Genomic DNA, 57,299 nt, shown 5'->3' on the forward strand with positions numbered 1-57,299 from the left:
GGCCTTCGGCCAGCGAACCCGTGGTTCGCCCTCTCTTTAAACAAGCTCGGTTTCAATAACGGGTAAAGGACGGGGTTTGATCTTTGCGACCTCGCCGGCAATATGCCGGATATGATCGGGCGTGGTTCCACAGCAGCCGCCGACGATGTTGACCCAGCCGTTCTCTGCCCATTCTTCGATAAAATGCGCGGTTTGTTCGGGCTGCTCATCATATTCGCCCATAGCGTTGGGCAGACCGGCATTGGGATAGGCGGAAGTGTAGCAGGCCGAGATCTGGCTCAGCTCTTCGATATGGGCCCGCATTTCCTGGGCCCCCAGCGCGCAGTTCAATCCGATGCTGAGTGGCCGCGCGTGCATCACCGATACATAAAAAGCTTCCAGGGTCTGGCCGCTGAGGGTGCGGCCGCTGGCGTCGGTGATCGTCCCGCTGATCGATATAGGCAGTTCCGGCTGATGGGTGTCACGGAAGTATTTCTTTATCGCGAAGATGGCGGCCTTGGCATTGAGTGTGTCGAAGATCGTCTCGATCAACAGGAGGTCGACTCCGCCTTCCACCAGCCCCTTCACCTGTTCGTAGTAGGCGGCTGTCACCTCGTCGAAGCTCACCGCCCTGAATCCGGGGTTGTTGACATCGGGAGAAAGTGAAAGGGTCTTGCTCATCGGCCCGATGGCGCCCGCGACGAACCGGGGTTTGGCCGGGTTTTTAGCCGTAAAGTCATCGGCCGCCTTCCGGGCGAGCCTGGCGGCGGCGACATTGATCTCATAAGCCAGCGCCTCCATATGATAGTCGGCCAGGCTGATCGCCTGGGAGTTGAAGGTATTCGTTTCGATGATGTCCGCCCCCGCATCGAGGTATTGGCGGTGGATGCCTTCGATGATATCCGGCTGTGTCAGGCAGAGAAGGTCATTATTGCCCTTTACGTCCGAGGGCCAATCTTTGAATCGTTCTCCCCGGTAATCTTTTTCTTCCAGCTTATGCCGTTGGATCATCGTGCCCATGGCGCCATCGATGACGAGGATGCGCTCTTTGAGGGCTTCTTCCAGCTTTTTGCGTGTTGATTGCATGTGTTATTCCTCCAACGAACCCTATAAACGAGAAATAACCGAAAATGGTGGGATATTTCAACCGTTTATTAGTTCTTGTTTTTAAACAGGCCGAACAATAAACAAATCCGCCTGTGGATGCAAATTTACATAAAATCCGGATATCCGCAACGTCAGCTATCCGACGGCCTCCGGAGGCCGGCTTCTAACCCCCGGCCCGGTAGCTTTCCACCGGCAGCCGGTTGGTGATGCTTCGTGCCAGCGTCATCTCGTCCGCATATTCCAGCTCCCCACCAAAGGCGATACCCCGGGCAATCGTCGTGATCCGGACATTGGCGTCCTGTAACTTCTTTTGGATATAATAGATCGTCGTATCACCCTGGATGTTGGGGTTCAGCGCAAAGATCAGCTCCTGGGTATGCTCCTTACGCACCCGGGATACCAGGGTCTCGATATTGAGCTGGTCCGGGCCAACCCCATCCAACGGGGAAATGATCCCGCCAAGAACGTGGTAAACCCCGTTGTATTGTTGCGTGCTTTCGATGGCAATCACTTCCCGCAGGCTCTCCACCACACAGATCAGCTCTTGCTTGCGCATTGAATTGGCGCAGATGGAACAGATATCGGCATCGGCTACATTATGACAGCGCTGGCAGAATTTGATCTCGTTGCGCATCCGGATAAGCGTCTCGCCAAAACCCTGGACATTGCCGCTGTCCGACTTGAGCAGATGCAATACCAACCGCAGGGCCGTCTTTTTCCCGATACCCGGTAATTTGGCAAACTCATTGACAGCCTGCTCCAGTAAGGACGAAGAAAATTGCATTCAGCAAAGATACGAGTTTTGGCCGGGGCGCCCCTTCACAAGGTTATATCCTTGTCATTATCCCAATTGGGCTTGACGGTGAACTTTTTCATAATAGTGACCACTTTTTCCGGCTGCTTTTTGTTCTTGCCGAAAAAGGACCCGTGATCCCAGATCATATTGCGGTTGACATCGTAAAGGACGCGAAGCTCATAGTCCCCCGGAGCAAAGAGCAGGCGCCGCACCTGGCGCCGGGCATCAAAGGTATAGGTGTATTTGATCTTATCCCCCGACACGAATTGCAGCACCGGATGCCGGGACATATCGAGGTTGCCGACCCGGATGCGGATCTCCCCATAGTCGATATCCTTCTTGGTCGTGAAGCTGAGGGTATCGTCCTTTAACAGTTTCCGGCCAAGGGAGTCCTGGCCAAAGGTCCGGGGAAGGACCAGGTGGAACTTGGTGCCTGTCGGCCACACATAGAAGAGGGTGACGATCTTGCCGGTCGTGTCCCGCTCGTAGTGATACTTTTTGGCATCGATATCATGATAGCCCTCGTCCGTAAACCGAAGCTGGGTCGAGTCGAAGACCTTCAAACCCGAGGAAAAGGTGATGCGAAAGGTATCGAGGACATCGAAACTGTTGCCGGGAGCATTGATACCCACCTGCAGCCGCCGGTCGCTCTCCTTATTGGTCTTCCGGGGCGCCGCGGGAGGCCTGGTCGTTCCGCCGCCCGTCGTCCCGGCCTTTTTGACCGTATCATACCCCTCCACGTAGGCATACAGGGTTTCAGGCTTCGACCGGGAGCCGACGACGACCGGCGAATCGGCAAACGCGAACAGCTGCGCCTTCGAAAGATATTTGTGACTTCCGCCTTCGTCTTTCATCCCGTAAAGCGCATAGGTGCCCGGTTTTACGAAACGGAACGTGAAATGCCCAAGACTGTCGCACTTTGCAATATACCTGGGCCGGTTCTTGACGACAGCCGAGTCGTCGAATTTATCATGGAGCATCGCGACGAGCGTGCTGTCCGGCCGGCCTGTATTGGCAACCAGGATGGTACCGGAGAGTTCGGCCCGATCGATCGTATCCCCGGTAGAAAAAACGTAAATGAAATCGCGCAGAATGTTCCCCTCGTTCACGTCCTTGATGCCCCTGTTAAAATACAAGGCGTAAGTCGTACTGCCCTGCAGGGTATCCTTGATGCGGATCGTGACGGTCCTGAGCTTGGCGTCGATAAGCGGGTCGATCTTCGGCACCGGGGACACCAGCAGCTCGTTCCGCAGGTCCTTGCCATCGATGTATTCGTTGAAGGTGAGGATGATCTTGTTGCCCGTGAATTTCTTTGCGGAGTCCTTCGGGATCGCGGAGACCAGCACGGGCGGGATGGTATCCTTCGGTCCCCCCAACGGGGCCACAATATTGGCGCAACCCGTGGGGCCAAAAATACAAACGACAGAGAGGGAGCACGACAGGAGAAACAGAAGCCCGGTCTTGATCTTCATTCCGCAAACATAATGGGTTTTGCCTCAATAAAATGTTATTTTAGGCGCCGGCCGGGCGTGGCTCCACCTCTTCGTCCTCCGCCTCGCCCACCTCGTGGAGCGCAATGGCCAGGTTGTTGGTCTTCACAAAATTACACCAATGACAGTCCGGTTTGCCACACCCGGTATAGAATTCCCGGTTTTGAATCTTCTGCCAGGTCTGGACGATCTGCTGAGTCACCGTCGTGATATCCTCCGGAGTGATGACGATCTTTACCTTCCGGTATTCCTTTTTCTTATCGGGCTCGACAAAATCGAACTCGGTGCTCACCACCTTCCAGTCCTTCTGCTCATAGCTATCCACCAGGATCTTGTAAAAGACAGCCTGCCGCCAGTAGTCGCCGCCGTCCGGATTTTTTTCGTTTGGGGCCTTCACCTTATCCGCGGCTTTGTCGACATCGCCGGTCTTATAGTCGACCACATTCACCTCCTTGCCCTGGAATTCCAGCTTGTCCAGCTTTCCCTTTAAGGGGACACCCTTGACGACCACGTTCCGGATATTCCTTTCCACCGCCACGATCTTGTTCCAAAGGAAGAGATACTTGTCATAGTAGTTGGCCAGTACTTCCAACCCATATTCCATCCGCCGGGCAAAGGCCTCGCGGGTAAAGATCTCGCGGTGACGGCGCATATACCACTCAAAATCCATCAACATCTCCTTCTTCTCGGGGAATTGCCCGCCGGCATGCTGCTGCATCTTTTCGAAGAGACGCTGCAGGGCAAAATGCACGGCGCTGCCAAACTCCGTCGCTTCATTCTTGGGGGAAGGAATGCGGATCAGGTTGCGATAATAGAATTCCAGCGGACACTTCAGGTAATTGTTCAACGCCGTGACATTCATGACAAATTTCTCCAGCATCCGGCCGATTAGATCTTCCTCGGCCGCTTCGATCTCCGGCGCAATGGTTTCTGTAAAAGGCAGTGTGTCAAAGGCGGCCTGCTCTTCCGCCGATATCGTCACCTTTTCAAAGGCCAGGCCTTGATTTTCGAGGATTTCGGCGAGAAAGACCGAAGGCTCCAGCTCCTTGCCGTCGTCCCGGTATCGCGGATAGGAGATGGTCAGATGGTGTTCGACCCTCGTCAGGGCGACATAGAACAGCCGCCGCAACTCCTCGTCCCCGTTGGATGCGGATGCCGTGATGGATGAGAACAACGTGTCCGGGTATTTATAGCCGCCGCCCGGCCGCCGCTTCTTCTCCCAGGTGGAGGCATTGACGCCGGCAAAGAACACATATTCGAACTCGAGGCCCTTGGACCCATGCGCGGTCAGGAGGTTGACCGCCTTGTCGCTTCCCGAGACCCGGATCAGCGGCAGGGGCAGCGCGTTGTCCTTCATCAGGTCGATGGTTTGGATCAGCCGTTCCAGGTTAAGATCAGCGTCTCTTCGGGTCTCTTCCTTTATAAAGTCGAACAGCGCCGTCAGCACCTGCACCTGGTTGACCTTATCCGGCCCGGCCAGCGCGGTGCTGAGGATACCCGTATCGCGGATGCAATGTTCGAACAGCTCCTGCAGCGTGACATTGGACACCTCGCCGATAAGCTTTTCAAGCGCCTGGCTGGCCTTTTTCATGGGCTCGGGCAGCCCGGAGTCAAACAGATCGCGTGCCGGCCGGCTGGCTTTTTCATACAGTAGCCGGCGAATAGAGGTACGCTGATCGCCGAATTGCCGGTCCGCCACTTCGACCGATAGCTTGGCGATCTCGATCGGGGCGATCCCCCAGAAATGGAAATGCAGGATCTCGAACAGCATTTCATCGCCGCCGTAGGGCGCATCGTGCTCGGCCGCGAGATAGCGCAGCAGCAACAGGACCTGCCGGGCCAGCGGAATGGTAAAGAGGTCGACGCTGCGCTTACTGTATACCGGGATATTCTTCAGCTGAAGGAACCGCGCCAGCTCTTCTCCATATTTGTTCTCCTTATAGATGATCGCAATGCGGCCCGGCGCCACGCCTTCGGCAAGCAGCCGTTCCACTTCCAGCGTAATGCCCGTCATTTCCTGCCGGGGGCTCAGGTATTCCAGCAGCCGGGCGGGTAATTGGAGCTTACCCGTATGCGGATGGCTGGCCACCAGCTGCTTGGAAAGTCCCGGCAGCTGCCGGACAAGACGCTCTTCGTTGCGCTCGATCAGCGCCCGGGAGATATCGAGGATCGGCTGGGTCGACCGGTAATTGTTGGTCAACACGACGGTAAGCAGATCTTTTTGGTACTGCTGGGCGAAGTCCAGCATATTCTCCACGTTAGCCCCCTGAAACCGGTAAATGCTCTGATCGTCGTCGCCGACGACAAAGATATTCGGCTGCTCCCAATAAGTTATCAGCAGGCTGACCAGCCGGTTTTGGGTACCGCTGGTATCCTGGTATTCGTCGACGAGGATATATTGGTAGCGTTCCTGGTAGGAAGATAGCAGGGCCTTGTTGCCCGAGAAAGCCTTGATCACCCAATTGATCATATCGTCGAAATCGTAGCGGTTACGCTTACGCATCAGCTCCTGGAACCGGTCGAATTCGCCTACTGCCGCCCGCAGTTTGTCCATCCGTTCCCGTTCCTCCTCGATCTTATCGATACGCAGATCGCCCTTTTTGAATTCTTTGGTGGCCCGTTTGGCGATATATTCTTCCCGGCCGGGCAGGCTGCCGAGGTACTCGTCGATCTTTTGGTTGATAAACTCCGGCGTCCAACCCTCCCTTTTCATCGTCGAGAAAAGACTTTGCAGGTTTCCCATCTCGAAATAGACGTCCCCGCGGTAGCGTTTCAGGGGATGGTTCTTGGGGAACCCATCGATCAGGTCCTTGAACAGCTGGATGCGTTCCAGGTCGGAAATGGCGTCGAGGGCGGTCTTTTCGAACAGCGGCAGATTTTCCTGGATGATCTCGTTGCAAAAGGAGTGGAAGGTGTGGATGTTGACCTTATAGGCGTCCGGGCCGATAAAGGACAGCAGGCGCCGCCGCATGGCGATCGTGCCGGCATCCGTATAGGTGAGACAGAGGACGTTGCCGGGATTGGCGTCCGTTTCGAGCAGGATCTTGCCGATCCGGGCCGCAAGGATCTGGGTCTTTCCAGTCCCGGGACCGGCGATGACCATGACGGGGCCCTCCGTGGAATCCACCGCCAGGCGTTGTTGTGCGTTCAGTTTCTGGTACTCTTCGTCGAAACGCTGGCGAAGCTTCTCCCGGTTTAGCGACATGAATCAAAGATAAGAGGAATGTCTTATTTAGTCGAAAAGAGCAAGAATGGATTGGAAAATGTCTTAATATGGGAATAAATTCGCCATTTCAACGTTAGATTCATATCCTAAGTAAACGCAGCATGAAAAACCATCACTTTAAAGTCTTTATCGTGGAAGATGATGTCTGGTACGGCTCGATGCTCCAGCACTATCTTTCCCTCAATCCCGAGTATGAGGTAAAGCGATTTGAATCCCCCCGCGACTTTTTTGCCCAACTCCATGAGAACCCGGATGTTGTAACACTTGACTACTCCCTTCCGGACTGTGATGGCGCTGAGGTGCTTAAGAAGATCAAAGAACATAATCCCGACAGCCGGGTCATTGTCATTTCAGGTCAGGAGGACGTGGCGACCGCCATCAACCTGCTGAAGAACGGGGCATTTGACTATATCGTGAAGGATGATGACACGAAGGACCGGTTGTGGAACAGCATCCTGCACCTGCGGGAGATCAGCAACCTGAAGCAGGAGGTGGAGACCCTGAAGAACCAGGTGGGCCGGAAATACGACTTCTCCCAGATGATCCTCGGGAAGAGCGAGCAGATCCTCAAGGTTTTCTCCATGATCGAGAAAGCCGCCAAAACGAATATCACCGTATCCATCACCGGTGAGACCGGCTCTGGTAAGGAAATGATCGCCAAGGCGATACACTATAATTCCGATCGTCATAAGCTACCTTTCGTGGCGGTTAACGTGGCCGCCATCCCAAAGGACCTGATCGAAAGCGAGCTGTTCGGGCATGAGAAAGGCGCCTTTACCGGCGCGGTCACCCGCAGGATCGGAAAATTCGAAGAGGCGGATAAGGGGACTCTCTTCCTCGATGAGATCGGCGAGCTCGATATCAATCTCCAGGCGAAGCTGCTTCGCGTCCTGCAGGAAAAGGAGATCACCCGGATCGGCAGCAATACCGTAACGAAGATCGACGCCCGCATCGTTGTCGCTACCCATAAGAACCTGCTCGAGGAAGTGAAGAGCAAGAATTTCCGGGAAGACCTTTACTACCGGTTGATCGGTCTGCCCATCTCCCTGCCGCCCTTAAGGGAACGGGGCAACGATATCCTGATCCTGGCGAAGTATTTTATCGACGGGTTCTGCAAGGAGAATAAAATGGATAAAAGGACCCTGTCGCCGGAGGCGCAAACCAAGCTGCTGAGCTACCCCTTCCCCGGTAACGTCCGCGAGTTGAAGTCGGTGGTGGAGTTGGCCGTCGTTATGGCGGATGAAGAGATGATCCAGGCCGAGCATATTACGCTGAATACAACGGCAAGTATTGCCGACCTGTTGAATAAAGAGATGACCTTAAAGGAGTTCGAGATTCAGATCCTGCAACATTACCTGGATAAATACGACAAGGATGTTTTGCTCGTGGCCAAGAAACTGGATGTCGGCAAGTCCACGCTTTATCGCATGATCCAGAATGGGGAGCTCAAGATGAAGTGACGGGTCATCGTCGCATCCCAAAACCTCCTATGCATGCCCCTGCAAAACCAATTTTTTGAGGACGTCCTCAGTCTCGTTCCTGCTGAGATCATTGTCGCGGATCCCGAATACCGGTTTCTTTATGTCAATCCCAGCGCCATCCCGGAACAGCATCTCCGGGAATGGATGATCGGAAAGACCAATGAGGAGTTCTGCCAGTACGCCGGCCGTCCTGCGGCGATGGCGCGGGCAAGGCGGATGGTGTTCGAAAAAGCGCGGCGGACCCGCAGGGTAGTGGAGTGGGCCGAATCATCCATGGATCCTGAAGGGAGAGTGCAGCATTTCCAGCACCGGGTGTTCCCGGTGTTCGATGAAGGAGGGAGTCTGCAGCAGGTGATCATCTATGCCGTACGGATCACCGAAACAAAGGAGTTTGAGGAAAAGGTGCGGGTAAGCGAAAAGCGATATCGCGATCTCTTCAATCATAGCCAGGCGCTGATCTGTACCCACGACCTCGACGGGAGGCTGCTCTCCGTCAATCCCGCCATTCGCAGGGTCCTCGGGTTTGAAGAGTCCGAAATGCTGGGTCGGTGCATCCAGGAGTTCGTGCCGGAAAAGCACCGGGAAAAATTCGAAGGCGAATATATTCGTGCGATCCGTGCATCGGTCAACGCCGTGAGCGGGGAGTTCTGCGTGCTCAACAAGACCGGCGAGGAGATCTACCTGTTATATAAGAATGTGCGGATGGAGGAACCCGGGTCCGAACCGTATGTCATCGGCTTCTCGCAGGACATCACCGACCGTATCCATATGGAACGGGAATTGCGCATCACCAAGAAGATGACCGATGATATTGCCCGGGCGAAGGAGTCCTTCCTGGCCCACATGAGTCACGAGATCCGCACCCCGATGAACGGCATTCTCGGGATCGCCAGTTTGCTCAATAAGACCCGGCTGGATCCACAGCAGCGCAACTACCTTCAGCTGATACAAGAGTCCGCAAACAACCTTTTAGTGATCGTAAACGACATTCTCGATCTGGAGAAGATCGTGGCAGGGAAATTGCAGCTGGAGCGGATTCCGTTCAAGATCGTGGACAAGATCGCCACAACGATCCAGTCCTTTATATACCGGGCAGAAGAGAAAGAGCTCGGGTTGATCTTCCAGAATTCGGTTCCAGCGGACCTGGTGGTCGAAGGCGATCCCTACCGGCTTAGCCAGGTGCTGAACAATCTTTTAAGCAACGCGCTGAAGTTCACCAACGAAGGCCATATCAATATCACGACCGGCATCCGGGACCACGACGAGGAAGATGTGACGGTGGAGATCACGATCCAGGATACCGGGATCGGCATCGGGAAAGATCAGCTGCGGACGATATTCGAACCCTTTGAACAGGCGGATGCAACGATCTCCCGGCGATATGGGGGCACCGGTCTCGGCTTGACCATCAGTAAGAACATGGTCGAGATGCAGGGCGGCGAATTGCTGGTACATAGTGAAGAGGGCAAGGGCTCGGCCTTTACGATACGCGTCCCCTATAAGTTAAGTATTGAAGATATGCAGGAAAATGAAGTCAGTCAGGAAATAGATTATAATAGTCTCGGACATCGGAAAGTATTGGTAGCGGAGGACGTGGAGCTGAATCAATATCTCGCCCGGCATATCCTCGAGTCCTGGGACTTTGAGGTGATGATCGTGAACAATGGCCGGGAAGCCCTCGAGGCGATGGACAACAGCTCCTTCGATTGCATCCTGATGGACGTGCAAATGCCGGAGATGGATGGAATAGAAGCCACGCAGCGAATCCGTAAGCTTCCCGATCCGGTAAAGGCGAATATCCCCATCATCGCCCTGACGGCAAATGCCCTGAAAGGCGATAGTGAAAAATACCTGGCGGCGGGGATGACCGATTATTTGGCAAAGCCCTTCGACGAAGCGAGGTTGTTCCGCGTAATTTCGCGAAATTTGAACCGTCTCAAGGACCCCGTCGGGTCTCCTGCTTCGATTGCCCCTGCCCACACCATTAACATTAACAACAGCAATATGATACCTGGGAACCCCAGATTATATGACCTTTCCATGGTGCAATCCGTATCGGGGGGTGATGAGAACTTCATAAAGAAGATGGTGGCGCTTTTTATCGAGACCGTACCGCAAAACATGCAGGACCTGAAGAATGCCCTACTGGAAGAGAACTGGGACCAGGTTAGTAAGACAGCTCATAAGCTCAAATCCACCATAGATTCAATGGGCATCAAGTCCATCCGGCAGGAGATCCGGACCGTCGAGGCCAATGCCCGGGCGAAAGAGTCCCTGGACCAGGTGGCCCCATTGGTGGCGACCATCGACAACGTCATCAAAGAATGCATCGGCCAGCTGCAGGCGGAGGTAATTAAATAATTCCCAACCACAGGCCGCTTTTCCCAAACTGAGAAGGCCCGTTTTGGCGAAATATACCGAAGGATTTGAGGATCAATTGATTATCCTTTGGCTTTTTCTGGCACCATTTTCCTTTGGTTATAAACGCACTACAGCACTACTAATCATGGAATTTAGCCAGCAACCTGTGATCTTTGTTGTTGAGGATAACGTCATCTATCAAAGCCTTATCGCTAAGGAATTAGAGTCTATCAGCAGCAATATTCACTTCTACACAAACGGGGAATCCTGTATTCTCGAACTGGATAAGCACCCCTCCGTCATCGTCCTTGACTATAACCTGGACGGGAAAATGAATGGTCTGGATACCCTGCAGCGGGTCCGGGACTTCGATCCCAATGTTTATGTGATCCTGTTCTCGAGTCAGAAGGGGTTGAATACCAAGGAAGTGTTCCTGCAATATGGAAGCTTTGATTTCCTGGAGAAGAATAGCCTTTCCCTGCGGACGCTCCGGCAGATGGTGGATTGCGTGACATCCCCGGGCTCCGGGGCGGTGAAACACTAGGCGGCCGATTGCCCCTGCAGGACGCAAAATGCGCCTATGCCCGTCAATTCAATAAATCAAATTCAGAATATTCCCTCTGCGCCAGACTTAGTCTGGTCTTTTTTTGCCAATCCGGCAAATCTTCCCCTAAGCCCTAACCTGGGATTCTCGAAATATACCTCTCTATCTCTTTGATCTGGCTCACGATCTGCGGCGTCGTGGGCTTCAGTGCTTTTGCCTTGCGGAAGAAATCCTTGGCGGCGCGGAATTCGCGCTTGGTCATCATGATGGAGCAGAGCTGAAGGAAGGCCGCGGCCTGGTTTTCCTTGTCGGGGAGACCCTTGCGGATGGCCTGGCGGATATAGCTTTCGCCTTGTTTGAGATCGTTCTTTTGCATGGCGAGCATGCCCATTTGCAGCAGGCTGGCGCCTTCCGCCTCTTTCATGGGCATACCCAGGTCGAGCCCTTTCTTCATATTCTTCTCCGCCGCAGTGAAGTCCTGCTTCATCATGGCGATGTTGCCCTTGAGGGTATAGTAAACGGAGCGGATGGGTTTGTAGAGCAGGTTGGGGAACTTGACGGAATTGAGCACCTTTTCGGCTGCGTCCATGTCCCCCGCTTCCATATGTTCCTGGATCAGCCTTAATGGGCCGAAGAAGAAATACCCGAAGAGCAGGATCACCGCGATCAGGTAAGGGAGGAACGCCGGCCAGAAGCCTGCATAGATATTGGCCGCGATCGCAAGGACCAGGAAAACGATGGCCAGGGGCAGGCGATATTTGATGACGATATTATAAAATTTCATAGTCCGTGCATTTACCCCTCGATTCGTTCGGGGTGTGCAAAGATAGGGCTATGGCCGCCGCACATCAAAATTTATCATCATTGACCTCGAGCCAGTACCCGTCGGGGTCTTGGAGGTAGATTTGCAGCACCTTATCCGGCCGCACCTGGGGGGTCTTGTTCTTCTGGGACCAGTCTCCGTACTTTACTCCCGCCGCATCCAGGTGTTTCGTAAAGGCCGCCATCGAAGGGACGCTGAAAGCAAGGTGGATATTGATGTCATGCGGAACATCCTCCTTCGCTCCGCTGACGACGTGCAGTTGCCCATGACCTCCCAGTGCGAACCAGACGTGCTTGCCGTCATGGAAAGGCTCCGCGATGCGTTTCAGCTCCATCACCTTCTCATAGAAATTCGCCGACCGGTCAAGGTCCGTTACAAAGATGGTTTGATGGCTGAAATGGGGGCCCTGTGCCCTGGCCGAGAATGTCAGCAGCGCCGCCGCCGCAACCGCCGCCAAATGCCGGCCTAATCCCGGCAGTATCAATCGATTCATGGAAATTCGTTTTGTTGTGCGGTCAAAGTAAGGAATATCCCCAAGCTAAAAAAAAATGCCTTATTTTTGCGACCCTTGCTCGCGATTTCGGCGTGCCGCGTTGGCCGCCGGTCCCGATGATGCAGGCCGGTCCCGTAGTTCAATGGATAGAATAGAAGTTTCCTAAACTTTTGATACAGGTTCGATTCCTGTCGGGACTACACTCGTTTCAACCCGCTGCAACTCAAGGGGTTTTGTTTCGCTAAGTATTAATCGCCATCACCAGGCACATCTTCATCTTTACGATAGTCGATATCCCTTTCCTCATCTTCCCATTGTTTATATTTCCTTTTCAATGCTTCTGACATCTGTTCAATCAAGTCACTGTTACCGCTGATCAGTTTAAGCGTATTGAAATCGAGTCCATTGGGCAGGCTCGGGTTGAAGGCCTGCTTCAAAAATTCAAACAGCTTTTGTTCGGTCATCGGTTCACCGGTATCAGGATCGACCGGCCTGACCTTCACTCCGAATATTTCGACCAACTGCACAAAATCCGCAGGGCTACCGGTGAATTTCAATTCATCCGGTGGCACATCAGTAATTTGCAGAGCTTCCAACTCAATCTCCAAATGATCACGCAGCATTTCATACGCTCTGAATTTGGCGAACATAAAATCTAATCCCGTGGAAAAATCTTTTGGCCCGTAATAATAAACCGGATCAACTTCGATAGGTAAATCACGGAAGTTAAAACGATCTTTCACATTTCTCACGAAAAAGATGATATCACTTCCGTCCAGCTTTTCCTTGTAATAATCATATAAAACATTATTGCGCGTAAAGAATCCATCTATTTTAACCAGCTCATTCACCAGGTATCGCGTTGCCTTGTCAATGCTGCTGTTCGGTCTGTATATCTCTTTGTTATGCACTTCGCACATAAAGATGAGCTGCGCCATAACCGCGGGCTTGATGTGTTTGAAAAAGTGAATTTCTTCAGTGCGCTTTGCAAAGGGATATCTTATCATAGCCTGATATAACCGCTCAAGGCATTGCTGCAAATAGGGCACTGACGCTTGCGACCAATGTTCCGGGTCCGGCTTGTCTAATCTGATCTTCAATAGCTGCTCCGTTATTTCCTGGAGCAATTCGTCACCGATTTTTTTGAGTTCTTCCATAATGATAATGTAACCGTCAGGGTATACGAAAGCCTTTTTTGTGCTGGCTATAAATATACCCAGGTTGAATGCAGGGAGACTGCAGTGAAATGGTTGACGGTAGCAATCACAATGTTGGAATTGTTAAGCGTGTAAATCCCTTCACTTGACTAATGACCGATAAGATAAGAAATAGCGAAGTGCAAAGTAAAACAACGTTATTAAGCCTTCCTGTCTTCCTCGTCCGATAGACCTGATGTGAAAAGAAATGTAGTCCCTATGACAAGAAACAAATTACTGCTTCCGCCTCAATCTCACCGCGGAGCTCTTTTTCAAATCTCCCTCGAATCCTACCTCGTAACGGTCGGAGCCGTCTTCAATAATTAGCAAACCTGAATTCGGCGGAATGGTGCCGAGGTTTTCTGCATAGATCACCAGTTGCAGAGAATCACCCGAACCGGGCGGGATTTTTATGACTTTTCGATAGGCCTGTTCCTCAAGGCGCTGTTTTGGAATGATCACTTCCCCATTCAACACCACACTTACCGTGTCTCCATCAACAATGCCATTATCATACAATACCAAGGTAAGGCTGTCGGATTTGAAATCGATCGTACGAATGACTTCTGTTTTTCGTGACGAAATCTCCGCTGCGGGCGCAATGATTTTTGGAACAGTGGGAATGGCAGCTGGAGTGGCAATAGTATTATTGGTCGCTCGTTGCCGCACTTTAACGGCTGTCAAATCTTTCACGGGATTTGCCGCCTCCACAGATGCCCCTGTTCCGGCCGCCGGCGGGGTTTCTTTCTCGGGCACAGCTGAGGCTTCTTTCGCGGGCTCAACAGGGGCCTCTTTCCTCGCCACCGCCGGGTCCCCGCTTTCGACCACCGAAGAGGGCCCTTTTTCGGCTACTGCCACTATCGGGTTTTCTTTTATAGCCACAGTAGGACTCGAAAACACAAGGGTATTTGACAATTTCAACGTGTCGAGTTTTCCAATCAACCTTGTCTGGGCCTGGCGATTTTGCTTTTGAAGCGTGATGGTTCCTGTGGCAAGATCCTCGTCACCCTTCCGCAGGTCCCGCGTTCGGGTGTGAAAGGCGCCGCTCAAAACCATTGTGGTATCCACCATCTTAACGGAGAATTCACAAAATGTTTTGATGCTGCGGGACCGGGTCTCAAAATTATTGTAGATCACTTTATCATCCGAAATAGTAAAAGTGCTGTCCTTGCGAATGAGGTTAATTTTCTTGACGGCTACTTTTTCAGCCCCTTTATACTGAAAGGTGATCATCGAATAACCGGTCATATCCTGGTTGATTGCCAGCTCAAATGGCATTTGTGTTTCGGAGGTGGCGATGGTTCCCACCCAAATTCCCGAAAGATCCTGGGAAAAGAGCTGCAAGGGCAGTAAAAACAACACAAGAATTGCTTTCATCGTCGCGGGGATATTGGTTTCTTTCATAGTCAACGATAAATCAATGTATTAATTGTTTGGGGTGACAGGCTTGGCCGATTTTTGCAATTTTACCCGGTCCCAAAGCAACAAACGAGGTTTCCCAGCCGACTTTGCCCCGAAAAGCCCCATAAACCTTCCATTGTAAAAAAAACTACTGCGATGCTCAAAAACTATCTGCGGATCGCCTGGCGCAACCTGGCAAAGAACCGACTCCATTCCTTTATCGATATGACCACATCGCCCAGGTGATGACGAACACAGTACAAAGTTTGAAAACAGACTGACTATTTGACCTTTTGGCATTCAATATATTTCCCATTCTCATGGATGATGATCTTTGCAATGCCGCCTTTATCGTCCTTTACGAACGTAATGTCCGTGTCTGAGGTTTTTGGGAAAAATACATTTTCAGTATCGGGGTAGATATCGATAGTGGGACCATCCCCTGATCGTGCCCTCAATTGAAGACCTTGCTTGGAGACGGTGAATAACCCTCCCGGTCTTAATATATATTGCCCCGACTCTTCAACGGTGATCCGATATTGTCCAACATAAGATTCTAAAACATTATTGGCGATGATCCTTTTTTTCAAGGTCATGAACGGCTTGTAGTAATCCTTCCACCTATAAACACTGGCAACGCTGTTCTCTATTTCGTTGATGATCCGGAAATCGTCTGTGTTTGTCATTATTATAACACCGTTGCCACCATCAAAACTTCCACAGTAGCGGGCAACGAAACCTTCGTCCTTACCATTATGACTAAAATATTTTTCGCCTCCTTTACTATCAATAAATGCGCCCAGTGCAGCGGACTTGTCGATATAAGGAGTTAGCATGAGCCTGGTATATTCTGCGGTAAGCACTTTGTTCGATTGGCCCTGCAGGGATAATTGCATTTCAATCACGTATTTCGCCAGGTCGGTGGGATTCGTCCAAAAACCTGCAGCTGCCTGTTCGGGATAAATATGATATTTTCCCTTCACTTCTTTGCCATCGTCATAATAGGCAGTAGCCAGTATCTTTTGATTCTCCGCGGAAGGCGGCTGACGGTAACTACTATTGTTCATGCCCATCGGTTGCAACACGTTATCGCGCATATAATCAGCATAAGACTGATTCGATACGTCTTGCACGATCATCTGGGAGATCATCGTTCCACCGCCGGAATATTCCGATCTGAGCGAAGGCTCAAAGGCAGAGCGGACCGCAGCCGTATTGGCCGGTTTGATACCGTCTAAAACCTGCTGCAAAGACGGTATGGGTTCCCCCTTTTCATATCCGGGAAACCCATGAACGGTCAACCCCGCGGTATGGCTTAAAAGATTGGCGATTGTAATTTTCTTTCCATGCGACAGGGAATCGTAAGGGAATTTCCATGATTTGAGATAGCCATTGATGTCCCTGTATAAATTCAATTTTCCCTCCTGCGCCAGCCTCAAAACGCCCACGGCGTTTAAGGATTTGCTGATGGAACCTGCCTGAAAAAGTGTTGCCGGTGTTACAGGGCGCTGTTCCGCACTATCTGCCCAACCAAAACCGCGTGCCCATTCCATCTTAAAGTTTCTGATCAATGCGATGGAAACCCCATTGACATGATAAAATTTCATTCTCTCCTCCAAAGTCCACTCCGGCTCACCTTCCACCTCAATATTCGATCTGAGATTCCTAATGACGAGTTGGATTTTTTTCTCTATACTATCCGTGTACTTGTTTTGCTGTGCAAACAAAGCCGGTGAGATAGCCAGGAAAAATAATAGAAGGGCGGGTATTATTTTTTTCATTTCGATGGGTTTTGAAGAACATCTTACTGCACCTCGATCGGCGCGATCCATCGGAATGAACCCCATTCGAGCACGAGTTTGCCATGACGGTCATCACCGGGAAGAATAGCGATCGTAAACTCCTCCACGGGGGCAGTGGCAACCTCACTGATCATCCTTGCTCTCCCCAGGTCCTGGGAAGGAGTGTACTCCGTACCCCATTCCCCGGTCCGCTTGCTCACGATCAAATCGACACCAGTCGTATGCGGCGCGGTAAACAACGTATACTTGCCCGCAGGGACCAGCATCCCGCCAAGCTTTATCGGGGTCGAGGTCGTAAACGACGTAGCCGCATTGGCCCCTGTTCTCCATACACGGTCGTAAGGGATCACATCGCCCAGCAGCGTTCGTCCCCTCAACAGCGGCCTGCTGTATTCGACCGTGAATATAGCTTTGCCGATTTGCGCCCGGAGAGAATCCTGAACGCTTAGCGATCTTACGCTGCCACCTTCCGCTTCTTTTTCCTCGAAACGGCCGGCAATACCTTTTATATCCGGGGCTGCAGCCAATTGCTTTACCTCCACTTTGTAGGTAGTCCGGGCGCCCGAATAGCTGAGCATATTGTAGCCGGAATCCATGGTAGCCTCGCCGGTTCCGGAAAGCCAGTCATGCGTGACCTCTGCCTTTCCGTTCCCAAGAGGGGTTACAGTGGCTTCGCCCAAGGGGAACCGGTCAAATTCCCGGTCAATATAAAACTGCCTCATCGGCACGTGACTGCCCGCCGCGAGCTTTGATGCCGCCGACCGCTTCGCCGCCGCGGCAAAGTACAGCTCATAGAGACTATACATTTGCGGGACATGTGCCACTATAATGGCGCCACCCGTTGGAAAATCCCGAATAACCGTACCGGTACTATCCGTTTTCGAAAGGTGCACCTTGTTATTAGCGACATCGGCAACTACTTTCCGATCCCGCTGACCGGAGGGTTCACTGGGAGTATGAATATCCATTGCAAGGTGTCGTATACTGCCGTCGTCGTCAAGGTTGACCACGGTATGGCGGATGCGCACTCGGGGAAAACGGTCCACTTCATCGCTTGTTAAAGTATTGCCCTGGCGGGTTATATTCTCTATCGAGATCGTATCGTGACCAAGCATCGTAAGAAAGCCATATTGCTTTACCGGTGGCGTTTTACAGGAAAACAGCACACCCGATGCAAAAATAAAAAAGATCGCAGTCGGCTTAGTGGGATAACCTTGCATTTTGGGATGTATTCCTTGTTAAACTACTGAAATATTTTATAATTTTCTGCAAATTCCCAGCGCTTGGGACCTCCTTTTTTTCATAGCGGCTACTATGATCTGGCTTCCCTGGGAACCGTAAGTTTCCAGTCGGTGAAAGCCGCTTTGGCCAACCCGGTGAAAAGCCTTCGGTCGGAGTAACGTCAGACCTTGGGTCTGGCGGTAAAAAGGCCACGATAACAGGACCGGTAGCCAAGGCCCAGCAACAGATTAGGCACCAAAAGCAGAACACCCATCAGCCAGCCGGAAGGCACCAGCAGGGTGTGGAAAAGAAATACGTTGACACTGATAGGGAAAAGGACGACGGCGAAAAAGGGAGCGTACCAATTGGACAGCAAAGAGAGTCCCCCCGCGATTTGAATGACTTTTTGCATGGGATAAAAATAACCGGCAGCCAGGAGGCCTGCCTTAAAAACCCCTGCTGCCCCGGGATGCTGCGGCGGCTGATAGGGGATAAAACGCAGAAAATAATCGAGGCCGAACACCAGGTAGAGAAACCCAAGGAGCAGGCGGGAGACGAGTACCGTAATCTTCATAAGAAAATCATTATATTGACGATTGTCATGACAAATTACGGATTGTTTTGCGACATCGTCTTTTGGGCCCCCAGTCTGTAATTGATTTCGATCCCAGGTAAGACGCTTTGAAATTTAACATCGAAGGCCACCGTATTGTTTGTCAGATAAGCTTTCTTTCTTTTGCCCGCTTTGCCTACTTTGTATCTCCAAAAAATCTGGAAAATAATGGTCAAGTACGTACTTCGTTTTGCGGAGATCGACAAAACAAAGTTGATGATCGCTGGAGGAAAGGGCGCCAACCTGGGCGAGCTATGCAAGATCGATGGGATACAGGTACCGGAAGGTATTTGCATCACGACCGAAGCGTACAAAGCAATTACCGGATGCGATCGGCAACTCAACGGCCTGCTGGAAGATCTGGCCCGGCTACAATCAGAGGACAGGGAAAAAGTCAAATCAATCAGCGCAAAGATCCGCGCGATCATCGGGGAAACCCCCATTCCCGCGCAGATAGCGGAAGCGATCAAAGCCGGTCTCTCAGAGTTTAAAGAGGATGACGCCTTTGCGATACGATCCAGCGCCACAGCCGAAGACCTGCCCACTGCATCTTTTGCAGGTCAGCAGGATACCTGGTTGAACATCATAGGAAGGGATGCGATCCTAAAACATATCAGTAAATGCTGGGCATCCTTGTTTACCGGGCGGGCTGTCACCTATCGTCATCAAAACGCCATCGACCATCGCAAGGTCTTGCTGGCTGTAGTGATCCAGAAAATGGTCTTTGCGGAGGCTGCGGGTATCTTGTTCACGGCCGATCCCGTCACGTCCAACCGAAAGGTGCTCTCCATCGATGCCGGCTTCGGGCTGGGCGAGGCACTTGTCTCAGGACTGGTGAATCCGGACATCTATAAGGTGCGTGACGGCAAGATCATCAATAAGAAGATCCAACAAAACAGGCAGGTGCTGACGGACGGGCAAATTGCACAGCTTGAACGAATCGGAAGAAAGATCGAAAAACATTTCGGGTATCCCCAGGACATCGAATGGTGCCTGGTGGATGACCAATGTTACATCGTCCAAAGCCGGCCGATCACTACGTTATATCCCGTTCCGGAAGAAGCCGATGATGAAAATCACGTTTACGTATCGGTCGGCCATCAGCAAATGATGACCGACCCCGTAAAGCCACTGGGGATCTCCTTTCGGCAGCTCACAGCGTCTCGTTCCATGAAGACGGCCGGCGGAAGATGGTTTGTTGATGTCACGCCGGAATTGACGTCACCTGCGAAGAGACATATGCTCGTGGAAGTCCTTGGAAAATCCGATCCGCTGATCAAAGGCGCGCTCACGACCATCCTCGATCGGGAAGGTTTTATAAGATTGGAAGCAGCAAGCGTCGAAGAAAGAGACAACAAAGGAAATCCATCCCCGGATTTCCAGACGCTGAAAGATTATGACCCGGCCATCGTTGCAACCCTGATCAGACGCAGTCAGACCTCGATCGACGACCTAAAGCAAAAGATCCGGACAAAAGCCGGGACCGGCCTGATGGATTTTATCCTCGAAGACATCCGGATGTTAAAGAAGAACATGTCCGATCCGCAGAGCTTTGGCGTCTTCATGACCGCCATGAACGCCTCGTCATGGATCAACGACAAAATGAAGGAGTGGTTAGGTGAAAAGAACGCGGCGGATGCGTTGACGCAATCCGTACCCAACAATATTACTTCGGAAATGGGATTGGACCTCTTGGATGTTGCGGATGTGATCCGTCCCTATCCGGAGGTAGTCACTTATTTGCAAAACGTTACAGAGGATGGTTTTCTGGATCAGTTGGCCAAATTCAACGGCGGACAGGAAGCCCGGCAAGCGATCCTGAATTACCTGGACAAGTACGGCATGCGATGCACCGGCGAGATCGATATCACAAGACCCCGATGGAGCGAGAGGCCAACGACACTTTTACCGATGATCCTTAACAATGTCAAAAGTTGTGAGCGGGGGGCAGCCCATCTGAGATTTGAACAGGGACGACAGGAAGCGTTAAAAAAAGAAAAAGACCTGATCGAAAAATTGAAACAGCTGCCGGATGGAGAACAAAAGGCTGCGGAGACAAAGCGCATGATCGGCCTGCTCCGGAATCTCATTGGATATCGCGAATACCCCAAATACGACATCGTCAGCCGCTACTTCGTCTATAAACAGGCTTTGTTGAAAGAGGCGGCACGCCTTGTGCAGACGAGAGTCCTTCAGGAGAAAGAGGATATATACTACCTTAGTTTTGAAGAGCTGCGTGATGTAATAGGTGCTAACTACGTAGACTATCCGATGATCGATAAGCGGAAGGAGGAATTCCGATCCTATGGGCGCTTGACTCCCCCGCGGGTAATGACCTCTGAAGGCGAGATCCTCTCCGGTCGCTACAATGGCGAACATCTGCCGGCTGGCGCGATCCCGGGCCTGCCTGTTTCCTCCGGGATCGTCGAAGGGCGGGCAAGGGTCGTCCTGAACATCGAAGACGCGGACCTGGAAGAAGGAGATATCCTGGTCACACCCTTTACCGATCCCAGCTGGACCCCTTTGTTCATCTCGATAAAAGGCCTGGTCACTGAAGTCGGCGGACAGATGACACATGGCGCCGTTATCGCCCGGGAATATGGTTTGCCGGCGGTAGTCGGCGTCGAGAATGCCAGTCGATTGGTCAAAGACGGCCAGAGGATCCGGGTGAATGGGACGGACGGATATATTGAATTACTAAGCTGATTCGTAGGAGCAGTAAAATATCGGGCAAGAGAAAATTATCCTATTTTCACGCTCCAAGCAACAACCGCAACCAATTAAGTGAAAAAGGCCATTATCATTGGAGCCGGGCCCGCCGGTCTAACGGCGGCCTACGAATTACTGACAAGGACGGACATAAAGCCGATCATCCTGGAAAAGACCGGGGATATCGGCGGGATATCCAAGACAGTGAACTACAAGGGCAACCGCATCGACATCGGCGGACATCGGTTTTTTTCCAAGTCGGACAGGGTCATGGAATGGTGGTTGCGATTCATTCCGCTGGAGCCGGGAACGGAGGGGGAAGTAAACATTCGCTACCAAAACCGCTCCCATACGCTGAATGCCGGCCAGGGCGTTCGCGCGACACCCGTCGACAAAGACAAGGTGATGTTGCTGCGCCGCCGTTTGTCACGAATTTACTTTCTGCGCCGATTCTTTAATTACCCGCTCAAGCTTTCTGTCAGCACTCTTCGCAAACTGGGGCTCTCGCGGACCATCGGTATTGCTTTCTCCTACACAATGGCCCGGCTATTCCCGCGCCGAAAAGAAAGAACGCTCGAGGATTTCATGATCAATCGTTTTGGCAAAACCCTGTACAAGACATTCTTCAAGGACTATACCGAGAAGGTGTGGGGGGTCAGCTGCCGAGAGATATCGGCGGAGTGGGGCGCCCAGAGGATCAAAGGAGTGTCGGTCAGCAAGGCGGTTGCTCACGCGCTGAGAAAGCGGAAAAACATGGACCTGGCCCAAAAAGATGTCGAGACCAGCCAGATCGAACGGTTCCTTTATCCAAAGTTGGGGCCGGGGCAGCTCTGGGAGGAGGTGGCCCGCCAGGTTGAAAGCCTGGGAGGAACCATCGTCTTCCATCAAAACCTCGCAGGCATAGCCAACGGCAAAGACCGGGTAACGGCTGTCCGATCTGTCGACACCCGGACAGGAGAAATACAAAGCTGGGAAGGCGATTACTTCTTTTCTTCCATGCCCGTCAACGAACTCATCGCCGGGATGGAAGGGGACGTGCCCTCCGAGGTGAAACAGGTGGCTGCCGGTCTGCAGTACAGGGATTTCATCACCGTAGGTCTGCTGCTAAAGCAGTTCACCGTTGCGGACAAGGCGGCGGGCGGTCATCGGAAGCTTAGCCTCGAGGATACCTGGATCTATATCCAGGAAAAGGACGTGGGGGTAGGCAGGCTGCAGATCTTTAACAACTGGAGTCCCTATTTGGTAAAAGATGCCGGCACCAGCTGGATCGGAATGGAATACTTCTGTAAAAAAGGCGATGGTTTCTGGGAGCAATCCGATGCCGCTATCAAGGAAACGGCGATCGGCGAATTGGAGAAGATCGGGCTTGCCCGCAAGGAAGACCTGCTGGACGCCACGCTTATTCGCATGGAGAAGACCTACCCGGCCTATTTCGGCACCTATGACCGGTTTGAGGTCATCCGGAACTTTGTCGATGGACTCGACAATCTTTATCTCGTCGGCCGCAACGGGATGCACAAATACAATAATGCCGATCATTCTATGCTGACGGCCATGGTGGCGGTGGATAATATCGTTGCAGGCGTGACCGACAAATCGAACATCTGGTCGATCAATACCGAGCAGGATTATCACGAAGGATCAAAATAAAGGACTGGCTCATTTCAACACCCCAAGATCCGCCTTTAACCCCGTCATCGTCTCCAGCGAGCCGGCAAAATCCTGCTTCATAGCATCCGGCATGAACCGGATCCGGGCCATCCCATGATTGGCGCCCGGCACCACGAACCGCTTCGCATGAACATCAGGACCCAGCTCTTGTCTGCACGCCGTCCAGGTATCACGGCCACCGTAGATATAAAGGATATTATTTCCGCTCCTCGCCAGCCAGTCCGTCACTTTTTTCTCGAACTCCGGATCATATGCCCTGCGGGGAACGCTTGCCGGCAACACGGCCGCGAAAGGATTCTCCCCGTTAAGCCGGTGCAGGTAGTTGCGAAAAGGCGCCAGGTTGTATTTATAGTATCCCGTCTGATAGGTCATATAGGAATGCGGGAGATAAGGCTCGACGCCCTCCTCGTCCGAGAATTCCCCGAGACCGCCGCCAAGCACCTCCAACATGTGCCGTAAATAGTCGTTCAGCCTCTCATTCGTCGGGATATCCTTCGGGGCAATATCGCTGACCTGCCAGAAAGAGAAAGGATATTCCATTACCGCGTACTCATAGGCGACATCCATCCCGCCTACCGCCGTATAATGCAGTGCCCGAGAGGACGACGGAATATGCGCCAGCGCCTCGCTCTCGTGCTGCAACAGGAATACCTGCACGTTCTTTAACCGGGCCGAATACACCGGTCCGCCGGCCGTATCCAGGAAAGCATAGATGCGTTTGTCCTCTATGTCATTGGGCATTGGCGCGACGTAAGCCACCGTCGCATCCACATCTTCCGGGAAGAAATACCGGTAGGTAAGCGCAGTCTCGCCGCCCCTGCTGATACCGGTGCTGATCCATTTGTTGGTATACAGCGTCCGGAACACCTGGTTGATATGGTGGAGATCGGCTGTGGCCTGCTCGAAGTTCAGGTACTCCCATTGCAGGGAATCGGGCCGCGATTTGTTGAAATACCTGAACTCGACATCCAGGTCGTTGCAGTCAAAGATCTTTTCGAGCTCGTTGCCATTGTTGCGACCGGTATATCCCTCGGTCTCCATGATCATCGGCCGGGCAAATCCCCGGTGGATTAGGTGCAGCTGCTGATAAAAACTTCCTTTTGCGGGATTGGAATGATCTATCGGTTGCAGAATGGCTAACTGGTATTCGACATGGCGCGGCGACCCCTCGAACGTCTTGTTGATGACCCGGACATCGGGTAAATGTGCAAGGGCGCTGTCCACCGCCGCGTCTTCCTTCTGGGCAAGAGCCGTTCCAAAGCAAAGAGTTAAACCAATGACAAGCGAACAATACCTATACAGCCGCATGCTCCGAAGTTTTTGAGTATTCATCGATCAACCGGCGCTGGATCTCCGCCGGAACCGCGGCATATTCCTGGAATTTCATCCGGAATTTCGCCCGTCCCTGGGTAAGGCTGCGGAGCGAGGAATAATAGTCGTGCATCTCCGCCAGTGGCACCCGCGCCGTGATCCGGTTGAAATGTCCCTCTGTGCTCATCCCTTCCAGGATGGCGCGACGCGTTTGCAGATCGCTGATAATGCCGCCGGTCTGCTCGTCGGGGCAGGACACCGTCACGATATAGATCGGTTCCAGGATCTGCGGATCGGCCTGTTTGAAAGCCGACTTAAACGCCATCATCCCAGCGATCTTAAAAGAGATATCGTTGGAATCCACGGGGTGCATCTTCCCGTCGTAGACGATCACCCGCACGTCGCGAACATGCGACCCGGTAAGGGGGCCTTCCTGCATCTTTTCCATCACTCCCTTCAGAATGGAAGGCAGGAACCGTTGATCGATCGCACCCCCGACGACGCAGTTGAGGAAGACAAGCTTCCCGCCCCAGTCCAGGTGGAATTCTTCCCGCCCGCGGACCGTCAGTCCCTGCGGATCGGGCATCCCTTCGAACCAGGGCTCTACCTGCATATAGACCTCGCCGAACTGACCGGCGCCGCCCGACTGCTTCTTGTGCCGGTAGCTGGATTGAACGGGTTTGCGGATCGTCTCCCGGTAGGGTATGCGTGGCCGGCTGAAGCTGGCCCGCAGGTTTTTGGAGAAATGCTCCAGCTTCCACTTGATCACCGACAGGTGAAGTTCGCCCTGGCAATGGATGATCGTTTGCTTGAGCTCCTGCGAGGTCTCCAGCAGTACCGTCGGGTCTTCTTCCCGAACCTGGTGGATGGCGCCCGCCAGCTTCTCTTCCTCGCCTTTCTGCGCTGATTCTATGGCGATGCTCATGAGCGGAGACGGGAATTCGATCGGTTCCAGCTCGAAGTTCTCGCCCCAGGCATGAAGGGTATTGTTGACATGTGTATGTTTCAGCTTGATCGTCGCGCCGATATCGCCCGCCGATAGCTCATTGACGGGAATGCGTTTTCCGCCCTCGACGACGAAGAGTTGGTTGATCTTCTCCGTACTTCCGTTCGATTCATTCACCAGCTCCATCCCCGGCCGGATCCGGCCCGAATAGACCTTGAAAAAGGACATCTCCCCGATATGCGCCTCCGAAAGGGTCTTGTAGACAAAAATGCAGGGCGGCCCATCGGGATCACAGGGAAGCGCGGTCCCCGAAAGGGTTCGCTGCGCCGGCATTTCAGCCGGACCGGGGCAGACCGCATCGATAAATCCCATGATCCGTCCGCTGCCCATATTCCTTTTGGCGGAGATACAGAACAATGGAAAAAGCTCATGCCGGATCATCGCATTCTTCAGACCTTGGGTCATCTCATTCTCATCCAGGTCTCCATTGTCGAAATATCGCTCCATCAGTGCTTCATCGGTGCCGGCGATCGCCTCGATCAGCTCCCGGTGAAGCCGGTCCGCCCGCTCCCTTTCTTCCGCCGGGATCGGCAGCTTCTCCGGCCGGCCGCCTTCCGTGGGAAACCGGTAGACGGTCATCCGCAGCACATCAACGATCATATTGAACCCAAGACCCTGATTCAACGGATACTGCACGACGACGACATTGTTGCCGAAATGCTCCCGGGCTTCGGCGACGGTACCTTCGAAGTCGGCCTTGTCCTGATCGAGCTTGTTCACCGCGATCAGGATCGGCGTTCGCAGCCGCTCCGTATACTCCCAGGCGAGATCGGCGCCTACTTCCACTCCAAAATTGGCATTTAGTAACAGGATGCCAGTGTCGGCAACGCGAAGCGCCGACAGAACATCCCCTGCGAAATCGTCATAACCTGGAGTATCCAGGATATTGATCTTGTAGCCCCGCCATTCCGTATAAAGCAGTTTGGAAAAAATGGAGTTGCCCCGCTGTTGTTCTAATTCATAAAAATCGCTGACTGTGTTTCTTTCTTCGATAGTGCCTCTTCTGGTGGTGAGTCCTGCTTCGTAAAGCATACATTCTGACAGGGTGGTCTTGCCGCAGCCGGCATGACCCAACAAGACTATATTCTTGACGTGAGAGGTGTCAAAACTAGTCATGGCAAATGTATTTCAACTTAAGTTACGGAAAAGACCGCACCCGTCAAAATGCGGTATCAGGGGCAGTTGTCCGCCACCAGCTTCCCATCCGTTTGCCCAGCCCCAGCAGGTGCGCGGGATTCGGCGTGATCGCCTTCAGGAGCAACCCGACAGGCAGAAGTTTTCTCTTTTGAGTATGTTTTATTTATTGGTCAGCCAAACTCTTTTCAACCAGGCCCGCACCGGCAGATCGTACAGTCTGTATGCCGCCCAGGCAAGAAGAATGAATAAGACGAACAGCCCGCATGCCACGGGCAGGACCTGGGCTGCAGACGGCTTTTTCTCGCCGATCCAGGCAGTATAAATATAGATGAACGGATAGTGGGTGATATAAATAGGGTAGGATATCTCCCCCGAGAATCGGCAAACCTTTCCAAGCCATCCGCTTACCGTACCCCCCGCGCCCATGGAGACCAGTACCGGGAAGGCAAAGATGATGCAGAGCGCCTCGTAGATGCCGGTGTACCTGCCCGTGGGCATAAAGAACAACACGATCAATAAAAGGGAACATACCGCATAAGCCGATGGCATCCGGATCAGCCTTCCGGTGCGATAGAGCAGGAGGCCGGCGAAAAATGGATAGGTCATGCGGACCACCGCTATCCAAAAAGTATCATAACCCCATCCCGTACCCAGGTCGCCATGCCAGCAGGAGGTGATCGTCAGCGCAATGGCGCCGATCGTAATGATCACCCAAAGGACTGCTTTTGTCATCTTCCGGCCAAAAAGCGCATACACGAAGTTGGCGATGTATTCCTGCAGCAGCGACCAGCAGGGACCATCCAGTGAATGGGTCTCGCCCCAGCCCCGGATATCCGGCGAGGGCAGAAGGGTGAAGCTGATAACCATCGTCAGCAATAGCTTGTAAATATCGATATGCCGCGCCGATGCCGTATAGGGATCGTATAAGAACCCGATGGTTCCGATAATAACGCCGAGGATAACCAGTGGGTGTAACCGCGTCAGCCGGATCTTGAAGAATTCCTTGATGGTCATCCGGCCCCATCGGTCATCATAAGCATATCCCACGACAAACCCCGAAAGGAGATAAAAGAAATCAACCGCCAGGTATCCATGGCGCATGGGATGATTGGCGGTGATGCCGCCATAATACGCTTCGAACAAATGATAGATGACAACAAGGATCGCGGCGGTACCGCGTAACCCATCCAGGATCGGGTAGTGGGGCTTCATGCAGTCAGGTAGTTTTCCCTAAGGTAGGGGTTTTACTTTATCCTCACGCGCAGGACAAGATCATCGGCCGTGATATAAAGCACATCTTTTGTTTCATTAAAGGCACAATTTGAGGTCGGCCGGCGGTATATCCGGATCAGTCCCAGCAATTTTCCTTCGGGAGAAAGGATGTTGACGCCATCCGGGCCGGTGGCGAACAGGTTCCCATGTTTGTCGATCTTGAACCCATCAGCGCCTTGCTTGACCGTGGCGCGGGCCTTTAACGCGGCCCCTTCCAATAGGACTCCGCCGCTACCGATACCCCCCGCGGTATCCAGGTGAAAGGCATACCAACGCGTATGCAGGTCATCGCTACTGCCTACGTATAAGGTTTTCTCGTCCGGAGATAGGGCGATGCCATTCGGCCGGGAAATGCTATCGATCAGCAGGCTTAGCTTGCCGTCATTGCCGATCCGGTAGACCCCTTCGAAACTCAGCTCGCGGGTAGGGTCGTTCTCGTGTTTTGGAAGGCCGTAGATAGGATCGGTAAAGTAGATGTTGTCCTTGCTGTCAGCGATGAGATCATTGGGACTGTTGAATTTCTTACCCTTGTAATCGGCCGCGAGAACCGTAAAAGAGGCCTTGGGTGAATCGAGAGCGGCGTTGAGCCTCACCACCTGCCGGTTGCCCGACTGGCAAAGCAACAGCCTGCCCTCGCGATCCAGCGCAAGCCCGTTGGACCCATTCTCGCCATCCCGGAAAGCAGTGTCCGTATAGCCCGAAGGCTCCAGGTACAACATCGGAGTGTCTGCGCCATTCCATCGGTAGATGCGGTTCTCCCTCACGGCGGAGAACAACAGCATTTTTTTGGCCGGGACCCAGACAGGTCCTTCGGACCATTTGTAATGTCTGCCGATAACCTCGATCGTGACCGTGCTGTCGATCAGCGCGGCCGCGGCAGGGTCATAGAGTTCAACCTTTCCGATGAGGGTGTCGGTCGTTGGAGTCTTCGGTACCTCGTTGCTGCACCCGCTGCCGGCCGCCAGGCAAGCGATGACGGCAGGGAGTAAGACTTTGTTCATAACGAGAAAGGTACTACTTCCCCCGCAATGCCGCGCACAAAAGGTCGATCTCTTCTTCCGTATTGTAATAGTGCACGGAAGCCCGCAGGACCGACACCAGGTGTTTTTTGTTCATATACAGCAGCGTCGAACCGGCCCGGCCGATGGATACGTTGATCTTCCGTTCGGACAGTTCCTTCTTTACCTGTGCGCAATCCTTGCCGGCCACCGAAAAGGTAACGATCCCGCAGAGCATATCTCCGCGATCATGAACGGTCACCCCGGGTATTTCCACCAGCTTTTGACGCAACAGGCCGGAAAGGAATTGGATCCGCTGCCAGATCCGGTCCACGCCAACTTCGAGGGCATAGTCGATCGCCTTTCCAAGACCCAGCATAAGAGCCCGGTTCTTTTCGAACAATTCAAAACGCCGGGCATCCGGCCTCAGTACAAAATCCGTTTCGGTAACTGTCGCAGCCGAATGATCATCCATGAACAGCACCCGCAATTGCTCTCTGACCTCCTTGCGTACATACAGAAAACCTGTTCCTCTCGGCCCCCGAAGATATTTCCGGCCGGTTGCGGATAAAAAATCGCATTTTATGTCGGCTACGTCGATGGGTAGCTGACCGGCGGCCTGGCAGCCGTCCACCAGGTAAAGGATACCGTGTCGGCGGGCGATTGCCCCGATCGCAGCCACGGGCAGAACATTACCCGCCGTAGACGGGATAAAGGTGATTGCTATAAGCCGTGTTGCGGGAGAAATGGCCGCTTCCAGCGCCGCCAGCGGGAAATTTCCCCCGGCATCGTTTGGGATCACCTTTATATCGATGCCGCGGCTCTTCTTCAGGTTGAGAAAGCCGATCAGGTTGCTGACATATTCCATCTCCGAAGTGATCACTTCATCTCCCGGCTTGAAGTCGATGCCATTAAAGGCCAGGTGCCAGCCCGTACTGGCATTCTCTACAATGGTGACCTCCTCGACCGAGGCGTTGATCAGTTTCGCGATCGAGACATAGACGTTCTCGAGCTGTTGCTGACTGGCGGCTTCCAGCTCATATCCCCCGGTAACGGCCTCTTTTCGCAAATAGGCAGTGACGGTGTCGACGACGACATCCGGTGGAAAGGACGTCCCCGCGTTGTTAAAATGGGTCCTTTCGGCTGTGCCCGCCGTTGCGGCGCGTAAGGCTTCTATCTCCTTTGCTTCCATTCTTTAAATTTAAGAACAAAGTAAACGCTTGTCTGTATAGTAAAACAGAGGCAGAATTGTTATTTTTGACTGGATCAGATGCTATGCGCCTGCAAAGATTCCACCCGGCCAACGCCCTGCAGCCTTTTATCAGGGAGTTCGTCCTTATCGAAACGGACGAAGCCACCGATAGTTTGGTCATCCCTGACACCTCCCTGGCGATGTCCCTGCGATACCGCGGCCTGATAATGAGGGCGGAAGAGACCCTGCCGGGTATCGTCATCTCCGGTCTCCGCAGATCGGTACGGCAGTTCGCCTACGCGCCGCAAACCGCCAATTTCCTCATCATCTTCAAAGAAGGCGGCATCTCCGGCTTCACCCGGATGCCCGCGAACGAATACTTCGACCAGTCCGTTTCCGCGGAGAACCTCTTTCTACGCCAGGACCTCGAGAGGCTGCAGGAACAAATGGCTGAAGCAGACACCGACTCGGAACGCGTGCGCCGGGCAGAAGCCTTTTTGCTGGGCCACCTCGTCAATCCAGAGCAGGACGCCCTCATCAGTAACGCGGTCCGGCTGATCCGTCAGCACAATGGGATCATCCGTATCGACAAGCTGGCCTCCTCCCTTTACCTGAGCAAGGACCCGTTCGAAAAGCGGTTTCGGCGGCTTGTCGGCTCGACCCCCAAACAATACGCTTCCATTATCCGGCTTCGGGGGCTGATCCAGAACTTCCCCTCTTACTCCTCTCTGACCGAAGCCTCCTATGAGGCAGGTTATTTTGATCAGTCTCACTTCATCAAAGACTTCCGGCTGTTCACCGGCCGTTCGCCGAAAGAATTCTTCCAGTCCTCCCGCTTCTGGTAGATCAATGCTTTTTTACAATTTCCCGGGGTAAGGGCAAAATAACTTTACAAAAAACAAATGAAACCGTCTGCCATTTGCCTGGCGCTGGCCCTGGGCCTAACGCCCGGCCTTTTCCGGGCACAAAAGAACATTCAAAATGCTACAATGGAGGTAACTATGTCAAACAATGAAAAGAACAAAGAAGCAGTCCGTCTGCTGTTCGAAGAAGTATTCAACAAAGGAAGGATGGAACGATTGAAGGACCTTGTCGCCGAAGACTACACGGGCGCACGCGGCGAGAAAGGCATCGGCCCGTTGCAGGACCAGATCAAGGGGCTGCGCACCGCCTTCCCCGATATCCACTATCGGCTCGAGGACATGGTTAGCGCAGATGATAAGGTTACCGTGCGCTGGACCTGGAAGGGAACGCATATGGGCCCATTCAGAAACTACCCGGCAACGGGGAAGTCGATCACGAACGAAGGGATGGCCATCTATGACTGCCGGGATGGTAAGGTCAAAGGGGTGCATATTCAAACCGATCAGCTGGGCTTCCTGCAACAACTGGGAGTAGTTCCCGTTAACCCCGGCGCCGCAGCTTCCGCCGAGGCTCCGAGGTTCATCGATAAGTTCTTCATTCCCGCCGCAGGGATCGCCGAATTCCACGAACGAATGAGGGTCAACCGCGACTTCCTGCGCACCCTGCCGGGCTTTATAAAGGACGTGGCCTATGAGCATCCCGATGACAAAGGCAACCTGATTTGCATCACCGTCGCCGAATGGGCGAGTATGGATGCCCTCAATAAGGCAAAAGAAGCCGTACAGGCCGAATACAAAAAGGAAGGCTTCAACCCGGCGGAGATGTTCCAGCGGCTGAATATCTCGATGGATCGGGGAATCTACTCGGAGGTGAGAAATTAACGGGAGTCGTCGGGCGACCGAAGGCGAAAGACCCGTCGGATAAATTCCCGGAAGCTTTCCACCCGGCTTTGCTGAGCCAGCTGGCGGTGACGTTGTTGCTTCATTTGCCGGATCGTTTCGTCCGGAATAGGCAGACCCCTCTCCGCCAGCAGCTCCCGGGCGAGGACATAGTCGAAATGACCCCATTCATCCGGTTTCGCAACAATGTCCAGCAGTTCGATATCCGTAAACGAGAGCAGGTAATAATTAGGGTCCACGTCCTGCAGCTGGTGTTCATAATACTCTTCCAACACCTCATGGGCCCGGTCGAGATCCGTCGCCCGTACTTTTAAGTGAATATTCGGTTCGACGGTATTCTTAAAAAAGCCGGGTTCCAACAACGGTTCCACTTTTTCGACATGACAAACGATATGCTGCGCCTTGAGCTTGTCGGCGATAGCCGACGCGAGCCCCGGGTCATTGAACGTTTGGAAGGTCTTGAAGCTGGCCATAGGAAGTCAGAAGATCAGTGGGAAAAATTTAGCTGATAAATACCCGACCATAACTTTCCCGTGACATAGATCTTATCATTGTCCCGGTCGTAGGCGATTCCGTTGAGGACGTCTCCGCCGGGATTTTTTACGTGTTCTGCGTCGACGAGGGAGGTCAGATCGATCTTCGCTACCACTTTCCCCGTGCCCGGATCGATCTTGACGATATAATTCTGGAGATATCGATTGGCGTAAAGATAGCCGTTGATATATTCCAGCTCGTTCAGACTATCGAGGGCCACGCCGTTCTGTGTCACCGCCAGGGTTTTGACGGGCTGATAGGTGGTTGGATCCAGCCAGGTCAGCGTACTTGTGCCGTCGCTCATGATCAGCGAATTCGAATCCGTCGTCAAAGCCCATCCTTCAGTGTTCCGATACCGGAAGCTGTCCACCCGTTTGTAAGTGAGTGCATCGTAAATAAAGCAGGTCTGGTTCTTATAGGTCAGCTGGTAGAGCCTGTTCCGGAAAAAGGCGATGCCTTCGCCAAAATACCGTTTCTTATCCAGCTCTACCTTCTTGTCGATCTTACCCGTGTTCATATTCAGGATGCCTACCATGCTTCGCTGCGTCTCGGGATCGTCGGGGTTTGCACCGCTGCTTTCGAACAATTGGTGATCGTGAAAGAGCAACCCTTCTGTGTACGATGTCGTATCATGCTTGAACACCGAGCCGACGCTGAAATCGAGGGTGGGCACCGGGGCCGTCACTGGGGTAGGTTCTGTCGGCCGGCTTTCCTGATGGCTGCCGCAAGCCGCGAGTAGGAGAAGGGGCAGGTATCTAACTTTCATAATGATGTGTAAAGCAATTTAGTGATTTTGCCCTACCTTCGGCCTCGCCATTGACCCAATCATCCCGAAATGGTCATGGTTTGTTCTTGATTATCAGTATATTGCCCGGTTATTAGAATGTTAATGTTTCAGCACATTGCAGCAAAAGAACTAGTTTGCCGGTCCTAAAGATCACACACAACAGATACGTATGAAGAAATTATTGATCTGTATTTTATGTCTTGCATCTCTTGAGGGTTTTTCTCAGCTCCGTGTTGGCGTCCAGGGTTCTTTCAGCGCGCTCACCTATTGGCAGAACAATCGCTATGAGGGCCTTGACGCGGCGGAGTTCACCATGGCAAAGAATGGCTGGCAGGCCGGGATCTTTGCTGAGTACGACTTAGGCTATTCCGGACTCGTGCTCCAACCGGCGCTTATGTTTGCGACAACCGGCGCGCACCTGGGGCAGTCAAAAGGTTTTGTCAATCAGGGTTCTTTCGTAACCGGCTATTCCGATACAAAATTGGACGTCAACACGGTCCGCCTCCCTGTCAATCTGCTGTATACCTACCGCATCAATACCAAATGGAAGGTCTTCGCGGGTCTCGGCCCCTTTATCGCCAAGAACCTCTCGGGTACGGAAAAGGGCTACTACAAGGGCTACGATAACTCGACCAATAATTATGTTCCGGGTCAGTATCCCATCAACAACAAGGTCCATATTTCGGACGACTTCTCTAATAACACGTTGGGAAAAAGCAACGTCTCCTCCCTTGACGCCGGAATGGACATCTTGATGGGCGTTCAATGGAAAAAGTTGCAGATCTCGGCAAACTGGACGCGTGGATTCATCCGGCAGTATCACACCACCTATGTGAACATGGGCAACGAGGACTGGAATTTCACAGTTGGTTATATTCTGTTCGGCCACGAGCGGAAACCGAGATTATAGAATCCCTTGCACAACGCCCCGGTGCTAAATTAACAGTGACGGAGCCTTGCCAAATTCTTTTTTGAAAGCGAAGGAGAAATGCGAGAGGTCTTCGAATCCGACCTCGAGATAGACATCCGATGGCTTCCGTTTCTTTTCCTTGATCAGATAATAGGCCTGGGCCAGGCGCTTTTGTTGCAACCACTTGCCCGGAGAAGTATGAAAGATCTTCTCGAAGTCGCGCTTGAACGTGGCCAGGCTGCGGCCCGTGAGATAGGCAAACCGTTTCATCTCGACATTAAATGTGTAGTGTTGGCTCATGAACCCTTCGAGATCGATCTTGCCCGGTTCGCTGAAGTCGAAAAGCAGGTTTTTTGCGGCGGGGCTGAGACGAAGGATCAGGAGCACGGCCTCTTTTGCCTTCAGCTGAACCAGCGAATCGTCGCATGAGCCCTCGTCCATCGACATGTATGGCGTCAATGAATCCACGAAACTTTTGGCAAAGGCGTCGGGTTTCAGCTGGACAATGCCTTCTCCTTGCCAGGGTCCCGAAGCCTGGAGTCCGTCTTCCAGGCTGAACTTCCGCAACAGGTCCTGGTAAAGATGGAGGCTGATCGATTTAAAGGCGCCACCGGTATCCGGTGGGATCTTGGTAGCCTTCGCGAGCTGATTCCGGCGTACCAATACAATATCACCCTGGTGATAGGTCACATGCCGGTTGCCCAAATAAAAATCAAGACTTCCCTGGAGGATGAAGGTCAGCGCATGGTCATGGACAAACTGTTCCTGTACGCGGCTGGCCGCGGAATAGCAGGAATAGAATAGGTAATCTCCCTTTGCCGATGTTCCTTCTACATTCACCATTGAGCAAAGTTCGGGTATTTAGCGATAACCTTGCCTGACCGGGTCTTCCCTCGGTGAAGGGCTGGCCGCGGAGTGCGGGTGGCCGCTTAGTCGCGGGTCGTGTTTCGCAATGCCGACAGGTCCTGGATCAAGGGCACCCCCGAAGAGGTCTTTCGGAAAAAGGCTCCCGTGAGGACTCCGGGTGGAAAGCCGCAGTCGCCGCCGTTGGTCTGCGTGAAAACGTGCATGAGCTCCACACCGTTGGGTTTGAAAAAGAAGCGGAGCATACAGCTGGAGTCCTTCGAGACATAGGTGGCTGCGTCGTCCTCATAGCGCAGCGTGTCGAGCAGGGTCCCGGATTCATAACCGGGATATCCCTTGTCGATAAAGAAGCAAAGAGTCAGCAGTTCGTGGTGCAACAGTTTGACCCTTATTTCACCGGAATGGGTGACGACCTTGTTGTCGTGCACTTCTCCTTTCAGGGTATAGGTACCCGTGGGGTTGATAAATGTTTGGTTGTTGTCGGTGGAGAGGAGACCGGGCAGCAACAGCGAAAGGAATAGAGCCAGCTTCATAGCTTTCAATTTTAAAGATGGAGTAATGAAAGCTTTCCCATGCTGTCCTTTGGCAATAGCCCAAGAGGCCACTCTGAAATTACTAAATAAAAAAATAGTTTCACGGAAATTTGGCGCGAACCGGAAATTATTACCATCTTTGCACTGTTAAAGAAATCTAAAGATGCAAAACATGCGCAAACATATTGAAACACTGAATCGGTTTAGTCCCATAGAGGATTATACCGTTCGCGGGGCATGTTTTGCTATAGAGTAACGTATAGTCAAAGCTTATAAATACAAGCCCCGCAAGCACTTGCGGGGCTTTTTTGTGTCCTTATGCATAAAACGATCATTCACGGGCTGGACTGGCGGCGGAATTTCCGCAGGGGCGGGTCACGTCCATACAAGAGACCTTGGATAGGTTGGTGGGTGTCCAAATAATTGGACACGCAGCAAGCAAAGCCCGGTCTCGCCAGCCCGGGCTTTTTTTATGGTTCGTTGGTGTAACGGTAACATCCCAGATTGTCGATCTGGCGCCACGGGTTCGACTCCCGTACGAACCGCGGATGTTGTCTCTAGCTTAACCGGTAAAGTGCCTCACTGTGAATGAGGAAATCAGGGTTCGATTCCCGGGGACAACCGGCAAATAAGAGAGATGGCCCATAGCTCAATGGCTGAGTATCGCACTTTTAATGCGAGGGTTCCGGGTTCGACTCCCGGTGGGCCAACAAAAGAACGGCGCTCTGGCAGAGATGGTTCTACTGCATCGGTTTGAAGGACCGACAATCGAGGTTCGATTCCTCGGGGCGCCGCCAAAAAGAACAGCCATGGAACAAAAACAGCACTGGCAGAAACCCGACGGCACCCGGATCAAAGCCCCCATCGAGGATGAGATCCGCTCCGTCCTGGTCAAGGAAAAAAGGCAGGGCGACACGCTCAAGGTATGCATCGGCACCGATAGCCAGGTGAAAGGCGCTTGCACGCAGTTCGCCACGGTGATCGTGTTCTTGCGGAAAGGCAAGGGTGGATTCATGTACGTCCTCCCGGAAACGACTCGCAGGAAGCTGAGCATCAAGGAGAGGATGTTGATGGAAGTCGCTAAAAGTATCGAAGTTGCGTACTCCCTCAGCCGGCTTTTCACCTTGTACGATGTCGACATGGAGATCCATGCCGACATCAACACCAATCCACAGTTCAAAAGCAACGACGCGCTGCGGGAGGCAATGGGGTATATCCACGGAATGGGATTCTCCTTCCGGGCCAAACCGCATGCCTTCGCCAGCTCGAGCTGCGCAAATAAAATGGTTCAATAAAAAAGAATAACAATGGACAATTTATATTCTCAACGGGTGATCAACGCCGGCAGCTTGTTCAGCAATCACTTTTTGGACGCGAAGATGCTTTATCTGTATTGCTTCAATCAGTTGCCAAGCGTGAGTTTTATCCGTGGTCTCGACGCGGAGAAGGCTCTCGCCGCCTTTAAGGAGAAATTCAGTCATCGCATCGCCCGGATTCATCAATATCAGTGGTATAAGGACAAGCGAAAGGAATATCAGTTCAACCGGACATTGGTGGTCATGGATAACGAGTCGGTCGTTCTGTTCGAAAGCAACTACTGTGAGATCTGGCACAACGGGACTCAACAGGAATTTATCGGTGAAGCGACGGAGACCGTTTACCGGTTCAGGGAGAGGAACAGACGCGAACCGCTGGAAATCAACCTAATCGTTGCCGTCAACAGCAGGCTTGATCTGAAACCTATGGAGATCAAGCGCACCAAGCTGGACCTGGAACTCTTCTACAACGAAGATTTCCTCGAGGTCGACCAATTGATCCGCAAGCGCCTCGGAAAGAAAAAGGACAAGGGCATCGTCCTGCTGCACGGCCTGCCGGGCACAGGAAAGACGACCTACCTGCGGTACCTGATCAGCAAGATCAAGAAGCGGGTGCTTTTCCTTGCGCCTTCCCTCGCAGGTGATCTGATGAACCCGGATTTCATCGAGCTGCTGGTCGACAACCCGGACACCGTGCTGATCATCGAAGACGCCGAGAACGTCATCATGGACAGAAAGCGCAACGCCGGTTCCTCGGTCTCCAACCTGCTGAATATCTCGGACGGCCTGCTGGCGGACTTCCTGAATATCCAGGTGGTCTGTACGTTCAACAACTCGCTGACGCTGATCGATGAGGCACTGATGAGAAAGGGACGGCTGATCGCGAAGTACGAATTCAGCAAGTTGTCGGTCGGCAAATCCCAACGCCTGAGCGATCATTTGGGATTCAAGACGGTCATCAATAAGCCGATGACCGTCGCCGAGATCACCAACCAGCACGAGAAGCAGCATGCTGCGCCCCGGATGGAGGTGGTCGGGTTCAGGCGCCATCACGTGGAGACGCCGCCGGTATTGGCGTAATAAAAGCCAGTCGCGAAAAAGGCTGATCGGATAATAAAGAGATTCCCGCAAGGGAGAAACGAGGTATATCGTTTCGGCCAGGGTCTCATAAAGCCCGGCAGTGCAGGGGCAATAGCCTTCTGTATCCTGCAGCCCGGAACATATTCCACCAACCAAGGGGTTGTGGGTTCGAATCCCATACCGACTCGTATCGGTTAGCTCAACGGTAGAGCACTGCACTGATAACGCAGAGGAAGGAAGTCCGCCGCTTCCCAAAAAATGGCGAAAAGACAAAAGCCGGGACCACCGGCCGGCCAGGGGAACCCGTACGGCCATATAGTACGCGGTTTCCAACAGCACTTCGATGGCTGCTTTGCAGACGCAAACGGGAAGGGCCCTCCCCAACCGTCTCCGCAACCATCGATGGGCCGGTGCAACCGGCTTTATTAAAAAAACAGAAAAAAAAGAAAATATGAAAAGGGTAGTGATCAACACCTACCACGTCGGATTGGTGTTTAAGAACGGGGTCTACCGGCGGACGCTTACCGAAGGCACCCACTGGATCGGTCTTACCGAGTTCGTAAAGATCTACGATCGGACCAGGCCTTTTAATCCGCCCGTCGTACTCAATATCCTGTTAAAGGATGAAAAACTCCGGAACGAGCTTCACGTCGTGGAGGTAATGGAAAATGAGATCGCTCTGCACTACGAGAACGGCCTGTTGAAAGAAGTTCTTACCACCGGTCGGTACACTTTCTGGAAAGGGATCGTCGACTACGGGTTCGTAAAAGCCGATACCGGCAAGATCGCGATCACCGAGAACATCGACCGGGCAACCCTGACGGGTAAGCTGGTCGCGGGCTATATCCGGACCGCCAGCGTGGAGCCTTATGAAAAGGCGGTGCTGTTCGTGGATGGTAAATACGAAAGGATCCTCGAAAGCGGTTTTTACTGCTGGTGGAAGAATAACATCGCGATCTTCGTCGGCAAGGTCGATACGCGGTTGCAGCAGGCAGAGCTCAACGGGCAGGAGATCCTGACGCGGGATAAGGCCTCCCTTCGGATCAACGCCTGGGCCCGGTACCAGGTGGTAGATATTGAAAAGGCGCTTCTGCGCAACAAGGAATACGAACGGCAGCTGTATGTCGCCTTCCAGCTCGCACTTCGGGAATACGTTACGGGGCTCAACTTCGACGAGCTGCTCGAGAAGAAGGAGGCCGTTGTAAATTACGTGCTGGAAAAGGTTGCGACCGAGGCCGATACCCTCGGGGTAAAGGTCGCAGGTTTTGGTATCCGGGATATCGTCCTGCCGGGTGATGTCAAGGAGATCATGAACCAGGTCCTTGTCGCGGAGAAAAAGGCGCAGGCCAATATCATCCTGCGGCGGGAAGAGACCGCCAGCACCCGGAGCCTGCTGAATACGGCAAAGCTGTTGGAAGACAACCCAACCTTGCTTAAATTGAAGGAGCTGGAATACGTTGAAAAGATAGCCGAAAAGATCACCGCTATCAGCGTGAACGGCAATGGAGTATTGATCGATCAGCTGAAGCAGATCTTCGTCGGCGGAAAATAACAAACAATGGCAAAATTAAAATTGAGAGGAAAAGATATCCGCGCGCTGGGCTATCCGGAAGGACCGGTGATCAGCATCGCGATGAATATCATGGAAAAAGAATACAAGTTCGAAAAGGAGGAAGTCGTTATGAATTTGCTGAGAGAGGTCCTCGCGGCCCCCGTGGAATATGCAAACGATGCGGTATTGGGGCTCATCGCGCAACAGTTGTTGCCGAAGCAAAGTCCGGAAGGCGCCGAGGTCTCCCTGAATCAAACGGGAGTCGCTTTTACTGTCTTCGGCGGTCAGAATATCGAGCAGTCGGCCATGAACCAGATGTACCAGGCGGCGAAGCTGCCCGTGGCGGTAGCCGGGGCGCTGATGCCCGATGCGCATGCCGGTTATGGCCTGCCGATCGGCGGCGTACTGGCGACGGAGAACGCGGTCATCCCTTATGGCGTTGGAGTTGACATCGGCTGCCGGATGTGTCTTTCGGTGTTCGATATCGACCCGAAGGAACTGATCCAAAAGGAGCAATACTTCATAAGGGAGCTGAAAGAGGCTACCTTGTTCGGTGGTGGACGCCAGTTCCAGCAGAGCAGCGAACACGAGGTCCTCGACCGTGCCGAGTTCGACGAGATCCCCCTCCTGAAAGGCCTGCAGGGCCGGGCTGCCCGGCAGCTGGGCTCTTCGGGTTCGGGAAACCATTTCGTCGAATGGGGAACCGTGGAGATCGATGAAGCCGACCCGGTATTGGGTCTCAAACCCGGTATCTACCTGGGCCTGCTGTCGCACTCCGGATCGAGGGCCCTTGGCGCGGCTATTGCCAACCACTATACACGCGTCGCCAGGCAAAAGCGGCGTCTTCCCGGTGAAGCGAACAACCTGGCATGGCTGGGACTCGACGAAGCCGAAGGGATCGAATACTGGATGGCGATGAACCTGGCCGGTGACTATGCATCCGCCTGCCATCATATCATCCATGCGAAGCTCGCGACCCAGCTGGGCCGGAAGCCTATCGGCCGCGTGGAGAACCACCACAACTTCGCGTGGAAGGAGCAAGTGGAGGGTGTGGAACGGATCGTCCACCGGAAAGGAGCGACACCCGCTGGAAAGGACGTGCTGGGAATCATCCCCGGATCGATGACCGCGCCGGGATATATCGTCAAAGGCCGGGGTGAGACAGCCTCCCTTTCTTCGGCGGCCCACGGTGCGGGTCGAAAGATGAGCCGTACCGCGGCGATGAATTCGATCACGCACGAGCTGCTGAAAGAGACGCTCGAAAAACATGGAGTGAAGCTGATGGGCGGCGGACTCGATGAGGCGCCCCAGGCGTACAAGAACATCGGGGAAGTCATGCAGTCGCAGCAGGACCTGGTGGACATCGTCGGGCGATTCACCCCGAAGATCGTCCGGATGGATGGCTAAGGGTGACCAGCCCTCACGGGCAACACAGCCTTGCGGGCCTCCGTCGTATCCAACAGATCGAGGATCGCCTTTTCGATGCGGTCCTTTTCCGCAAAAGCAATCAAATGCCCTCTTCCCGGGATCATCCGGATATCCAGGAAGGGGGCATTTTTCAAATGTTGCCGGGCAAAGCCGGCATTCGTCGTATCCACAAGCCCGTCCTTTTCGCCCTGTAAATAGATAACCGGAACATGGATCCGGCCCCAGAGTGGCAGCATCTTCGTCAGCTCTTCCTTGTGATGTATTTTCTCCTGATTGGCGGTTTGCAGCATCCGCGGGACAAACCAATGGACCGCAGGATTCTCGACCGGATAGGTAAACCAGAAGATCTTCTCCAGCCCCGGCCCGATCGGCGGCGCCACCAGCACAAGACCGTCCACCAGCTGGGGGTAGTCCATCGCCAGCCGGCAGGCGATCGGCCCGCCATACGAGACTCCAACGAGGACGACCGGATGGCTCGCCTTACGAAGACTGTCCAGGATCAGGTGAATGACGGCTGCCTGGTCGGCAATCGACGGCATCGGATCGGCCAGCCCGCTGTACCCATACCCCGGCCGGTCCACCGCATACATCGTAGCCCTCGACAGCAACACACTGTCGGCGAGGTAGCTTTTCCAATAACTGAGGGAACTGGGCGCGCCATGTATAAAAAGAACGGAGGCCTGCTTGTTGTCCCCCACCGTTAGATACCGGATCTTCCGGCCCTTCGCGTGATAATAAGCGATTTTGGGTTCGAGGTGGCGGTCGTGGAACCAGGAGGTCAGCTCCCGATCATCCATCCGGAACTGCACCAGCCTGTCAAACACAAGAAGCAGGATGACGATAAATATAAGCAATCCTACTACTGTCCGGAGTATGATCCGGCCGAATCGTGCCACCATACGATACAAATAACGGTTAGTTCCTATCCTGCCTTAAAATTAGGCAAAAAACGGGCCCGGCTGCCTTATTTTCTGGCTATATTATAGATGGGTATTTGCGGCGTGAATGACTGGTTGCTCTCCGGCCGGGCGTAAAGCGTCCGCACCACATCCATCCCTTTGACCACCTTCCCAAAGGCGGCGTAGCCCTGGCCATCGGGATTATTCTCGCCGCCAAAATCAAATCCCGGTTGCTTGCCCACGCAGATGAAGAACTCCGTAGTGCCGCTCCCCGGCTTGTCCCGGGCCAGCGAAATGACGCCGTCGGTATGCTGGATATGGGTTTGATTGGTCGGCTCATGAGGCACGCCCCGAAGGCTGACGGCCTTGTTGTGGTTGGTCTTCCAGATGCCGCCCTGGATCAGGTTGGACATGGGCGACCCCGTTGTCTGGTTGTCCTCATTCAGCACCCGGTAAAAAGATGCATTCTTATAAAACCCCGAATCGACATAGGAAAGAAAGGCGCCCGCGGTCTTCGGCGCCTGCCGCAGGTATAACTCGATCTCGATGTCGCCGGCCGGAGTCTGGATAACGACATGCGGAAGGTTCGGGTCGGAGGAGTGGCAGGCCATCACCAAACATACCGGTAAGAGATACAACAGGCTTCTTTTCATGACTGAGATTGAATGCCACAATTTACCGTAATATTGTCTATGCGTTTCGATCTTCCTTTCCTGCATACGGTCTTTATCGGGTTTCTCTCCCTCTTCCCGGCTGTCAATCCCGTCGGCTCCGCCTTTATCATCGATCCCCTCCTCGGCGATCTTACCTTCCCGGAAAGGAAGCGTGCGGCAAAAAGGATCGCCCTCTATTGTTTTGCCATTTGTATCGTCTCCGCCCTGATCGGCAGCTGGATCATGCGGCTATTCGGTATCTCCATTCCCATCGTACAGCTCGCCGGGGGCGTACTCATCTGCCGCATGGGCTGGCAACTGCTCAACACCGACCAGGTGAAGGGAGAAAAAGAGACCGCTCAGCCGGTCAGGCGACCGGGGGATATCGACAGCCTCCTTTTCTATCCTATTTCGTTTCCCATGTCCACCGGCGCGGGCACGATCTCCGTCATCCTGACCCTTGCCACCCATGAAGATGAAACGGACATCCTCAACCATGTCCTCAGTCTCGCCGCCCTTTTCGTGGCCATCCTGGTTATCTGCGTGCTGATCTACATCTGCTACGCCAATACGGCCCGGCTTATTCAACGCCTGGGACCCCGCGGGGAACAGATCGTCAACCGCCTAAGCGCCTTTCTCGTCTTCTGCATCGGCATGCAGATCGCCTGGGGCGGCATCCGCACACTGTTCAAGCTCTAAGCGCGTCCCGGCCGCGCCGGAAAGGCCGTTACAAGCAGTCTTTGATCTCCGCCAGGGTGTCCAAAAACACCTTGTCCTCCCGCAGATCGCTCCGCCAGGCAAGACCCCGCTCGATCAGATCGATCTCGCGTACCAGCGTCGACCCCTCCCCGCCGGCGTCACGCCCCAGGATGAACACCGTATCGGAAATGGCCACCGCCGTCGCGATGTCATGCGACACGATGATCAGCGTCTTCAGCTCGTCGGAAAGAGAGACTTGCAACAGCAGCTCCGTCACCTTTTCGAGCACACAGATATCCAGACCTGAAAAGGGTTCATCCAGCAGGAGAAAATTGCTTCCCTTCAGTAACTGCTGGATAATGCTGACCCGCTGCTGCTGCCCGCCGGAGAGCTGGCCGGGGTACTGCTGCAACACATCGGCAATGTCAAACCGGTTCGCATACTCGCGGATCGCCTCCTCTTGCTTCCCCGCCAACGCCGGGTTGCGGCGCGCCGCCAGCAAGAGCGACTGTTTTACGGTCCGCCATCCGAACTGATAATAGTTCTGAAAGATAACGCCCATATCCCCGGCCTGTACCGGCCGCTCCCGCCATACTTCGATCACTCCATTCCCCACCTCAGCCGGTTTCCGCTCGCGCAGCGTAATACTCCCCGCCGTCGGCTTTTGCAGGCCCGACAACAGCCGGAACAGCTGGGTCTTACCCATACCGCTGCGTCCCACCAACGAGACTACCTGTCCCTGCCGGATGCCCGGGCGGACGATGTCGCGAATAGAAAAATGGACGTCACGAAGGATGCATTTTTCACCGTAGCAAAGGGAAACTCCCTTCGCCTGTAACAATACTTCTTTCTTGATATAGGATGTCATAAATTAGATTTTTGTATAAGCAAACAACCATCGCCTCAGCTGTCCTAACCCATAATCGAAGCAGAGCCCCAGTCCGAAGATCAGCGCCTGCAACGCCAGCACGTGAGACAGATCGTTGTACTTATTGTATTTGATCAAAAGGGTTCCGATCCCGCCTTCGCTCATGTTGAGTCCCTCCACCATCGTGATCATCATCCACGCGATGGCGAAGTTCTGTCGGACGACCTCGAACACCTGGTCGGCCTTGCCGATGACGATCACTTCATACAGCGTTTCCCAGCGGCCATAGCCGAGGGTCTGGCAGAGCTCGAACTCCTGCGCCGGCGTACGGAGGATCACCGTTAAGAACGAAGTAGTGAAGAACGGCACGATGCCGAACACCAGCAACGACAGCTTCAGGGCGCCTCCATCCCTGGTCAGCAACGTGAAAATAAAGATCAGCCCCGTAAGGGTCAGATAACGGCACTTCACGATGAATTCGGCCGCCGGCCTGAAAAAGGGTAGCACCGAAAGATAGCTGAACAGCAGGGTCAACAGAAGCGAATAAGCCAGGGCCTTGAACGTAAGGATGAGGCTGGTCAGCAGGCTGTCATACAACAACCGGCCCGACAACAGGTTTCCCAGGGCTTCCAACACCCGCAGGGGACCAGGGATCAGTCCACCCGGACTGAGTTGCCATAGGACCAAAACAAAGAGCACTTGGACGACCACCATGAGGAGAACTGCAGATTTGCTTAGGATTGAAAAGGGTTTAAACATGATTAGAAATTTAATAGTGGGGGACCTCGCGGTCCCCCGTTTGCAAAGCATTCATGATTGGCCTTCGGCCGATCGGCCCGTGGCCGATCAGTCACCAAGAACAATCTCCACGCGACGGTTGCGGCTTCGACCACTCTCGGTCGAATTGTCAGCAACGGGTTCAGAAGAACCAAACCCCCGCGTTTCAATACGGTCTTCCTTCAATCCCCTCCGTACCAGGTAGTCCTTGACAGCCGCCGCCCGCTTCTCGGACAAAGGCCCGTTCACCTCGTCGGAACCGTTATTGTCGGTATGACCGAACACGCCGATCTTCAAGCCTTCGGCAACGACGGCCGACTGGAAGATCTCATCCAGCATCTTGTACGATCCGGCGCGGATCACCGCGGAACCCGTCTCGAACTCGATACGGTAGGACTTCGACGAGACGGCCTCCGTTATCTCATTGGCATACTTCGTCTCGATCGCCTTACCTTCCAGCAGCTCGGGGTGATTGGAGATCACACTCAGCAGGAAGGACTTGTCCACGGCTTTTTCATAGGGCATAAAACTGGGCATCAGCGCGGGGTACATCTTCACCATCAGGTTACCGAAGGTGTTGTACACCGCCTTATAACGGTCCACCTTGTCCTCGCCAAGGCCATAGATATTGGCCATATCGGCGAGGTTGAAGACGGCCGAACCACCCAGATGCACTTTGAGGCCCTGTGCGTCCTGCTCTTCGACCCCGTTGAAGTACTTCAGCCAATAGGCGGCATTCTGTTCCTGGTAAACGGCAGCGCTTACTTCGGATGCAAATTTTCGCGCCTCGGTGAAGGACCTCACCTGGTCGCCCGCCTGGGCGAGGGCGATGATCATCTCCTCGATATCGGTGCGATGGTCATAGGCCCATTTGCGGATCGCGATCGTCTGTACCGGCATCTGCGACGCATACTGACGGGTATTCGCGATCGTCACCAGCCCACCTTTCTTCGTTGCGACATTGACGTCACCCGGCGTCCAGGTGGCAACCGCATCCACGCCGACCGTCGTATCACGGCCCGTGGTCCTGCCGTTGGCGATGATCTTCCTGCTCTCCGTATATCCCGTGATATACTTATTCGGCGCATCCAGGAAGTCGTTGGCGGCGATCAGGTTGATGGCCTCAGGATCATAGGTCGTCTCATCGGGGTTCACCTTGATCCCGTTATCACCGGCCCATTTCAGGAGGATGTTCACGTCCCCGTCCCGCAAGACCCCGGCCACGCAGTGACCGATGGCATTGTGCGCATCCTGTTTCCAGGAAGCGGGACCCATCACCTGGTCTTCGCCGAAGGATTTACCATGGGCGATCGGCAGGATGATCGGTTGGTACTCGGGACCCAGCGACTCCAGGCTTTTCGACAGCGAGGTCATAAAGGCGGGCATCCCGTCGCCCATAAAGGAGATGAGCACACCCGGGGTATTCGGGTTGTTCTTATACTCCCCGGCGAACTTCACCAGGTCGGCCATCTGCTTGTTGCAGTCGTCCTGTCGCAGATAGCTCACATCGAGATGCGCCTTGTCGAACAAGGAACCTTTGGTGGTCCGTACGCCACCGTTGGCGTACATCCCGGAGAACTGGGCGTTCCAGGCCATCCGCTCCCAGCTGATGCGGGTACCGCCGTTGATGGCCTCCGTGGCGGCAGGCAGTGGCAGCAGCACGGCTTTGTTATCCAACGAAGCCTCGGGAGCGTCGGGCAGGGCAACCTTGCCCACCTCTATGGCCTTCCCGGCCTCTTTCGGTCTTCCCTGGTACCATCTTACGCTAAGGACGCCACCCGTAACGACAATGGCGATGATCAATAATTTACCGGCGGGTTTCAATTTTACTGACATATAAGTGGATTTTAAGAGGTTAATTAATTAAGTCTTTATAGCGATCGGTCACATTCACATCCTTCAGGTGGCCTCTCTCAGCACCATCCTTCAGCGCCGATCCCGCGTAATGGAAGTCCTTGCCTAGATCGAACCTGTTGATCAGCTCGATCGCCTGCGCGGATTTCGCCTTGTCTTCCAGTACCTGGTCGTCCATGAACCGGGACGTCACGTCGATCGCCGACTTGATATGCCCGATCTTCTCGCCGATGCGCACTTTCAGCAGGGCCAGCGCCTTCTCGGCGTCCCTGTTCAGCTCGTCGTCGCCCTTGAAGGCCTTCATCGCACTGGTGACCGCGGACAAACCGGTGGTCACGGAGTAATACAGATCCTTCTTGGCCTCGAGATCCAACTTCGCGTCCTCGAGCATGATCCCACTTTCCTCATAGGCGGCGTCCGCAAACCGGATCAGCTTGTTCAGGTCCGCCACGATCGGCGTGACGTTGTCGATATACTCGCGACAACGCAGAACGTTGTTCGTGTACAGGTTGACCTGGCGTTGGTTGCCGCCTTCATTCTGCAGGATCTTCACCTTCTGGATATTCAGCTGAAGCTCTTTTTCCTTTTCGGTCAGCTTGTCCATCAGCTCGGACTGCTTGCCCTTCAGCCGGCCCGACTGTTTATACAGCGTGTCCCGGTCCTTATATCCCTGGTCGATCTTCGCCTGCAGGATATTGAAGGGATTCAGCTCGATGGCCAGCCCAATGGAATAGTTGGCGAGGAACTCCGACAGGTATTTCAGCGCCCGCCAGAACTTCCGGTTGGAGACGAGCATCAACAGGAATCCGCAGACGACGCCGCCGATCACCAGGTTGATAAGACTCCAGGTCACCGATATCAGCCAGGGCAGCACATAGGTGACAAACCCGTAGGCTAATCCCGCGACAAGAGACAGTCCGACAACCGCCGTGGCGATATTCTTCGGTTCGCTCCACCAGCCGGGACTTTGTTTCGTTTTTTGCATTAGCGTGTTCATGGTCATTGAGTATTTAAGAGTTAATGAATTGCTTTATTTTTTCTATGTCGGCCAGGATCTGCTGTTTGCGGCGTTCGCTCTCGGCGGTATAACCGCTGCTGCTGACGTCCAGCTTCTCCTTTGCCTCCGCGACCTCTTTTTGCAACGCGCCGATCTGCTGTTGCAGCTCGCCGATCTCCTTTGACAGGGCCTCGATCCGCCGGCTCTTTTCTTCGGCTTCGGTACTTCGGCGCCGGACCTTTTCCTGCATGGCAGTGTCCACGGTCTTTTGGAATTGATCCGCATCCGTCGTCAGCACGCGCAGGTATTCGTTGGCGGTGCTCAACAGCTTTTCCTTGTCGAGTCCCTGTACCTGCAAGCCGGCAAAGGCCGCGGCATACCTCGCCCGTTCATCGGCGATCGCCTGCATGGCGACGATCATCCGGGCGAATTCATAGTAATCCGGTCCCGGGATGTTCGTGTCGCTGAAGAGCTTGTCGAAATACCCGGCGAAGCGCTGGTCGCCGGCTGCCGGATTCACCGGCGTTGCAGCCGCTGTCGGTACCGGCGCTGCCGGAAGCGGCGCAGGCGCCTTTTCCTCTCCGACATCTACGAATGCAGAGAGGATCTTTTTGCCAATGTTGGCCATAGTGATTGTTTTAAATGGTTGTGAGTAATGACAAAGCGGTAACGAGCGCCTGATCCGGTCTTTCCTTTACGGGTCGCCGCGTCAGCTGACGATAGATGACAGCCAGGACAAGAGTGAGCACAATGATGGCCACTCCGATAATCTTTTTCATAATCGGTTAGTTAGATAGTATGTCGAAAAACGGGAAGAGATAGCCGCAGATCAGGGCTTCTTTATGAGGTTTCCTGTCGTCAACCCCGTGGAGTGTGTTTCATTTTCGTTGAAGCAAGCGCTTCGTTTGATTTGATGGAGTAAAGATACTAGCACGTTGCCCCTCGCCGGTAGTCGATCCGGGTCCATCGGTTGCTTTAGTTTCATAGACGGTCCTCCTCCTGTGAAGAGCGGCAACCTCGGTAGTTTCACCTATCACCGTTAGATTGTTACGCCGTTGCAAATGCGTATCTTCAGTGCACATAAACAATCATTTATGCAACACCTGACAATCGCCCTCCTTATTTGCATCACTGCTGCAGCCAATGCACAGGAAATCGCCCGCCAGATCCCGCTGTGGCCAAAAGGCGCTCCCGGATTCGAAAGCAAACGCAACGAACCCGAGGAAGCGAAAGACTATTGGGTAAAGAATATCCACAATCCCAGCATTACCGTCTATCTCCCGCCGAAGGAGAAGGCAACGGGAGCCGCCGTCGTCATCTTTCCCGGCGGCGGTCATCGCCTGCTGGTGTTCAATGCGGAAGGCCGGGACCCCGCGCGATACCTCAACAGTCTTGGGATCGCAGCATTTATCGTAAAATACCGGCTGTTCAGAGAAGACAGCAATTTATACAGTCTTGACCGCGAGGTAAAACAGGATGCGTATCGCGCGATGCGGCTGGTGCGCAGCCGCGCCGCCGAATGGCATATCGATCCCGACAGGGTCGGGACCCTTAGCTTTTCCGCCGGCGGTGAGGTCGCTAACATCATCGCCTATTCGCCCGGCAAAGGCGATCCGCAGGCGCCCGATCCGATCGACCGGCTCGACGGGAAACCGAATTTCCAGCTCCTCGTCTATCCCGGGCCGCTGGGTGTCCCCGACATCGTTCCCTCCGACGCACCGCCGGCATTTCTCATCGCTGCCAACGACGATCCCTGCTGCTCCACACCCGTGGTCACGATCCTCGAAAAATACCGGGCCGCTCATGCCTCCGTAGAAGCGCATATCCTTTCCGGTGGGAACCATGGATTTAATATGGGATACAGATCGAATTTGGCGGCCGTAAAGGCCTTTCCGCAAATGATGGCTAATTGGCTGACGGATATGGGGCTAACAAAGCGCAAACCGTAAAAGGCGGAGTCGGCGCCGGCCCAAAGCAAAAAAGGGCACCGCCGGCCCAAAACAAAAAGCCCCAGGTAAGAATACCCGGGGCGTACTAATCAAAGTGTTTTTAACCATTAAACCTTATCCTATGAAAAACCAAAAATACATCCCTTATTCGGCAATTCAAGAAATTGGTCTATTGGTTATTAATGCTTTAGGAACTTACTTTAAAAATACCTTGGTAAACCACTTAAAAACCTATTTTTTCCGGGCCACGGCCTTCTTCCCGGCCGGCGCCGCCGCATTGGCCGCGGCCTGCTGCTGAGCCAGCTCCTGCTCCTCGCTCAGGATCGAAGTTGCCTTCAACGGCATATCCATGATATCCGGGAAGATCAGGATCATATTGGTCACCGTATTGTAATTGACGTCGAATATTCGCCAGGTTTCACCTTCATCCCGGGACTGGGCGATCAGGTTGGTGACTAAGTGGAACTTCTTATCGTCCTTGTGAAAATAGCGGGAGAGCCGGATCACGCACTGCCACTGGTCATTCTTGGTTACCAGCGTCTCCAGCTGCAGGGAAGGCGCATCTTCCTCGATCGCGCTCATAGTAAAGCCGCGCATGGACAGGACATGGCCGATATAGCCGTCCTTGCCGCCATAGTATTTGATGACGCTTGCAGGGGCGAGATCGGCATAGGATTGCCAGTTCCCATAGCGATCGGTTTTTACAAGACTGTCGGCATACATCAAAGCTTTCTGGGAGATCCTGGCCGTATCCGGCTGTGCCTGGGTGACCATAGCGGTCAAAAGAAATAGCCCTCCGGAGAAGAGTTTTCGGATGTTCATGGGTATCGAATTTGGGAAACAAGATACGCATCCAGTACCATATAGTCAATATGTTAGCTTTTTTTAGTATTTTCACCACTGTTGTATAAATCACCGTTTTATCACTATGTCACAGAGAACCGATTTTGTTCATTCCGTAAAACCCGAGCCGCATCGGCTCCGTACCAAGCAAATCCTTCAGCAGCATCCGGAGATCAGAAAGCTTATCGGAAAGAATAAGTATACGTTCTTCGCTGTCCTGGGCCTCGTGCTGTTCCAGGTGGCCATGGCATGGCTGGTAAAAGACAGCGCCTGGTGGATCGTTCTCGGCGCAGCCTACCTGCTGGGCGCCTTTGCCGACCACTCTCTCTTCGTGATGATCCATGAGTGCGCGCACCACCTGCTTTTCAAAAGCCGCGCCGCCAACCGGCTCTCCGGCATCCTGGCCAATCTTCCCCAGCTGTTCCCCAGCTCCGTTTCCTTCGAAAGATATCATATAAAGCACCATTCCTTCCAGGGCGTTCATGAGCTTGACGCCGACCTGCCCAATCGCTGGGAGGCGAAGCTGATCAATAACTTTTTCATCGGGAAGATCATCTGGCTGTTGTTCTACCCCCTCTTCCAGGTGTTCCGCATCTCCCGGCTCCGCGAGATAAAGCCCTTCGACAAATGGGTGGCCATCAACTGGGGCGCCGAAGCCCTCTTCATCGCCGCTATCTGGTTCTTCCTCGGACCGAAGGCGATCATCTACCTGCTGGCCAGCTTTTTCTTCTCCGTCGGGTTGCATCCCCTCGGCGCCCGCTGGATCCAGGAACACTATCTTACGCATGATGAGATACAGGAGACCTTTAGCTACTATGGCGTGCTCAATGCAGTCGCGTTCAACGTAGGTTACCACAACGAACACCACGACTTTCCCTCCATTCCCTGGAACAAATTGCCCCAGATAAAAAAGACGGCCCCCGGTTATTACGACAGCCTCGTGTCGCATAAGTCCTGGACCGTTCTATTTTTCCGCTTCCTTTTCGACAAGGAGATCTCCCTCTACTCCCGCGTCGTACGCAAGGATAGAGGCAAGGTGGCGCTCACCGATGAGTCGAGACCGGATGCGGACCTCGTCGCACAAAGCGCGCACGCAAAGAGCGCGGTGGCTGTTGAAATCTAAATGAATACTCTTGTCCCGGAATTGAAATTTTCCCTGAACTCCTTCGGGGTGCAGGTCTTTTTCTTCTTGAAGATGCGGTTGAAATTGGAGATATTGTTGAATCCGCAGTGATAGGAGATCTCCGAAATGCTATGCGTCGTATCGATCAGCATCCTCGACGCATGTCCCAGCCTGATCTCGTTCAGGCTGTCGATAAAGGTGTTTCCCGTCCGTTTTTTGATAAATCGGCTGAAGCTCACTTCCGTCATGCTCACCAGCCGGGCTACCTCGCCCAGCGTGATCGGCTTGTCATAGTTGTTGTTCATGTATTCGAAGGCCTTCTCGATCCGCCGGCTGTTGTAAGTGAAATGCTGATTGGTAAAGGAGGCGTCCGACAGGGTCCGCATATTCTTCGAGATCGACAGGTCATGCAGGATTGACAGCAGCTCCAGCACCGAGTCGAACCCCTTCTTCTGGTTCAGCGAAAGGATGCGCGGCGCCAGGGTCAGGGCGGCTTCGCGGGAGAACAGGATGCCCTTCTGGCTCCGGTCCATCATGTTGCGGATAAAGCTAAGCTGATTGCGGCGAAGCATGCTTTCCTCAAAAAGATCCTTATGCCACTGGATCGTCACCTCCTGGATCTCCTCGCTCCTGCACTGATGCGTGAACCAGGCATGATAAAGATTGGGTCCCACCAGGACCAGCTCGACATCGTCGATCGTATCGATATGGTCGCCGACAATACGTCTGGCGCCTTTTGCATTGATTATCAGGTTTAACTCAAGTTCTTCATGATAGTGCAAGGGAAAGCTGAACTCTCTTTTGACGCGGGAGAATATGGTAAAGCAGTCATTTTGAGTCAGCGGGGTGATCTCACGGATAATATTCGCACTCATATAGCAACCGGGTTCGTTTGTAAGTTAACTAAAGATACGGGTTCTGGCCTGTCGAAAATGAACAAACACGGATAATAAAGTAGTACTCAGGCCGCTGAAAATGGGATAACTTGTCTTCCCATGAGACAGTTTTTTTTGTGGATTTGCTGCTTGCCCCTGGCCCTGAAAATCGACGCGCAGGACCTGCCTGTCGATAAAAAGGCGACAGCGGAGACGATCCATCTCTACCGGCACCTCAAAGGCCTGCCGCAAAAAGGCTTTCTCTTCGGCCATCAGGATGACCTCGCTTATGGGGTCGGCTGGAAATATGTGCCCGGCCGCAGCGATGTCCGGGATGTCACCGGCGACTATCCCGGGCTCTATGGTTGGGAGCTGGGTCGCACCGAGCTCGATCACCCCGTCAACCTCGACAGCGTGCCCTTTGATAAGATGCGGGAGTTCATCCGGTTAGCCTACCGGCGCGGTGGGGTGATAACCATCAGCTGGCATCTCAACAACCCGCTCACCGGCGGTACGGCCTGGCAGCCTGCACCCGGAACCGTCGCTTCCATTCTTCCGGGCGGCGAAAAGAACGCACTGTATAAAAGCTGGCTCGATAAGGTCGCGGTCTTTCTGCAAAGTCTGAAAGGCGATCAGGGTGAGAATATCCCGGTGATCCTCCGGCTTTTTCATGAATTGAACGGCAGCTGGTTCTGGTGGGGCGCCAATCATTGCACACCGGACGAGCTAAAACGGCTCTGGCGGTTTACCGTGTCGTATCTCCGGGATGAAAAGCAATTGCACAACCTGCTCTATGCTTACAATACCGACAATTTTGCCACACCCGAAGCCTGGCTCGAACGATATCCCGGCGATGATTGGGTTGACATCGCAGGTTTCGATACCTACCAGCGGAAAAGTAATGCGGAGTTTGCCCCAGCATTCGATACCATGCTCACGATGCTGGAGACCATCGCCGCGCAGCACGGCAAGATCCCCGCGCTGACGGAGTTTGGCTACAACGGGTTACCCGATAGCAGCTGGTGGACCGGGACCCTCCTGCCCGTGCTGGAGAAACACCGTCTTGCCTATATCATGGCCTGGCGCAATGCCGGTGACGAGGCCGGCGGTGATCATGAGTTCTATGTGCCGTTCGCCGGTCAGGCCTCCGCTCCCGACTTTGTCCGGTTTCACGCCTCACCCCGCGTCCTGTTCCAACAGGCGGCGACAAAGGAAAAGCTTTATCAATAATAAATGAAACTGCGATTACCGGATCTCGCCATCCTCGTTGCTTACCTGGTCACCATGGTGGTCATAGGTTGGGTCCTTCGTAAAAAGGCCCGTCAGAATAAGGTCAACTACCTGCTGGGAGGAAAGTCGCTGCCCTGGTATATGCTTGGCCTCAGCGACGCTTCCGATATGTTCGATATTTCGGGAACGATGTGGATGGTCAGCCTTTGTTTTGTTTATGGGTTGAAGAGCATTTGGATACCCTGGCTCTGGCCGGTGTTCAACCAGGTATTCCTGATGGTCTACCTGTCCCGCTGGCTCCGGCGTTCCAACGCCACCACCGGCGCAGAATGGCTCGCCACCCGCTTTGGCCACTCCGGACCTGGGATCCGGTCCTCGCACAATATTGTCGTCGCCTTCGCATTGCTGAGCTGTCTTGGATTTATGGCCTATGGATTTGTCGGCCTCGGGAAATTCATGCAGATCTTTATCCCCTGGGACAGCGTCAGGGACTATGTCCCTTTTCACGTGCCCATTCAATACGTCCCGCATTTTTATGGCATCGTCTTTACCCTCTTCGCAACGTTCTATTCGGTCCTCGGCGGCATGCACAGCATCGTGCTGGGAGATGTCATTAAATATGTTCTCATGACGGTAGCCTGCGTCAGCATCGCCATCATTGCAATGCAGCGGCTGCATCAACCAGGTAATGCTATTGCCGTTCCCCGTGGCTGGCTCGATCCCTTCTTTGGGTGGCGGCTCGATCTCGACTGGAAAGGGCTCGTCGATGACGCTAACAAAAAAATCGCCGACGATGGCTTCTCCTTATTCGGCCTGTTCTTTATGATGATGCTGTTCAAAGGGGTCTTCGCGAGTCTCGCGGGTCCGGCCCCCAACTACGATATGCAAAAGGTGCTCAGTACGCGAAGTCCCGAAGAGGCCAGCAAGATGAGCGGCTTTGTATCCATCATTTTGCTGCCCATCCGCTATTCCATGATCATCGGGCTTACGGTACTGGCGCTCCTTTATTACCGGACTATCAGCGGTGATCTGCAAACGCCCGGGGGAACGGATTTCGAAAAGATCTTGCCGGCCACGATCAACAGCTTCCTCCCCGTAGGCCTGATGGGAGTCGTCCTGACAGGTCTGCTGGGCGCCTTCATGGGGACCTTCTCCGGGACTCTCAACGCGGCCCAGGCCTATCTTGTCAACGATATCTATTTAAAATACATCAACCCCGGGGCCTCGAACCGCCGGACTATTTATATGAATTACCTGGCCGGCACGGCGGTAGTCATCACCGGTATCGTTCTGGGTCTCTTCGTCCGGGATGTCAACACCGTCCTGCAATGGATCGTCTCCGGGCTCTATGGCGGCTATATCGCCTCTAATCTGCTCAAATGGCATTGGTGGCGTTTCAACGCCCGCGGGTTCTATTGGGGAATGCTCGCCGGTATTCTGCCCGCCATCGCCCTGGCCGTGCTGAAGGCCTACGGGGTGCTCCATGGACTCGATCTGTATTACTGGCCCGTCCTCTTCTTCTTATCGCTCGCCGGTTCCATCGCCGGCTCCTATGCCGCACCGCCGACAGACGCCGATACGCTGAAGAACTTCTATCGGACGGTGCGTCCCTGGGGATTGTGGGGACCCGTCCATCGGGCCGTGTTAAAGGATGATCCGGCCTTTACCGGCAACCGGAACTTTCGCCGAAATGCGTTCAACATCATCCTCGGGATCATCGCGCAGCTATGCCTTACGCTGCTGCCCATGTACATCGTACTGGGCCTGGGCTTGCCGCTGCTGATCAACACGGTGCTGCTGCTCATCATCGTCTTTATTCTCAAAAAGACCTGGTGGGACAGGCTCAACGAATATTAACTTATTAAATCCTCCAATTTAATAAATCGACCATAATGAATCACTTGTTTAACGAACGACTTGCCTCACTGAATCACCAGTACGATTCGCTGATCCGGCGGCCCAATGAACCCGTGCTTCCGGGGAACGGCATTTTCCTGCGATATAAACACCCCATCCTGACGGCGGCCCATGCCCCCCTGTTCTGGCGCTATGACCTCGATGAACGCACCAATCCCTACCTGATGGAGCGGTTTGGCATCAACGGGGTCTTTAACGCCGGCGCGATCAAATGGAAGGAACGCTATGCTGTCATGGCCCGCGTAGAAGGCCATGACCGAAAATCCTTTTTTGCCATCGCCGACAGCCCCAACGGCATCGATAATTTCCGCTTCTGGGATTCGCCGGTCCATATGCCCGGCACCGGAAGCCCCGAAACCAATATCTACGATATCCGGCTGACCCGTCATGAGGACGGTTATGTCTATGGACTCTTCTGTACCGAGAAACGGGACCCTTCCGCCCCATCCGCCGATCAGTCGGCGGCCATCGCCCAGTGCGGCATCGCCCGGACGCACGATCTCATTAACTGGGAACGACTGGCCAATCTTCAAACTCAATCACCCCAGCAACGCAACGTCGTCCTTCACCCGGAATTCGTCGACGGGAAATATGCCTTTTACACCCGGCCCCAGGACGGATTCATCAACACCGGCACCGGCAGCGGGGTGGGCTTTGGACTCTCCGACAGCATCACCGAGGCTGTTGTCGGGACGGAGACCATTATCGATCCCCGACTTTATCATACCATCAATGAGGCAAAGAACGGGCTCGGCCCCCAACCGCTGAAGACCCGCTTGGGCTGGCTCCATCTCGCACACGGCGTCCGCAACACCGCCGCGGGTCTCCGGTATACGCTCTATCTCTTCCTCACCGATCCGAACGATCTCACCCGGGTGCTTTATAAGCCCGGCGGTTATCTCATCGCACCCATCGGCGAGGAGCGGGTAGGAGACGTCTCCAATGTAGTCTTCTGCAATGGATGGATCGCCGATGAGGATGGTCATGTCTTTATCTACTATGCCTCTTCCGATACGCGTATGCACGTCGCCACCTCGACCATCGAACAGCTGCTCGACTATGTCGTCAACACGCCCGAGGACGAAGGGACCTCGGCCGGCTCCGTGACGGCCCTTCAACGCATCATCGACAAGAACAAAGCCTGGATATGACACCCGCCACGTACCGGGAGGAAATGCAACGGGAGCTGCGGTCCATCCTTCAATACTGGATGCTAAACACCCCGGATGAAAGGCAGGGTGGGTTTATCGGCCGGATAGATGGCGATGATCGGCCGCATCCCGAAGCGCCAAAAGGACTCGTGCTCAACAGCCGCATCCTCTGGGCCTTCAGTGCCGCCTGCCGGCATACCGGGCAATCCCTCTATCGCCCCGTCGCTACGCGGGCCTATGAATACCTTATCGGTCGTTTCTTCGACCCGGAGTCGGGCGGAGCCTTCTGGAGCCTGGACGCCTCCGGCCGGCCCCTCAATACCCGCAAACAGATGTACGGCCAGGCCTTCGCTCTTTACGGCCTCAGCGAATACTATCGCGCTACCGGTGACCCTGCCGCGCTGGACAAGGCGATCGATGTTTACTGGGTCATCGAAAAGCATAGCTTCGATCTGCAACAGGGAGGCTATTTCGAAGCGTATGACCGGGACTGGCAGCCACTCAACGACCTCCGCCTCAGCGAGAAGGACGCCAACGAGAAAAAGACCATGAATACCCACCTCCATATTTTGGAGGCCTACACTACGCTGTATCTCGTTTGGCCCGACCAGCGGCTTCGCGGGAAGATCCGTCATTTGCTGGAGATATTCGATCGCTATATCGTGGATCCCGCCACAGGCCATCTCGGCCTGTTCTTTACCGCCGGCTGGCAACCCCGGTCGGGGCTCGTTTCCTATGGCCATGATATCGAAGCCGCCTGGCTGCTCCATGAGGCGGCAACCGTTATCGGGGACGGAGAATGGACCGGCCGTACGGCAGCGCTTTGTTTACGCATTGCGGACAGAACGCAGGAAGGGGTCGACGAAGA

The 57,299-nt window shown here is 53.7% G+C and carries 49 protein-coding genes and 5 tRNA genes (1 of these 54 cut by a window edge); 24 read left to right on the forward strand and 30 right to left on the reverse strand.

Translation table 11 applies throughout. From position 1 onward, the window contains the following. Window positions 1-36: 36 nt before the first annotated feature. The 4 genes from VHE34_RS19455 to VHE34_RS19470 form a co-directional block, all read right to left on the reverse strand. Window positions 37-1,065 (reverse strand): homocysteine S-methyltransferase family protein, encoded by a 1,029-nt coding sequence (locus tag VHE34_RS19455; protein WP_325590697.1) that lies wholly within the window; start codon window positions 1,063-1,065, stop codon window positions 37-39. A gap of 184 nt (window positions 1,066-1,249) precedes the next feature. Next, the gene (gene recR, locus VHE34_RS19460) at window positions 1,250-1,870 is read right to left on the reverse strand and encodes a recombination mediator RecR (protein ID WP_325590699.1); all 621 of its coding nucleotides are present in this window, start codon (window positions 1,868-1,870) and stop codon (window positions 1,250-1,252) included. Between the two features lie 35 nt (window positions 1,871-1,905). Further along, window positions 1,906-3,354, reverse strand: coding sequence for an Ig-like domain-containing domain (locus tag VHE34_RS19465; RefSeq protein WP_325590702.1), 1,449 nt, complete (start codon window positions 3,352-3,354; stop codon window positions 1,906-1,908). Window positions 3,355-3,394: 40 nt separating this feature from the next. Further along, entirely contained in the window at window positions 3,395-6,577 is a 3,183-nt protein-coding gene (locus tag VHE34_RS19470) for an ATP-dependent DNA helicase (protein ID WP_325590704.1), read from the reverse strand. A gap of 122 nt (window positions 6,578-6,699) precedes the next feature. Here VHE34_RS19470 and VHE34_RS19475 point away from each other — a divergent pair, with 122 nt between their 5' ends. From VHE34_RS19475 to VHE34_RS19485, 3 genes are all read left to right on the forward strand, one after another. Beyond that, window positions 6,700-8,058, forward strand: a complete 1,359-nt coding sequence (locus VHE34_RS19475; RefSeq protein ID WP_325590706.1) for a sigma-54 dependent transcriptional regulator — start codon at window positions 6,700-6,702, stop codon at window positions 8,056-8,058. A 33-nt stretch (window positions 8,059-8,091) separates the two neighbouring features. Beyond that, a complete protein-coding gene (locus VHE34_RS19480) occupies window positions 8,092-10,440 on the forward strand; it encodes a PAS domain S-box protein (protein WP_325590708.1) in 2,349 nt (782 codons plus the stop codon). Between the two features lie 145 nt (window positions 10,441-10,585). Continuing rightward, window positions 10,586-10,984, forward strand: a complete 399-nt coding sequence (locus tag VHE34_RS19485; protein WP_325590710.1) for a response regulator — start codon at window positions 10,586-10,588, stop codon at window positions 10,982-10,984. Window positions 10,985-11,117: 133 nt separating this feature from the next. Here VHE34_RS19485 and VHE34_RS19490 read toward each other — a convergent pair whose 3' ends face one another. Together VHE34_RS19490 and VHE34_RS19495 are read right to left on the reverse strand one after the other, a co-directional pair. Continuing rightward, window positions 11,118-11,768 (reverse strand): hypothetical protein, encoded by a 651-nt coding sequence (locus tag VHE34_RS19490; RefSeq protein WP_325590712.1) that lies wholly within the window; start codon window positions 11,766-11,768, stop codon window positions 11,118-11,120. Window positions 11,769-11,832: 64 nt separating this feature from the next. Continuing rightward, window positions 11,833-12,300 (reverse strand): VOC family protein, encoded by a 468-nt coding sequence (locus VHE34_RS19495; RefSeq protein WP_325590714.1) that lies wholly within the window; start codon window positions 12,298-12,300, stop codon window positions 11,833-11,835. 128 nt (window positions 12,301-12,428) lie between these two features. Between VHE34_RS19495 and VHE34_RS19500 the strand changes: the two genes are divergently transcribed. Next, a tRNA-Arg gene (locus VHE34_RS19500) sits at window positions 12,429-12,500 on the forward strand. A gap of 48 nt (window positions 12,501-12,548) precedes the next feature. Here VHE34_RS19500 and VHE34_RS19505 read toward each other — a convergent pair. The 5 genes from VHE34_RS19505 to VHE34_RS19525 form a co-directional block, all read right to left on the reverse strand. Continuing rightward, entirely contained in the window at window positions 12,549-13,457 is a 909-nt protein-coding gene (locus tag VHE34_RS19505) for an RteC domain-containing protein (protein WP_325590717.1), read from the reverse strand. Between the two features lie 273 nt (window positions 13,458-13,730). Further along, the gene (locus VHE34_RS19510; RefSeq protein ID WP_325590719.1) at window positions 13,731-14,900 is read right to left on the reverse strand and encodes a hypothetical protein; all 1,170 of its coding nucleotides are present in this window, start codon (window positions 14,898-14,900) and stop codon (window positions 13,731-13,733) included. 278 nt (window positions 14,901-15,178) lie between these two features. Beyond that, window positions 15,179-16,678, reverse strand: a complete 1,500-nt coding sequence (locus VHE34_RS19515; RefSeq protein WP_325590722.1) for a serine hydrolase domain-containing protein — start codon at window positions 16,676-16,678, stop codon at window positions 15,179-15,181. A gap of 23 nt (window positions 16,679-16,701) precedes the next feature. Continuing rightward, complete coding sequence (locus VHE34_RS19520; protein WP_325590724.1) at window positions 16,702-17,919, reverse strand: DUF2911 domain-containing protein; 1,218 nt, start codon at window positions 17,917-17,919, stop codon at window positions 16,702-16,704. A 182-nt stretch (window positions 17,920-18,101) separates the two neighbouring features. Beyond that, window positions 18,102-18,494 carry a hypothetical protein gene (locus VHE34_RS19525; RefSeq protein WP_325590727.1) on the reverse strand — a complete coding sequence of 131 codons (393 nt, stop codon included), beginning with the start codon at window positions 18,492-18,494 and terminating at the stop codon, window positions 18,102-18,104. 207 nt (window positions 18,495-18,701) lie between these two features. Between VHE34_RS19525 and ppsA the strand changes: the two genes are divergently transcribed. Next, window positions 18,702-21,239: a phosphoenolpyruvate synthase gene (gene ppsA / locus VHE34_RS19530; protein ID WP_325590729.1), complete on the forward strand. Its 2,538-nt coding sequence runs from the start codon at window positions 18,702-18,704 to the stop codon at window positions 21,237-21,239. A 78-nt stretch (window positions 21,240-21,317) separates the two neighbouring features. After that, window positions 21,318-22,892 (forward strand): NAD(P)/FAD-dependent oxidoreductase, encoded by a 1,575-nt coding sequence (locus tag VHE34_RS19535; RefSeq protein ID WP_325590731.1) that lies wholly within the window; start codon window positions 21,318-21,320, stop codon window positions 22,890-22,892. 9 nt (window positions 22,893-22,901) lie between these two features. On the opposite strand, the gene VHE34_RS19540 is transcribed toward VHE34_RS19535, so the two are convergent. The 5 genes from VHE34_RS19540 to VHE34_RS19560 form a co-directional block, all read right to left on the reverse strand. After that, a complete protein-coding gene (locus tag VHE34_RS19540) occupies window positions 22,902-24,221 on the reverse strand; it encodes a S28 family serine protease (RefSeq protein WP_325590733.1) in 1,320 nt (439 codons plus the stop codon). Then, entirely contained in the window at window positions 24,208-26,346 is a 2,139-nt protein-coding gene (locus VHE34_RS19545) for an elongation factor G (RefSeq protein ID WP_325590735.1), read from the reverse strand. The genes VHE34_RS19540 and VHE34_RS19545 overlap by 14 nt, the downstream gene beginning before the upstream one ends. A gap of 180 nt (window positions 26,347-26,526) precedes the next feature. Further along, a complete protein-coding gene (locus VHE34_RS19550; protein WP_325590737.1) occupies window positions 26,527-27,579 on the reverse strand; it encodes an acyltransferase in 1,053 nt (350 codons plus the stop codon). A 32-nt stretch (window positions 27,580-27,611) separates the two neighbouring features. Further along, complete coding sequence (locus tag VHE34_RS19555) at window positions 27,612-28,640, reverse strand: SMP-30/gluconolactonase/LRE family protein (protein ID WP_325590740.1); 1,029 nt, start codon at window positions 28,638-28,640, stop codon at window positions 27,612-27,614. Window positions 28,641-28,653: 13 nt separating this feature from the next. Further along, window positions 28,654-29,829: an aminotransferase class V-fold PLP-dependent enzyme gene (locus tag VHE34_RS19560; protein ID WP_325590742.1), complete on the reverse strand. Its 1,176-nt coding sequence runs from the start codon at window positions 29,827-29,829 to the stop codon at window positions 28,654-28,656. 83 nt (window positions 29,830-29,912) lie between these two features. Here VHE34_RS19560 and VHE34_RS19565 point away from each other — a divergent pair, with 83 nt between their 5' ends. Both VHE34_RS19565 and VHE34_RS19570 read left to right on the forward strand, forming a co-directional pair. Continuing rightward, window positions 29,913-30,674, forward strand: a complete 762-nt coding sequence (locus tag VHE34_RS19565; protein WP_325590744.1) for an AraC family transcriptional regulator — start codon at window positions 29,913-29,915, stop codon at window positions 30,672-30,674. A 156-nt stretch (window positions 30,675-30,830) separates the two neighbouring features. Continuing rightward, entirely contained in the window at window positions 30,831-31,574 is a 744-nt protein-coding gene (locus VHE34_RS19570; protein ID WP_325590746.1) for an ester cyclase, read from the forward strand. Here the strand turns inward: VHE34_RS19570 and VHE34_RS19575 are convergent. Both VHE34_RS19575 and VHE34_RS19580 read right to left on the reverse strand, forming a co-directional pair. After that, the gene (locus VHE34_RS19575) at window positions 31,571-32,065 is read right to left on the reverse strand and encodes a hypothetical protein (protein WP_325590748.1); all 495 of its coding nucleotides are present in this window, start codon (window positions 32,063-32,065) and stop codon (window positions 31,571-31,573) included. The two genes, VHE34_RS19570 and VHE34_RS19575, sit on opposite strands and share 4 nt — an antisense overlap. A 14-nt stretch (window positions 32,066-32,079) precedes the next feature. Continuing rightward, on the reverse strand, window positions 32,080-32,892 hold the full coding sequence (locus VHE34_RS19580; protein ID WP_325590749.1) for a glutaminyl-peptide cyclotransferase: 813 nt from the start codon (window positions 32,890-32,892) through the stop codon (window positions 32,080-32,082). A gap of 190 nt (window positions 32,893-33,082) precedes the next feature. Here VHE34_RS19580 and VHE34_RS19585 point away from each other — a divergent pair, with 190 nt between their 5' ends. Then, window positions 33,083-33,823 (forward strand): outer membrane beta-barrel protein, encoded by a 741-nt coding sequence (locus VHE34_RS19585; RefSeq protein WP_325590751.1) that lies wholly within the window; start codon window positions 33,083-33,085, stop codon window positions 33,821-33,823. Window positions 33,824-33,847: 24 nt separating this feature from the next. On the opposite strand, the gene VHE34_RS19590 is transcribed toward VHE34_RS19585, so the two are convergent. Both VHE34_RS19590 and VHE34_RS19595 read right to left on the reverse strand, forming a co-directional pair. Next, window positions 33,848-34,666, reverse strand: coding sequence for an AraC family transcriptional regulator (locus VHE34_RS19590; RefSeq protein ID WP_325590754.1), 819 nt, complete (start codon window positions 34,664-34,666; stop codon window positions 33,848-33,850). An 86-nt stretch (window positions 34,667-34,752) separates the two neighbouring features. Further along, a complete protein-coding gene (locus VHE34_RS19595; RefSeq protein WP_325590756.1) occupies window positions 34,753-35,220 on the reverse strand; it encodes a hypothetical protein in 468 nt (155 codons plus the stop codon). Window positions 35,221-35,694: 474 nt separating this feature from the next. Here VHE34_RS19595 and VHE34_RS19600 point away from each other — a divergent pair. The 8 genes from VHE34_RS19600 (at window position 35,695) to VHE34_RS19635 (ending at window position 40,575) form a co-directional block, all read left to right on the forward strand. Continuing rightward, window positions 35,695-35,765: transfer RNA gene (locus tag VHE34_RS19600), tRNA-Asp, on the forward strand. Window positions 35,766-35,770: 5 nt separating this feature from the next. Beyond that, window positions 35,771-35,843, forward strand: a tRNA-His gene (locus VHE34_RS19605). A gap of 15 nt (window positions 35,844-35,858) precedes the next feature. Beyond that, a tRNA-Lys gene (locus VHE34_RS19610) sits at window positions 35,859-35,930 on the forward strand. A gap of 9 nt (window positions 35,931-35,939) precedes the next feature. Then, window positions 35,940-36,017: transfer RNA gene (locus tag VHE34_RS19615), tRNA-Phe, on the forward strand. 12 nt (window positions 36,018-36,029) lie between these two features. Next, on the forward strand, window positions 36,030-36,515 hold the full coding sequence (locus VHE34_RS19620) for a ribonuclease H-like YkuK family protein (protein WP_325590758.1): 486 nt from the start codon (window positions 36,030-36,032) through the stop codon (window positions 36,513-36,515). Between the two features lie 12 nt (window positions 36,516-36,527). After that, the gene (locus VHE34_RS19625; protein WP_325590760.1) at window positions 36,528-37,616 is read left to right on the forward strand and encodes an AAA family ATPase; all 1,089 of its coding nucleotides are present in this window, start codon (window positions 36,528-36,530) and stop codon (window positions 37,614-37,616) included. A gap of 451 nt (window positions 37,617-38,067) precedes the next feature. Continuing rightward, on the forward strand, window positions 38,068-39,168 hold the full coding sequence (locus tag VHE34_RS19630) for a slipin family protein (RefSeq protein WP_325590762.1): 1,101 nt from the start codon (window positions 38,068-38,070) through the stop codon (window positions 39,166-39,168). A 6-nt stretch (window positions 39,169-39,174) separates the two neighbouring features. Further along, window positions 39,175-40,575, forward strand: coding sequence for an RtcB family protein (locus VHE34_RS19635; RefSeq protein WP_325590764.1), 1,401 nt, complete (start codon window positions 39,175-39,177; stop codon window positions 40,573-40,575). Here VHE34_RS19635 and VHE34_RS19640 read toward each other — a convergent pair. Both VHE34_RS19640 and VHE34_RS19645 read right to left on the reverse strand, forming a co-directional pair. After that, complete coding sequence (locus VHE34_RS19640; protein ID WP_325590766.1) at window positions 40,572-41,495, reverse strand: alpha/beta hydrolase; 924 nt, start codon at window positions 41,493-41,495, stop codon at window positions 40,572-40,574. The genes VHE34_RS19635 and VHE34_RS19640 overlap by 4 nt on opposite strands. A 65-nt stretch (window positions 41,496-41,560) precedes the next feature. Beyond that, entirely contained in the window at window positions 41,561-42,148 is a 588-nt protein-coding gene (locus VHE34_RS19645) for a peptidylprolyl isomerase (RefSeq protein ID WP_325590768.1), read from the reverse strand. Window positions 42,149-42,187: 39 nt separating this feature from the next. On the opposite strand from VHE34_RS19645, the gene VHE34_RS19650 reads away from it, so the two are divergent. Continuing rightward, entirely contained in the window at window positions 42,188-42,847 is a 660-nt protein-coding gene (locus VHE34_RS19650; protein ID WP_325590770.1) for a MarC family protein, read from the forward strand. A 28-nt stretch (window positions 42,848-42,875) separates the two neighbouring features. Here VHE34_RS19650 and VHE34_RS19655 read toward each other — a convergent pair whose 3' ends face one another. The 6 genes from VHE34_RS19655 to VHE34_RS19680 form a co-directional block, all read right to left on the reverse strand. After that, on the reverse strand, window positions 42,876-43,715 hold the full coding sequence (locus tag VHE34_RS19655) for an ATP-binding cassette domain-containing protein (protein WP_325590772.1): 840 nt from the start codon (window positions 43,713-43,715) through the stop codon (window positions 42,876-42,878). 3 nt (window positions 43,716-43,718) lie between these two features. Continuing rightward, complete coding sequence (locus VHE34_RS19660; RefSeq protein ID WP_325590774.1) at window positions 43,719-44,429, reverse strand: hypothetical protein; 711 nt, start codon at window positions 44,427-44,429, stop codon at window positions 43,719-43,721. 132 nt (window positions 44,430-44,561) lie between these two features. Further along, on the reverse strand, window positions 44,562-46,328 hold the full coding sequence (locus VHE34_RS19665; RefSeq protein WP_325590776.1) for an OmpA family protein: 1,767 nt from the start codon (window positions 46,326-46,328) through the stop codon (window positions 44,562-44,564). Between the two features lie 19 nt (window positions 46,329-46,347). Further along, a complete protein-coding gene (locus VHE34_RS19670; RefSeq protein ID WP_325590779.1) occupies window positions 46,348-47,343 on the reverse strand; it encodes a hypothetical protein in 996 nt (331 codons plus the stop codon). Between the two features lie 13 nt (window positions 47,344-47,356). Continuing rightward, entirely contained in the window at window positions 47,357-47,971 is a 615-nt protein-coding gene (locus tag VHE34_RS19675) for a hypothetical protein (protein WP_325590781.1), read from the reverse strand. A 10-nt stretch (window positions 47,972-47,981) separates the two neighbouring features. Beyond that, on the reverse strand, window positions 47,982-48,122 hold the full coding sequence (locus VHE34_RS19680) for a hypothetical protein (RefSeq protein ID WP_325590783.1): 141 nt from the start codon (window positions 48,120-48,122) through the stop codon (window positions 47,982-47,984). A gap of 315 nt (window positions 48,123-48,437) precedes the next feature. Here VHE34_RS19680 and VHE34_RS19685 point away from each other — a divergent pair, with 315 nt between their 5' ends. After that, entirely contained in the window at window positions 48,438-49,292 is an 855-nt protein-coding gene (locus VHE34_RS19685; protein ID WP_325590786.1) for an alpha/beta hydrolase, read from the forward strand. A 231-nt stretch (window positions 49,293-49,523) separates the two neighbouring features. Here the strand turns inward: VHE34_RS19685 and VHE34_RS19690 are convergent, their stop codons facing one another. Further along, the gene (locus VHE34_RS19690; protein ID WP_325590790.1) at window positions 49,524-50,114 is read right to left on the reverse strand and encodes a hypothetical protein; all 591 of its coding nucleotides are present in this window, start codon (window positions 50,112-50,114) and stop codon (window positions 49,524-49,526) included. Window positions 50,115-50,220: 106 nt separating this feature from the next. Between VHE34_RS19690 and VHE34_RS19695 the strand changes: the two genes are divergently transcribed. Continuing rightward, a complete protein-coding gene (locus VHE34_RS19695; protein WP_325590793.1) occupies window positions 50,221-51,258 on the forward strand; it encodes a fatty acid desaturase in 1,038 nt (345 codons plus the stop codon). Here the strand turns inward: VHE34_RS19695 and VHE34_RS19700 are convergent. Then, window positions 51,255-52,133, reverse strand: a complete 879-nt coding sequence (locus VHE34_RS19700) for an AraC family transcriptional regulator (RefSeq protein WP_325590796.1) — start codon at window positions 52,131-52,133, stop codon at window positions 51,255-51,257. The genes VHE34_RS19695 and VHE34_RS19700 overlap by 4 nt on opposite strands. 120 nt (window positions 52,134-52,253) lie before the next feature. On the opposite strand from VHE34_RS19700, the gene VHE34_RS19705 reads away from it, so the two are divergent. The 4 genes in view from VHE34_RS19705 to VHE34_RS19720 are tightly spaced (at most 35 nt apart) and all read left to right on the forward strand, a layout consistent with a single transcriptional unit that may run on beyond the window. Continuing rightward, window positions 52,254-53,363, forward strand: coding sequence for a glycoside hydrolase family 26 protein (locus tag VHE34_RS19705; protein WP_325590798.1), 1,110 nt, complete (start codon window positions 52,254-52,256; stop codon window positions 53,361-53,363). 3 nt (window positions 53,364-53,366) lie between these two features. After that, the gene (locus VHE34_RS19710) at window positions 53,367-55,220 is read left to right on the forward strand and encodes a sodium:solute symporter family protein (RefSeq protein ID WP_325590802.1); all 1,854 of its coding nucleotides are present in this window, start codon (window positions 53,367-53,369) and stop codon (window positions 55,218-55,220) included. 35 nt (window positions 55,221-55,255) lie between these two features. Further along, window positions 55,256-56,431: a glycosidase gene (locus VHE34_RS19715; RefSeq protein WP_325590804.1), complete on the forward strand. Its 1,176-nt coding sequence runs from the start codon at window positions 55,256-55,258 to the stop codon at window positions 56,429-56,431. Continuing rightward, window positions 56,428-57,299: the 5' portion of an AGE family epimerase/isomerase gene (locus VHE34_RS19720; RefSeq protein WP_325590808.1), read on the forward strand. It continues 316 nt past the right edge of the window; only the first 872 of its 1,188 coding nucleotides appear in the window; it begins with the start codon at window positions 56,428-56,430; its stop codon lies off the right edge, out of view. Before VHE34_RS19715 ends, VHE34_RS19720 begins: the two co-directional genes overlap by 4 nt.

Origin of the sequence: Puia sp., from assembly GCF_035546395.1 — a bacterium.
Classification (GTDB): domain Bacteria; phylum Bacteroidota; class Bacteroidia; order Chitinophagales; family Chitinophagaceae; genus Puia.

What these genes read in the sequence shown, in the direction of transcription:
- VHE34_RS19670 (WP_325590779.1), bottom strand. Translation starts at nt 47,343, where the DNA reads ATGAACACGCTAATGCAAAAAACGAAACAAAGTCCCGGCTGGTGGAGC.
- VHE34_RS19590 (WP_325590754.1), bottom strand. Translation starts at nt 34,666, where the DNA reads ATGGTGAATGTAGAAGGAACATCGGCAAAGGGAGATTACCTATTCTAT.
- VHE34_RS19505 (WP_325590717.1), bottom strand. Translation starts at nt 13,457, where the DNA reads ATGGAAGAACTCAAAAAAATCGGTGACGAATTGCTCCAGGAAATAACG.
- VHE34_RS19560 (WP_325590742.1), bottom strand. Translation starts at nt 29,829, where the DNA reads ATGGAAGCAAAGGAGATAGAAGCCTTACGCGCCGCAACGGCGGGCACA.
- VHE34_RS19695 (WP_325590793.1), top strand. Translation starts at nt 50,221, where the DNA reads ATGTCACAGAGAACCGATTTTGTTCATTCCGTAAAACCCGAGCCGCAT.
- VHE34_RS19495 (WP_325590714.1), bottom strand. Translation starts at nt 12,300, where the DNA reads ATGAATCGATTGATACTGCCGGGATTAGGCCGGCATTTGGCGGCGGTT.
- VHE34_RS19540 (WP_325590733.1), bottom strand. Translation starts at nt 24,221, where the DNA reads ATGCGGCTGTATAGGTATTGTTCGCTTGTCATTGGTTTAACTCTTTGC.
- VHE34_RS19485 (WP_325590710.1), top strand. Translation starts at nt 10,586, where the DNA reads ATGGAATTTAGCCAGCAACCTGTGATCTTTGTTGTTGAGGATAACGTC.
- VHE34_RS19465 (WP_325590702.1), bottom strand. Translation starts at nt 3,354, where the DNA reads ATGAAGATCAAGACCGGGCTTCTGTTTCTCCTGTCGTGCTCCCTCTCT.
- VHE34_RS19570 (WP_325590746.1), top strand. Translation starts at nt 30,831, where the DNA reads ATGTCAAACAATGAAAAGAACAAAGAAGCAGTCCGTCTGCTGTTCGAA.
- VHE34_RS19470 (WP_325590704.1), bottom strand. Translation starts at nt 6,577, where the DNA reads ATGTCGCTAAACCGGGAGAAGCTTCGCCAGCGTTTCGACGAAGAGTAC.
- VHE34_RS19555 (WP_325590740.1), bottom strand. Translation starts at nt 28,640, where the DNA reads ATGAACAAAGTCTTACTCCCTGCCGTCATCGCTTGCCTGGCGGCCGGC.
- VHE34_RS19660 (WP_325590774.1), bottom strand. Translation starts at nt 44,429, where the DNA reads ATGGTGGTCGTCCAAGTGCTCTTTGTTTTGGTCCTATGGCAACTCAGT.
- VHE34_RS19645 (WP_325590768.1), bottom strand. Translation starts at nt 42,148, where the DNA reads ATGAAAAGAAGCCTGTTGTATCTCTTACCGGTATGTTTGGTGATGGCC.
- VHE34_RS19630 (WP_325590762.1), top strand. Translation starts at nt 38,068, where the DNA reads ATGAAAAGGGTAGTGATCAACACCTACCACGTCGGATTGGTGTTTAAG.
- VHE34_RS19665 (WP_325590776.1), bottom strand. Translation starts at nt 46,328, where the DNA reads ATGTCAGTAAAATTGAAACCCGCCGGTAAATTATTGATCATCGCCATT.
- VHE34_RS19640 (WP_325590766.1), bottom strand. Translation starts at nt 41,495, where the DNA reads ATGGTGGCACGATTCGGCCGGATCATACTCCGGACAGTAGTAGGATTG.
- VHE34_RS19655 (WP_325590772.1), bottom strand. Translation starts at nt 43,715, where the DNA reads ATGACATCCTATATCAAGAAAGAAGTATTGTTACAGGCGAAGGGAGTT.
- VHE34_RS19710 (WP_325590802.1), top strand. Translation starts at nt 53,367, where the DNA reads ATGAAACTGCGATTACCGGATCTCGCCATCCTCGTTGCTTACCTGGTC.
- VHE34_RS19625 (WP_325590760.1), top strand. Translation starts at nt 36,528, where the DNA reads ATGGACAATTTATATTCTCAACGGGTGATCAACGCCGGCAGCTTGTTC.
- VHE34_RS19455 (WP_325590697.1), bottom strand. Translation starts at nt 1,065, where the DNA reads ATGCAATCAACACGCAAAAAGCTGGAAGAAGCCCTCAAAGAGCGCATC.
- VHE34_RS19515 (WP_325590722.1), bottom strand. Translation starts at nt 16,678, where the DNA reads ATGAAAAAAATAATACCCGCCCTTCTATTATTTTTCCTGGCTATCTCA.
- recR (WP_325590699.1), bottom strand. Translation starts at nt 1,870, where the DNA reads ATGCAATTTTCTTCGTCCTTACTGGAGCAGGCTGTCAATGAGTTTGCC.
- VHE34_RS19585 (WP_325590751.1), top strand. Translation starts at nt 33,083, where the DNA reads ATGAAGAAATTATTGATCTGTATTTTATGTCTTGCATCTCTTGAGGGT.
- VHE34_RS19580 (WP_325590749.1), bottom strand. Translation starts at nt 32,892, where the DNA reads ATGAAAGTTAGATACCTGCCCCTTCTCCTACTCGCGGCTTGCGGCAGC.
- VHE34_RS19595 (WP_325590756.1), bottom strand. Translation starts at nt 35,220, where the DNA reads ATGAAGCTGGCTCTATTCCTTTCGCTGTTGCTGCCCGGTCTCCTCTCC.
- VHE34_RS19635 (WP_325590764.1), top strand. Translation starts at nt 39,175, where the DNA reads ATGGCAAAATTAAAATTGAGAGGAAAAGATATCCGCGCGCTGGGCTAT.
- VHE34_RS19575 (WP_325590748.1), bottom strand. Translation starts at nt 32,065, where the DNA reads ATGGCCAGCTTCAAGACCTTCCAAACGTTCAATGACCCGGGGCTCGCG.
- VHE34_RS19705 (WP_325590798.1), top strand. Translation starts at nt 52,254, where the DNA reads ATGAGACAGTTTTTTTTGTGGATTTGCTGCTTGCCCCTGGCCCTGAAA.
- VHE34_RS19690 (WP_325590790.1), bottom strand. Translation starts at nt 50,114, where the DNA reads ATGAACATCCGAAAACTCTTCTCCGGAGGGCTATTTCTTTTGACCGCT.
- VHE34_RS19550 (WP_325590737.1), bottom strand. Translation starts at nt 27,579, where the DNA reads ATGAAGCCCCACTACCCGATCCTGGATGGGTTACGCGGTACCGCCGCG.
- VHE34_RS19715 (WP_325590804.1), top strand. Translation starts at nt 55,256, where the DNA reads ATGAATCACTTGTTTAACGAACGACTTGCCTCACTGAATCACCAGTAC.
- VHE34_RS19520 (WP_325590724.1), bottom strand. Translation starts at nt 17,919, where the DNA reads ATGCAAGGTTATCCCACTAAGCCGACTGCGATCTTTTTTATTTTTGCA.
- VHE34_RS19545 (WP_325590735.1), bottom strand. Translation starts at nt 26,346, where the DNA reads ATGACTAGTTTTGACACCTCTCACGTCAAGAATATAGTCTTGTTGGGT.
- VHE34_RS19685 (WP_325590786.1), top strand. Translation starts at nt 48,438, where the DNA reads ATGCAACACCTGACAATCGCCCTCCTTATTTGCATCACTGCTGCAGCC.
- VHE34_RS19700 (WP_325590796.1), bottom strand. Translation starts at nt 52,133, where the DNA reads ATGAGTGCGAATATTATCCGTGAGATCACCCCGCTGACTCAAAATGAC.
- VHE34_RS19475 (WP_325590706.1), top strand. Translation starts at nt 6,700, where the DNA reads ATGAAAAACCATCACTTTAAAGTCTTTATCGTGGAAGATGATGTCTGG.
- ppsA (WP_325590729.1), top strand. Translation starts at nt 18,702, where the DNA reads ATGGTCAAGTACGTACTTCGTTTTGCGGAGATCGACAAAACAAAGTTG.
- VHE34_RS19490 (WP_325590712.1), bottom strand. Translation starts at nt 11,768, where the DNA reads ATGAAATTTTATAATATCGTCATCAAATATCGCCTGCCCCTGGCCATC.
- VHE34_RS19675 (WP_325590781.1), bottom strand. Translation starts at nt 47,971, where the DNA reads ATGGCCAACATTGGCAAAAAGATCCTCTCTGCATTCGTAGATGTCGGA.
- VHE34_RS19680 (WP_325590783.1), bottom strand. Translation starts at nt 48,122, where the DNA reads ATGAAAAAGATTATCGGAGTGGCCATCATTGTGCTCACTCTTGTCCTG.
- VHE34_RS19650 (WP_325590770.1), top strand. Translation starts at nt 42,188, where the DNA reads ATGCGTTTCGATCTTCCTTTCCTGCATACGGTCTTTATCGGGTTTCTC.
- VHE34_RS19510 (WP_325590719.1), bottom strand. Translation starts at nt 14,900, where the DNA reads ATGAAAGAAACCAATATCCCCGCGACGATGAAAGCAATTCTTGTGTTG.
- VHE34_RS19480 (WP_325590708.1), top strand. Translation starts at nt 8,092, where the DNA reads ATGCCCCTGCAAAACCAATTTTTTGAGGACGTCCTCAGTCTCGTTCCT.
- VHE34_RS19565 (WP_325590744.1), top strand. Translation starts at nt 29,913, where the DNA reads ATGCGCCTGCAAAGATTCCACCCGGCCAACGCCCTGCAGCCTTTTATC.
- VHE34_RS19620 (WP_325590758.1), top strand. Translation starts at nt 36,030, where the DNA reads ATGGAACAAAAACAGCACTGGCAGAAACCCGACGGCACCCGGATCAAA.
- VHE34_RS19525 (WP_325590727.1), bottom strand. Translation starts at nt 18,494, where the DNA reads ATGAAGATTACGGTACTCGTCTCCCGCCTGCTCCTTGGGTTTCTCTAC.